This is a genomic window from Nostoc sp. DedSLP03, from assembly GCF_034530815.1.
GTDB lineage: Bacteria > Cyanobacteriota > Cyanobacteriia > Cyanobacteriales > Nostocaceae > Nostoc.
Map to the genome: position 1 here is coordinate 48438 of NZ_JAVRCK010000023.1, position 48370 is coordinate 96807.

At 40.4% G+C, this 48370-nt stretch carries 37 protein-coding genes and 1 pseudogene; 26 read left to right on the plus strand and 12 right to left on the minus strand.

Going from position 1 to position 48370, the window contains the following annotated elements:
• Positions 1–96: 96 nt before the first annotated feature.
• The 10 genes from kdpB (at position 97) to RM368_RS13580 (ending at position 11407) form a co-directional block, all read left to right on the plus strand.
• Entirely contained in the window at positions 97–2238 is a 2142-nt protein-coding gene (kdpB, locus tag RM368_RS13535; RefSeq protein WP_322694526.1) for a potassium-transporting ATPase subunit KdpB, read from the plus strand.
• Between the two features lie 6 nt (positions 2239–2244).
• Positions 2245–2514, plus strand: a complete 270-nt coding sequence (locus RM368_RS13540) for a potassium-transporting ATPase subunit F (protein WP_322679437.1) — start codon at positions 2245–2247, stop codon at positions 2512–2514.
• The gene (gene kdpC / locus RM368_RS13545) at positions 2514–3152 is read left to right on the plus strand and encodes a K(+)-transporting ATPase subunit C (protein WP_322694527.1); all 639 of its coding nucleotides are present in this window, start codon (positions 2514–2516) and stop codon (positions 3150–3152) included. Before RM368_RS13540 ends, kdpC begins: the two co-directional genes overlap by 1 nt.
• Positions 3153–3443: 291 nt before the next feature.
• Entirely contained in the window at positions 3444–3809 is a 366-nt protein-coding gene (locus RM368_RS13550; protein WP_322694528.1) for a TrkA C-terminal domain-containing protein, read from the plus strand.
• Between the two features lie 129 nt (positions 3810–3938).
• A complete protein-coding gene (locus tag RM368_RS13555; RefSeq protein ID WP_322694529.1) occupies positions 3939–4337 on the plus strand; it encodes a hypothetical protein in 399 nt (132 codons plus the stop codon).
• 55 nt (positions 4338–4392) lie between these two features.
• Positions 4393–4941 (plus strand): pentapeptide repeat-containing protein, encoded by a 549-nt coding sequence (locus tag RM368_RS13560; RefSeq protein WP_322694530.1) that lies wholly within the window; start codon positions 4393–4395, stop codon positions 4939–4941.
• Entirely contained in the window at positions 4941–5144 is a 204-nt protein-coding gene (locus RM368_RS13565) for a hypothetical protein (RefSeq protein WP_322694531.1), read from the plus strand. The genes RM368_RS13560 and RM368_RS13565 overlap by 1 nt, the downstream gene beginning before the upstream one ends.
• A gap of 174 nt (positions 5145–5318) precedes the next feature.
• The gene (locus RM368_RS13570) at positions 5319–6737 is read left to right on the plus strand and encodes a hypothetical protein (protein WP_322694532.1); all 1419 of its coding nucleotides are present in this window, start codon (positions 5319–5321) and stop codon (positions 6735–6737) included.
• 175 nt (positions 6738–6912) lie between these two features.
• Positions 6913–9096 (plus strand): aminodeoxychorismate synthase, encoded by a 2184-nt coding sequence (gene pabB / locus RM368_RS13575; protein ID WP_322694533.1) that lies wholly within the window; start codon positions 6913–6915, stop codon positions 9094–9096.
• 526 nt (positions 9097–9622) lie between these two features.
• Positions 9623–11407 (plus strand): iron uptake porin, encoded by a 1785-nt coding sequence (locus RM368_RS13580; protein ID WP_322694534.1) that lies wholly within the window; start codon positions 9623–9625, stop codon positions 11405–11407.
• A gap of 134 nt (positions 11408–11541) precedes the next feature.
• On the opposite strand, the gene RM368_RS13585 is transcribed toward RM368_RS13580, so the two are convergent.
• A complete protein-coding gene (locus tag RM368_RS13585) occupies positions 11542–12525 on the minus strand; it encodes a D-glycerate dehydrogenase (protein ID WP_322694535.1) in 984 nt (327 codons plus the stop codon).
• 112 nt (positions 12526–12637) lie between these two features.
• Here RM368_RS13585 and RM368_RS13590 point away from each other — a divergent pair, with 112 nt between their 5' ends.
• The 7 genes and pseudogenes from RM368_RS13590 (at position 12638) to RM368_RS13615 (ending at position 22518) form a co-directional block, all read left to right on the plus strand.
• Positions 12638–15223 carry a BsuBI/PstI family type II restriction endonuclease gene (locus RM368_RS13590; RefSeq protein ID WP_322694536.1) on the plus strand — a complete coding sequence of 862 codons (2586 nt, stop codon included), beginning with the start codon at positions 12638–12640 and terminating at the stop codon, positions 15221–15223.
• Between the two features lie 162 nt (positions 15224–15385).
• Complete coding sequence (locus tag RM368_RS13595) at positions 15386–16441, plus strand: glutathione S-transferase family protein (protein WP_322694537.1); 1056 nt, start codon at positions 15386–15388, stop codon at positions 16439–16441.
• Complete coding sequence (locus RM368_RS13600) at positions 16438–17322, plus strand: aspartoacylase (RefSeq protein WP_322694538.1); 885 nt, start codon at positions 16438–16440, stop codon at positions 17320–17322. Before RM368_RS13595 ends, RM368_RS13600 begins: the two co-directional genes overlap by 4 nt.
• Positions 17323–17507: 185 nt before the next feature.
• Positions 17508–18491: a polysaccharide deacetylase family protein gene (locus RM368_RS13605; protein WP_322694539.1), complete on the plus strand. Its 984-nt coding sequence runs from the start codon at positions 17508–17510 to the stop codon at positions 18489–18491.
• A gap of 16 nt (positions 18492–18507) precedes the next feature.
• Positions 18508–18681 (plus strand): annotated as a pseudogene (locus RM368_RS38750) (SAM-dependent methyltransferase); the annotation flags it as partial.
• A 250-nt stretch (positions 18682–18931) separates the two neighbouring features.
• Positions 18932–21373 (plus strand): dynamin-like GTPase family protein, encoded by a 2442-nt coding sequence (locus RM368_RS13610; protein WP_322694540.1) that lies wholly within the window; start codon positions 18932–18934, stop codon positions 21371–21373.
• Between the two features lie 116 nt (positions 21374–21489).
• Positions 21490–22518 (plus strand): LD-carboxypeptidase, encoded by a 1029-nt coding sequence (locus RM368_RS13615; RefSeq protein WP_322694541.1) that lies wholly within the window; start codon positions 21490–21492, stop codon positions 22516–22518.
• A gap of 235 nt (positions 22519–22753) precedes the next feature.
• On the opposite strand, the gene RM368_RS13620 is transcribed toward RM368_RS13615, so the two are convergent.
• Entirely contained in the window at positions 22754–23407 is a 654-nt protein-coding gene (locus RM368_RS13620) for an RNA ligase family protein (protein WP_322694542.1), read from the minus strand.
• 345 nt (positions 23408–23752) lie between these two features.
• Here RM368_RS13620 and RM368_RS13625 point away from each other — a divergent pair, with 345 nt between their 5' ends.
• Positions 23753–25363 carry an NAD(P)/FAD-dependent oxidoreductase gene (locus RM368_RS13625; RefSeq protein ID WP_322694543.1) on the plus strand — a complete coding sequence of 537 codons (1611 nt, stop codon included), beginning with the start codon at positions 23753–23755 and terminating at the stop codon, positions 25361–25363.
• Between the two features lie 501 nt (positions 25364–25864).
• Positions 25865–26746 (plus strand): hypothetical protein, encoded by an 882-nt coding sequence (locus RM368_RS13630; protein ID WP_322694544.1) that lies wholly within the window; start codon positions 25865–25867, stop codon positions 26744–26746.
• 214 nt (positions 26747–26960) lie between these two features.
• Here the strand turns inward: RM368_RS13630 and RM368_RS13635 are convergent, their stop codons facing one another.
• Positions 26961–27227, minus strand: coding sequence for a hypothetical protein (locus tag RM368_RS13635; RefSeq protein ID WP_322675413.1), 267 nt, complete (start codon positions 27225–27227; stop codon positions 26961–26963).
• A gap of 852 nt (positions 27228–28079) precedes the next feature.
• Positions 28080–28346, minus strand: coding sequence for a hypothetical protein (locus tag RM368_RS13640; protein ID WP_322694545.1), 267 nt, complete (start codon positions 28344–28346; stop codon positions 28080–28082).
• 561 nt (positions 28347–28907) lie between these two features.
• On the opposite strand from RM368_RS13640, the gene RM368_RS13645 reads away from it, so the two are divergent.
• The gene (locus tag RM368_RS13645) at positions 28908–29357 is read left to right on the plus strand and encodes a hypothetical protein (RefSeq protein WP_322694546.1); all 450 of its coding nucleotides are present in this window, start codon (positions 28908–28910) and stop codon (positions 29355–29357) included.
• 50 nt (positions 29358–29407) lie between these two features.
• On the opposite strand, the gene RM368_RS13650 is transcribed toward RM368_RS13645, so the two are convergent.
• Together RM368_RS13650 and RM368_RS13655 are read right to left on the minus strand one after the other, a co-directional pair.
• Positions 29408–29560 carry a hypothetical protein gene (locus tag RM368_RS13650; RefSeq protein WP_322694547.1) on the minus strand — a complete coding sequence of 51 codons (153 nt, stop codon included), beginning with the start codon at positions 29558–29560 and terminating at the stop codon, positions 29408–29410.
• 68 nt (positions 29561–29628) lie between these two features.
• Positions 29629–30753 (minus strand): THUMP domain-containing class I SAM-dependent RNA methyltransferase, encoded by a 1125-nt coding sequence (locus tag RM368_RS13655; RefSeq protein ID WP_322694548.1) that lies wholly within the window; start codon positions 30751–30753, stop codon positions 29629–29631.
• Between the two features lie 274 nt (positions 30754–31027).
• Between RM368_RS13655 and RM368_RS13660 the strand changes: the two genes are divergently transcribed.
• Positions 31028–32422, plus strand: coding sequence for a hypothetical protein (locus RM368_RS13660; RefSeq protein WP_322694549.1), 1395 nt, complete (start codon positions 31028–31030; stop codon positions 32420–32422).
• 149 nt (positions 32423–32571) lie between these two features.
• On the opposite strand, the gene RM368_RS13665 is transcribed toward RM368_RS13660, so the two are convergent.
• Both RM368_RS13665 and hemW read right to left on the minus strand, forming a co-directional pair.
• The gene (locus tag RM368_RS13665; protein WP_322694550.1) at positions 32572–33459 is read right to left on the minus strand and encodes a UTP--glucose-1-phosphate uridylyltransferase; all 888 of its coding nucleotides are present in this window, start codon (positions 33457–33459) and stop codon (positions 32572–32574) included.
• Between the two features lie 10 nt (positions 33460–33469).
• The gene (hemW, locus tag RM368_RS13670) at positions 33470–34651 is read right to left on the minus strand and encodes a radical SAM family heme chaperone HemW (protein ID WP_322694551.1); all 1182 of its coding nucleotides are present in this window, start codon (positions 34649–34651) and stop codon (positions 33470–33472) included.
• Positions 34652–35056: 405 nt separating this feature from the next.
• Between hemW and RM368_RS13675 the strand changes: the two genes are divergently transcribed.
• Positions 35057–36133, plus strand: coding sequence for a PIN/TRAM domain-containing protein (locus RM368_RS13675; protein ID WP_322694552.1), 1077 nt, complete (start codon positions 35057–35059; stop codon positions 36131–36133).
• A gap of 63 nt (positions 36134–36196) precedes the next feature.
• On the opposite strand, the gene RM368_RS13680 is transcribed toward RM368_RS13675, so the two are convergent.
• Positions 36197–37003, minus strand: a complete 807-nt coding sequence (locus RM368_RS13680) for an Rpn family recombination-promoting nuclease/putative transposase (RefSeq protein ID WP_322694553.1) — start codon at positions 37001–37003, stop codon at positions 36197–36199.
• 516 nt (positions 37004–37519) lie between these two features.
• On the opposite strand from RM368_RS13680, the gene RM368_RS13685 reads away from it, so the two are divergent.
• From RM368_RS13685 to RM368_RS13695, 3 genes are all read left to right on the plus strand, one after another.
• Entirely contained in the window at positions 37520–39466 is a 1947-nt protein-coding gene (locus tag RM368_RS13685; RefSeq protein ID WP_322694554.1) for an amino acid transporter, read from the plus strand.
• Between the two features lie 297 nt (positions 39467–39763).
• Positions 39764–43006 (plus strand): PAS domain-containing protein, encoded by a 3243-nt coding sequence (locus tag RM368_RS13690; protein ID WP_322694555.1) that lies wholly within the window; start codon positions 39764–39766, stop codon positions 43004–43006.
• 137 nt (positions 43007–43143) lie between these two features.
• Positions 43144–44142, plus strand: a complete 999-nt coding sequence (locus tag RM368_RS13695; RefSeq protein WP_322694556.1) for a DMT family transporter — start codon at positions 43144–43146, stop codon at positions 44140–44142.
• A 100-nt stretch (positions 44143–44242) separates the two neighbouring features.
• On the opposite strand, the gene RM368_RS13700 is transcribed toward RM368_RS13695, so the two are convergent.
• Entirely contained in the window at positions 44243–44662 is a 420-nt protein-coding gene (locus RM368_RS13700) for a pentapeptide repeat-containing protein (RefSeq protein ID WP_322694557.1), read from the minus strand.
• Positions 44663–44798: 136 nt separating this feature from the next.
• Positions 44799–45638 (minus strand): diaminopimelate epimerase, encoded by an 840-nt coding sequence (gene dapF / locus RM368_RS13705; RefSeq protein ID WP_322694558.1) that lies wholly within the window; start codon positions 45636–45638, stop codon positions 44799–44801.
• Between the two features lie 69 nt (positions 45639–45707).
• On the opposite strand from dapF, the gene RM368_RS13710 reads away from it, so the two are divergent.
• Positions 45708–45926: an Hfq-related RNA-binding protein gene (locus RM368_RS13710; RefSeq protein ID WP_322694559.1), complete on the plus strand. Its 219-nt coding sequence runs from the start codon at positions 45708–45710 to the stop codon at positions 45924–45926.
• 190 nt (positions 45927–46116) lie between these two features.
• On the opposite strand, the gene RM368_RS13715 is transcribed toward RM368_RS13710, so the two are convergent.
• The gene (locus tag RM368_RS13715; protein WP_322694560.1) at positions 46117–47901 is read right to left on the minus strand and encodes a diguanylate cyclase domain-containing protein; all 1785 of its coding nucleotides are present in this window, start codon (positions 47899–47901) and stop codon (positions 46117–46119) included.
• Positions 47902–48370: the final 469 nt, after the last annotated feature.

Below are 48370 nucleotides of genomic sequence, written 5' to 3' on the forward strand. Positions count from 1 at the left end.
CCACCTCTGAACTCCGTTCATCCACCTCTGAACTCCGTTCATCCACCTCTGAACTGGATTCATCCACCTCAAAGACTCATGCTCAAAATTTAATGTATGCCAATTACTACTGATTCTCCCTCCTCCCGTATTCCATCTGGAACTCGTGACTCGCGCAAACACACTCCCAAAGCTGATATGCGGGGACTTTACCAGAGAGCAATTCGTGAGTCATTTATTAAGCTCGATCCGCGAATTACTGTTAGAAACCCAGTGATGTTTGTTGTTTGGGTAGGGACAATTGTCACCTTGCTTGTTACCCTAAACCCAAATCTGTTTGGCACCATCCAGGCAGATGTTAACCAACAACGCGTATTAAACGGGTTGATTACCTTTATTCTCTTTTTTACCCTCGTTTTTGCCAACTTTGCCGAAGCTGTAGCTGAAGGACGCGGTAAAGCACAAGCTGATTCATTAAGATCGACGCGATCGGATACGATCGCTAATAAAATCCTCCCCGATGGTTCGATAGTAAAAGTCAATTCTACAGAACTGCAACGGGGCGATTTGGTAAAAGTGGTTGCCAATAATATGATTCCTGCCGATGGGGATGTCATTAAAGGCATCGGCTCAGTGGATGAGTCGGCAATCACTGGGGAATCTGCCCCGGTACTGAAGCAACCAGGTACAGATATTGCCAGTTCGGTGACAGGCGGTACGCGCCTACTCTCCGATGAGTTGACAATTCGCATTAGTGCCGATCCCGGACAAGGCTTTATCGATCGCATGATTGCCTTGGTAGAAGGGGCAGAACGCAGCAAAACTCCCAATGAGATTGCTTTGACGGTATTGTTGGCAGTGTTAACGCAAGTATTCCTGATTGTGGTGGCAACTATGCCCCCATTCGTCAGCTACATCGCCAGTTTTATCAGCACAGCCTTTGGAGTTGAGGCGGGAAACAGTTTGCGGGCGGGTGCTAGCGTTGCTATTCTCATCTCGCTACTGGTAGCTTTAATTCCCACAACTATCGGTGGTTTACTCAGTGCGATCGGCATTGCTGGGATGGATCGGGTTGCTCAATTTAACGTCATTGCAACCTCTGGGCGAGCGGTAGAAGCTTGCGGTGACATCAACACCTTGGTGCTGGATAAGACGGGCACGATCACCTTGGGGAATCGGATGGCTGACGAGTTTATTCCCTTGGATAATCACTCAATAATAGATGTGGCGCGAGTCTCCCTAGCTGCTAGCTTGTTTGACGAAACGCCAGAAGGCAAGTCAATCGTAGTTTTAGCAGAAAAATATCAGGCTGGGGTAGACTTTAATATTGATAAAGCCGAAGGTGTAGAATTTTCCGCCAAAACCCGGATGAGTGGCACGAATCTACCCGATGGCAAACAAATTCGCAAAGGTGCAGTGGATGCCATTAAGGGATTTGTCCGTTCCCGTGGCGGTAACGTTCCTGATGATATAGATGCAGCTTATGAGCGAGTTTCCCGGTTAGGCGGTACACCCTTAGCTGTTTGCCAAGATGACAAAATTTATGGTGTTATCTACCTCAAAGATATTGTCAAACCCGGTTTGCGGGAACGGTTTGACCAACTCCGCCGCATGGGTGTTAAAACTATCATGCTCACAGGTGACAATAGAATTACCGCTTCGGTAATTGCCGAGGAAGCTGGGGTGGATGATTTCATTGCCGAAGCAACTCCAGAAGACAAAATTGAAGTGATTCGCTCGGAACAATCTGAGGGTAAACTGGTGGCAATGACTGGGGATGGTACGAACGATGCACCTGCTTTGGCTCAAGCAAATGTGGGTGTGGCGATGAATTCGGGGACGCAAGCTGCCAAAGAAGCTGCTAACATGGTGGACTTAGACTCAGATCCCACGAAGTTGATTGACTTAGTAACCATAGGTAAACAGTTGCTAATTACTCGTGGCGCATTGACAACATTCTCCATCGCTAACGATATTGCCAAGTATTTTGCGATCATTCCGACAATCTTTGCTGCTGCTGGAATCGGCGCACTGAATATTATGGGATTAAAGAGTGCCCAATCTGCGATCGTCTCAGCGCTGATTTACAATGCTCTGATTATTCCAGCACTAATTCCGCTAGCACTCAGAGGGGTGAAGTTTTTACCTTTAACAGCAGATCAACTGTTACGTCGTAACATCTTCATCTTTGGTCTTGGCGGTATCGTTGCTCCCTTCATTGCCATCAAACTGATAGATATTATCTTACCTTTGTCTTAATTTACTATGAAATTTATTCAGATCCGCCGCACTATTCTTGCATCCCAAGTATTAGAAGAAATAACTGAAATCTGGTGTCAATGGCGTAGACAAAAGCTACCACTGTATTTGTTCTTGGCAATGTGTTTCAACTTAGTGGTTGCACCTATGGTTTATGCCGCTACTAATGAACAACTTTCCCGCAGTCAATCTTGGGGATTGGGGTTGTTAGGACTGGTGACACTGGGACTTTCCATCTATTTATTTTTTGTAATGTTTGTACCGGAGAAATTCTAATGAGTTTTGCACGCGAAGCTAGTAGAGCCGTTCGTTCTACCTTGGTACTCTGGGTTATTGGAGCGATTATTTATCCTTTTGCGATGATTGCCATTGGGCAGATTGTGTTTCCCTTTCAAGCAAACGGTAGTCTTCTGAAAAATGCTACAGGTCAAGTTGTCGGTTCTGCTTTGATTGGTCAACCTTTTAGTAGCGATCGCTATTTTAACAGCCGTCCCAGTACCACCAGCTACAGCACAGCCGATCCGAAAAAAGACGATGCGGGAGTTTTGAGAACTGGGGTTTCTGGCGCTAGTAACTTGGCTCCCAGTAATCCCGCATTAATGGAACGCATTAAAGGTAAAGATGACCCAGATCCCAGCAAAAAAGTTGAAGGTGACTTCAATCGTTTGAAAAAAGCAGGTGTGCAGCCGACTGGCGATTTAGTTTACACCTCTGGTTCCAGCCTTGACCCGCATATTACCCCGGAAGCTGCGATCGCGCAAGTTGCACGAGTAGCCAAGGCGCGAGGAGTTCAACCGAACCAACTCGAAACTTTAATTTCCCAAAACACCGACGGCCGCTTTCTCGGCATCTTTGGCGAACCTGGAGTTAATGTGTTGAAGCTGAATTTAGCTCTAGATAAAATTAAGGGATAAAGGCTTGATAAATAGTGAATATGTCTCCTATTCGGAATAGTTATCTATAGTAATCTTTAATGATTACTTAGAATTGAAAATCTTAGATTCTCGATTTATTAAATAAATCGAGAATCTTTTTTTATGAGGATAAATAAAATCTATATCTCTAAATATATACCTGTTTAACTAATTAATAAACGCATACTCTATTTAATTAATACAGTTTATATATCTTCAAAATATATCTTTGCAACAGCAGATTTTACTCGTAAAGTATTGGACAATACTATTAGAGTTAAAAAAGATTTTATGCTGAAAAACAAAAAAGCTTTAGAACCAACCCTGTTTGGTGTTTTTATCGAAGATAATAGCGTTTACTGTGGCATCCATTTAAGTGATATTAAGTTACCGAATAAATGCGTTTTTCTAGGAATTTTAAGAGAAACTCAAGTCATTTCAGCAACAGATAATCCTAGTATTTTCGCCGGAGATTACATTTTAGCAATAGCAACTCATCCTATGATGGTTCCTGCTCTGAAAGTAACTCTTAAAAAAATTCATTCTGTTTACTATTCTCTCAACAGTTGCTTATTGGAAGCTCGGTTAAGAGAAAGTCAATCTGTTAATTCAAATTACCCAGAATTATCAAGTAGTTTCAATTCCACATATTATTAGACAGATGAATATTTCTCGAATAAAGGCAGAAGGCAGTTCGAGCTTGCAGCAAGAGTAAGAAGATATATTTTTGCCTCTTGCTTCTTTAACTTTATTGGATCTGAGTTCGACTAGCTAAAGGTTTTTAATATGCATACTTTGGAGCTTTTCCGACTTTATGTATCCGCTCAAAAAAGTGTTCATCAGTCTACCCTGATTGAAGCTAACCTGTCTAAAGCAACATATAGTGACACCAAACCACATAACGGAGACATTCCTTTTGTAGCAGTGTTTTTGGCTCACATTTCTTTCATGATTGTTTGGGCAATTGTTGTTTTTCTAGTTTCATCTGTCTGCAAAGCATTAGAAGATCCCCCAGAAAATGCGGCACAAGATAAAGACGAAATAGTAAGCATTAAACATTTAGAACAACATACCTGTAAAAAATGCCAATTTTTTAACAATAACTATTTTCTCAAGTGTGCAGTACATCCTACCACTGCTCTAACGAAACAAGCACTCAATTGTTCTGACTACAGCCCTAAATAGGTTGCCATAGGAAGATAAACTTTAATTCCTCACTTTTAGACTTGAGTTTGTATTTATGAATCTCTTTTTCCGACTCCTAATTCCGACGGCGTTTGTTCTGACTCCTTCTTTTGTTTCTCAAAGTAATAATTTGCTTCGAGAGCATCTGATTCAACAGCTGCAAGAAACAAGAAAATGTTTTGGCTGTAATTTATCAGGAATGAATTTGTCAGGAGCAAAATTAGAAAGAATTGACTTGCGATCGGCAAATCTTCAAGGCGCTAACCTCAAAAATGCTAATCTCCGCTATGCAAATTTGCAGTGGGCAGATATTCGGGAAGCAAATTTACAAGGAGCCGATCTAACTGGAGCCATACTCAAGAATACATTGCTAACTGATGCTGATTTACAAAAGGCGAATTTGTCAGCATCCAATATAGAAGGAAGTGATTTGAGAAATGCCAATCTTAGCTACGCAAATCTCATCAAAGCTTCAAAAAACAACGATATCCAGGAGCATAATTCTGTGACTCTTTGTGAAACAGTATTGCCAAATGGGCTTATCTCAGGTCGCTGCAATCAATCAGCTAATAGCCAATCAGATTTTTTATCAGGAGTAAATTAATGGTAGAGCCTAATTATGAAGATAAAAATCGCTTTCTCTATCCTCGCGATCGCTACCACGGTAAATTTCAGCCAAACAACCTAGTATTTAATGCTAACCTCCAAGAATTTACTCAAAAAGTTAACTACATTGTTAATTTAGAAACGGCTGGAAAACTATCTCCAGAAATCGCCTTTGGTCAAATAGAAGCACTCTGGAAATAGTTGGAGGATAGTAAGAATAAGCTAGAAATTGCTAGCAGCGATCTATAAAATTGATGCAGTGATTGTTAAATTGAGAACCTTAAAACAAATTTTGAATTTGGAAACTTCATTTGATAAATCAGAATAAATTTTATAAAACAAAAAGAAACAGTATTTGTTATTCCGACTCATCGATTGAGAGATGTAGCACAAACTATCGAAAAGTATGATGAGAATTTCTGGGCAAATGGTCATGCTTTAAAAATTATCGTTTTTGACGATTCCAGCATTGCCAACCACGAGAAATATTATCCACTTTTAGAGCAGACTAAGACAGTCAATGACGTGTTTTATGTTGGGCCACAACAGAAAGAGCAATTTATTACATTTTTAAACGAAAGACTGCGCGATCGCAAGCTAGAATCACTAGTCAAAAACTTATTCCGACCTAGTTATGGCGGAAATCGTAACTTCACACTCATGTATACTCTTGGACATTTAATGGTTAGTGCAGATGACGATATGCGTCCAGATGCATTAATTGAAACTAGCCCAGAATCTTTATCTGGTGATGAAATCTGTCGAGGAAAATTAATTAAATCTAATCAACAAGGTGGCTACGTCCATAAATCTTTTGACTTACTCACGGCTTTTGGTGATGTTTTAGGTCAAAAAGTCAGTCATGTACCAGAAAACTTTGAGGCTGGAGAATTGGTACTTGATACAGCAATGGATTTAGAAACCAATACAACTAAAGGTTACTTTCGAGAAAACAGCCTTTTATTACAACAGGGGAGAGTCTTGAATAATGCGATCGTCAAGATTGCCCAAACTTTTCGCACAGGAACAAATGATATTGATACCCTTGATTTTGTTCACATGTATCTCAATGATGAGAATCAAATTAGTCCTAATGACCTAAATGACTTTTATATTCTTACCAATTTTCGACCCGTTATTACTAACAAAAATTGGAGAATGGATTGTGGAGTCGCTGGATATGATAATCAGCTAGGTTTACCACCCTTTTTTCCAACTCGGCTTAGATTTGAGGATTATATCTATAGAATTTGGATACAGCAAGAAGGTATTGCAGCTGCACACGTTGATGCTGTCCAAAACCATATTAGAAATAACTATATGCGTAATCCTCTCGTTAGCGAACTATTTAATGAGGAGATATGTAGCTTGCTGAAAAAGAAGATTAAAAACAGTGTTTATCATCTTGACGATTTGGGAATCAAGTTTGATTACTCAGGCGAAGTCACTTTACAAGATTCTGAGGAAATCCTGGAAAAAATCTCTACTATTCACAGGCAGGTAGTCAAAGCCTCAATCTCTACTCAGAATGAAGAACGCAAGCAGTCACTTCAATTATTTGCTGAGAATTTATCGAGAGTATTCTATGGATTTGAACCAGACTTTTTTCAGCAAAATGTTTCTAGAATTATCGATGATGTCATTAGCCAATTTCACGGTTCTCTAGAAATATGGCCAACTCTAGTAGAAATCTGTTACTTTTACAAAGACAAAAAAGACCTACCACAAATCAGGGTTAAAAACAAGAAGGTAAAGTCTAGAAATGGCACAAAATCGAGCGCAATTCTTGTATAAATGTGACCTTTGGCAAACAAGCCATAATTCATCCAGTAAAGTTTTCTGAAACCCTTTCTTTTTGAAGATGTGCCTATAGAACTTAAGCCAGATCCCCGGCTTCTTGAAGAAGTCGGGGATCTAATTTTTCACGAATGATTTAGGATTGCTATATGTGCTAGTTAAGTAACTATGTATGCAAACGCTAATTATTGATAATTATGACTCTTATACATTTAATCTTTACCAGATGATTGCCGAGATAAATGGGGAACTACCTCTAGTAATTTATAACGATCGCCTTAACTGGGATGAATTGAAAGAGATTGCTTTTGACAACATTGTAATTTCACCTGGCCCCGGTCGTCCAGAGAGATCGGAAGATTTTGGAGTCTGTCGGCAAATAATTGAGAATGTGGATGTACCTTTGTTGGGAGTTTGTCTGGGACATCAAGGACTTGGCTATCTATATGGTGGCAGAGTAATTCATGCACCGGAAGTTCGACACGGCAGACTCAGTAAAATTTATCATAATAATTCAGAATTATTTCAAGGTATTCCTAATCAGTTTTCTGTGGTGCGTTATCATTCATTATTAGTTGCTGATGAACTACCTGAGTGTTTAGAAAAAACTGCTTGGACTGAAGAAGGATTGGTGATGGGATTGCGTCATCGGCATTTACCTTTTTGGGGCGTGCAGTTTCACCCAGAGTCTATCTGTACAGAATATGGGCAAAGATTATTAGAAAACTTTCGAGATATTACGCAGCAATTTACAGAGAAATCGTCAATAAGTCCAGAAAAACAGTATCGGATTCGATATGGATCTGTTACTCCTACTGTAGATAAACCCTGCCTTCGCGCAGCGTCTCGTAGAGAAGAACAGAAAGAAAAATTTGAATTGTATACGCGCAAGTTAGATATCTGCCCAAATACAGAACAAATATTTGTGCAGTTGTTTGAGAATGCCCCCAATGCTTTTTGGTTAGATAGCAGCCGTGTGGAATTTGGTCTATCTCGCTTTTCATTTATGGGTGATGGAAGCGGGGTTAACAGTCTATTGGTACGATATAATACCGAAACGCAAGAAATCATCGTCACCCAGTCAGATACCGTAACTCGTCACACCGAAAGTATTTTTGAGTATTTGAAGCGAGAAATAGACTGCCGAAGTTGCCAAGCTGATGATTTACCTTTTGATTTTAACTGTGGATTTGTGGGCTATTTTGGCTATGAACTTAAGGCGGAGTGTGGATCGTCGTCATTGGTACATTCTTCACCATTACCTGATGCAATTTTCTTACTTGCCGATCGCATGATTGCGATCGATCATCAAGAACAGTGTATTTATTTGCTGCAATTAATCAAAAAAGGACAAACAGAGCAGGTAGAAACTTGGTTTGATACTATTCAACAACAACTCGAAACTCTAGATCCTCTTTTTTCTCTTGTACCCCAAGAAACTTATCAGCCAGTTAAGTTCCGTTTGAGTCGCACTTACCAAAATTACATTCAAGATATTCAGCAATGCTTAGACGAAATTCACGAAGGGGAAACTTATCAAGTTTGCCTGACTAATCAGCTGCACACCGATGCAACCCCCGATCCATTGACGTTCTATCGCACATTACGTAAAATCAATCCGGCTCCTTATTCGGCATTTTTACGCTTTGGTGAAATTGCTATCGCCTGCTCATCTCCAGAAAGATTTTTACGGATCGATCGCCAAGGTTGGGTAGAAACTAAACCGATCAAGGGAACCCTACCACGAGGAGAAACTCCCGAAGCCGATTTTGTCCTCCGTGAGAAGCTACGCAACAGCGAAAAAGACCAAGCTGAAAATCTGATGATTGTCGATCTGTTACGCAATGATTTGGGACGAGTTTGTGAAGTTGGTAGCATCCACGTACCAAAATTAATGGATGTGGAAACATACTCAACAGTACATCAGTTGGTAACAACAGTACGCGGGCGATTACGTTCAGATTTACAAGCGGTGGATTGCGTGCGAACTGCATTTCCCGGAGGATCGATGACTGGTGCGCCCAAAATCCGCACCATGCAAATTATCGATCGCCTAGAACAAGAGGCGCGAGGAATCTATTCAGGTGCGATCGGCTTTTTGGGTTTGAATGGTTCAGCCGATTTGAATATTGTGATTCGGACTGCTGTTTTGACTCCCAATCAAACTTCCATTGGTATAGGTGGCGGAATTGTAGCCCTTTCTGAACCGGAGATGGAATTTCAGGAAACGCTGCTGAAAGCCAAAGCCTTAATCGACGCTATGGTTATGACGATGTATGGAACCTCTGAGTCAAAGAATTATGACATTCTGGGATTAGAAACAATCGCCGATAATTATGAAAAATTAACTGCTTAAATCAGGTAACTAAAAAAAAATAAAAATGTGTTTTGAGTAGGATATATAAGTAATCAGTGATGAATCAAATCGAACAGTTTAGATAAATAATAAATCACTGCCTTCTCGCTTCATTGCAGTGCTTTACGTACTATTTACCTCGACTTGAAACCGATATTCCACAGGTTGTAGGGTCAAAAATCTTCATAATTAATAATTCTTAATTCCTAATTTGAAACCCAATAAATAAATGCACTTTCTTGATTCAGCAATAAATTTAAAGATAAAAACTATCTACCGCAAATCAAGGTTAAAAACAAGAAAATAAAGTTCATAAATAGCGCAAAAACGCGCAAAAATACCTTATAATCGCGACCTTTAGTAAACATACACCTGCAAGACTTTACGATTCTTCATGTGATAAAACTTTCTTAGATATGGCTTAGGTAACAGCAATCTGATAAGATTTCTAACAAGTAGAATAATTACTTGTTCTCTTTTTCTTAAACCAACTGATTTAGGTTATTTTTGGGAAAGGAAAATAAAAATGTCTGATTTATTGTGGAAAACTCTGGTACTAAGTCCAGTAGTTTTGGGAGTGACGGTGTTGGTTTCCGCAAGAGCTATAGCTGCTGAAGGAGCAAGCTCTTTTGAAGATATAAAGTTAAAAGCTGCTCAGACAGAAGCACCAATAACTTCTAATGCTTCAATATTCATTCAAACAGAGCAACCAAAAGTTAATCAGCAGTTGGTCGCCCAAAAGGCTGATGAAAATAAGGTTTTAGATGAGGTTAATCGCTACAGCAACGAAGGCAAGAACCAGAATTCATTGTCTCAAGTCACATCAGTTTCTCAATTTTCTGATGTACAGCCGACTGATTGGGCATTCCAAGCTTTGCAATCCTTGGTTGAACGCTACGGTTGTATTGCTGGATACCCAAATTCTACTTACCGAGGCAATCGGGCACTGACTCGTTATGAGTTTGCCGCAGGTTTGAATGCTTGTTTAGATCGAGTTAATGAACTGATTGCCACAGCAACTGCTGACTTGGTGACAAAACAGGATTTGGCGACTCTCCAGCGTTTGCAGGAGGAATTCTCAGCAGAACTGGCAACTCTGCGTGGTCGAGTAGATTCTCTAGAAGCACGGACTGCGGAACTTGAAGCTAATCAGTTTTCTACTACCACAAAATTGGTGGGTGAAGCTATTTTTGCTGTTAGTGATATTTTTGGCAATAACACTGGCGATGCAAACAATACTGTCTTCCAAGATCGGGTACGTTTAGACTTGCAAACCAGCTTCACGGGTAAAGACGTTTTACACACCCGTCTTGCAGCCGGTAATGCACTATCCTTTACACAAGTAGGAAATGATGGTGTTGGGATCAATACTTCTGAAGGTATACAAACTTTTCAAATCGGCGCCACTGGTAACAACAGTGTGATTATCGACTGGCTGGCGTATTACGTACCAATAGGTCCAGCCCAAGTCTACTTTGCGGGCACCGGAGGTATTCATAGCGATTATGTTGCCACTAATAACCCTTACTTTGAGGACTATGATGGCGGTAATGGTGCTTTGTCTACCTTTGCTTCTGAAAGTCCGATTTATCGCATTGGTGGTGGTGCTGGTGCGGCACTGACTTTACCGTTTGGTAAGGGTGGCAGCTTTTTCAAACCAAGTTCGCTGACTATCGGCTATTTGGCATCAAATGCTGCTAATTCCGTGGCAAATCAAGGTTTATTAGAGGGGAACTATGCAGCCTTGGGACAGTTGAACTTTAGTGTTGGCGATCGCTTATCTATAGCTGCTACCTACGTTCACGGTTATCATGGTGCTGGAAGTGGTAATTTATTCGATCTAGGTGGTGGTTTGGGTAGTACTATCCGCGTTGTAGGTACTAATCAAGCTAATACTCTAAGTACCTTAAACGGATCTTCCAGTAACTCTTACGGTATAGAAGCAGCCTTCAGACCCAGCGACAAACTGTCAGTCAGTGGCTTCGTTTCTTACCACGATATCACAGGCTTTGGTGCTGGTGATGATTATCAAGCTTGGAGTTACGGTCTTGGGGTAGCATTACCCGATCTCGGTAAAAAGGGTAACGTTTTAGGGATTTTTGCTGGTGCAGAACCTTATGCCCGTAACCGAGGCGGAGTTTTTGCTGGTACTGGTAATGATATACCTTATCATTTTGAAGGCTTTTACAAGTATCGCGTGTCAGATAATATCTCAATCACCCCTGGCGTAATCTGGTTGACCTCTCCTGGTCAAAACAGCAACAACGATGATGCAATTATCGGTACGCTGAGAACAACTTTCACCTTCTAAAGGTTTACGCAATTTGCTTTAACGTGAGTTCGACAGACCTCACGTTGCTTTAGGGACGCATAGTTATGCGTCCCTTTTAACTTCCGCCTTGCGGTACTAGATTGAGGGCGTTCATAATTCACATCAGGCGTAATTCACATTAGGCGTGAATTATAAATTTCAGGGTTGACACAATTAGCCAAGCGATCGCCCCTTAATCCTGCAATTAAATTAGCGATCGCCATTGAAGCCATTTTTGAGCGCGTTTGACGGCTGGCGCTGCCAATGTGCGGTGCAATAATGATATTATCTAAGGTTAACAACAGGCTATCGCTGGGAATCGGTTCTGGTTCAGTGACATCAATAGCCGCAGCAGCGATTTGACCGCTTGCAAGGGCGCGATACAGAGAATCTGGATCTACAATGGTTCCCCGCGCCGTGTTAATCAAAATAGCCGATCGCTTCATTAATTCAAATTGGCGATCGCTAATTAAATGATAAGTATCATCAGCCGATGGTGTATGCAGAGTCACGAAATTCGACTCTTGCAGTAAGTGTTCTAAGGTAGCAAACTCCACACCTAGAGATTGTTCTAATTCTCGGCTGCATCGTTGCCTACTCGTATACAAAATCTGCATTTCAAACCCTTTAGCACGACGAGCAACTGCTTGTCCAATCCGCCCAAAACCAACAATCCCCAAGATTGCACCCGTAACATTTGGCCCTAATAACAAATCTGGTTCCCAAGTCTGCCACAATCCTGTACGAGTAAATCGATCTGCCTCCACTACGCGCCGTGCAGCTGCCATTAACAAAGCCCAGGCAAAATCTGCGGTAGCATCAGTTAACACTCCAGGAGTATTACCGACGGGAATTTTTCGTGCCGTAGCGGCGGCAATGTCAATGTTATCGTAACCCACAGCCATTTGACTGATAACTTTGAGTTTCCCAGACTCGATGACTTGGCGATCGATTTGGTCAGTCAGCAGACATAGCAATCCATCTATTTCCTTGACTTTTTCTAGTAAAATTTCGTAGGGAGGGGGTTGGCGTTCTGGCCAAACTTCGACAATGGCGAGCGATCGCAGTTGCTCTAATTCGATGGGTAGGCGACGAGTAACGAAGACTTTATGAAGCATATTAAAATAATTTCTAGATAAAGGGACGCTTCTTGCATCAGTTTCTCCCTAAAATATCATGGCGTAAATTCAAAACCTGATAAAGTTGGTTTTTATTCTGTGAAAATGAGCCGTGATCTTCCAATCAAGCAATAGAGAGTCTAAAGAAAATCATTACAAGCCGTTGGAATTCAAAAGCTTGTCAAAATGTTCTGCCAGAAACTTACTTGGTGAAGTAGATATTCTGAGGATTGCTGCAAGCTTGAAACAGGAGCAAAAGCAAAAAGGAAAACTAGGTCAATTTTTGACACCTGCTCCAGTCGCAGAATTAATGGTTGGGATGTTTGGCAAACTCGATCTTCCTCAAATATCTCTACTTGATGCTGGAGCAGGAGTTGGCTCATTACTTGCAGCCTTTGTGGCTAAACTTTGTCACAGCCAAAAACGCCCAGTCAATTTAGATATTGTTGCCTATGAAATCGATCCTTTTCTGATTGGGTATTTACATCAGACATTGAAATTGTGTGCTAGAGAATGTCAAATAGCTGGCATCTCTTTAAACTATGAGATCCGAAATATGGATTTTATTGAGGATGCAGTCAGACTTCTTTGCCCTAGTTTGTTCGATAATCCTGATAATTGCAGGTTTACTCACGCTATTCTCAATCCCCCATATTTAAAAATTAACGCTCATTCCAAAGTTCGTGATTTGTTACGTTCTATAGGATTAGAAACCAGCAATTTATATACAGGTTTTATCGCTGCTACGGTTCAGCTTCTTGAATCAAGAGGAGAGCTTGTAGCTATCTCGCCGCGTAGTTTCTGTAATGGGCCATATTTTAGGAATTTCCGCAAAATGTTTTTGGAAATCATGGCTTTAAACCAGATACATCTTTTTGAATCCAGACAGGAAGCTTTTAGTCATGATGAAGTTTTACAGGAAACAATTATTATTAATGCTATCAAACAAAAACCAAAATTTGACAATGTAACCATCAGTACAAGTTCAAATGCTGATGATGATTTTATGCTGTCAAATTCCTTAGCTTATACAGAGATAGTTCTGCCCAACGACTCGCAACAATTTATCCACATTATCCCCGATACGGTAAGTCAGCAGGTCATTCAAAAAATGGCTAACTTTACTTGCACATTACAAGACTTAGAATTAACAGTATCAACGGGACGAGTTGTAGATTTTCGTACTAAAGAATATCTGTGTTTAATGCCAAATGAAGACACTGTTCCTTTGATTTATCCATTGAATTTTTCAGCCGGATATGTTGAGTATCCCAAAGTAACTAAAAAACACCAAGCTTTGGTCTATGCAGAAGCAACTCTTCCTCTTTTAGTACCAAATGAACATTACGTTTTGACTAAACGATTCTCCTCCAAAGAAGAAAAAAAACGAGTTGTTGCTGTTGTGTATGATGCCAACAAAATTAATTGTTCTTGGGTAGGTTTTGAAAACCACCTGAATTACTTTCACAAGAACGGAAGAGGACTTAATCTTACCCTAGCACGTGGTCTTGCTGCTTATCTTAACTCTAGCCTGGTTGACGCATTTTTTCGGTTGTTTAATGGACATACTCAGGTTAATGCAACCGATTTACGAAATTTAAAATATCCGACAATAGCACAACTAATGACCGTAGGGCTATATATTACTGAGTATTTTCCATCACAGAAAGAAATCGATGAACTTCTGCAAGAAGAGTTACTGAGTATGAGTAATCAGTCTGAAAACAACCCCTTAATAATTAAAACCCGTATTAATGAAGCACTACAAATTTTAATTGAACTTGGACTTCCACGGGCACAACTTAATGAGCGTTCAGCTTTAACTCTGCTGGCTCTACTTAACTTAAAGCCAACAGATACTTGGAAAACAGCTGCATCTCCCCTAATGGGAATTACGCCAATGATGGAATTTATGGCACTGCACTATGGCAAAACATATAAACCTAATACACGGGAAACTGTTCGCCGCCAAACAGTCCATCAATTCTTAGATGCGGCTTTGATAATTGTAAATCCAGATGCACCTGAACGTCCTATTAACAGTCCGAAAACTGTGTATCAAATTGAAGAAAGTACCCTTGAACTCTTACGTACTTATGGAACTAATGAATGGAAAAAGAGCATTTATACTTACCTTGCTTCAGTTGAAACTTTGAAAAAACGATACGCTCAGGAGCGGGAACTATCACGTATTCCGATAGTGATTGAGGGAGAGGTGAAAACTCTATCGCCAGGTGGACAAAATATTCTAATCGAAAAAATTATTAAGGAGTTTGCAGAATGTTTTACACCTGGAGGAAAACTGATTTATATTGGTGATACAGATGAAAAATTCGCTTATTTTAATGAAAGGGCATTGAGAGATTTAGGCATTACTATCGATTCTCACGGTAAAATGCCTGATGTAATTATCCATTATCTAAAAAATGATTGGTTAGTTTTAATTGAAGCTGTAACTTCTCATGGGCCAATTAACCCTAAACGTAAGAAAGAACTTGAAGTTATTTTTGCCGATATAAAAATTCCCCTTGTAATGGTAACAAGTTTTTTAAGCCGGAAAGCGATGGTAGAGTATTTGGCTGAAATTGCTTGGGAAACCGATGTTTGGGTTGCGGAAGATTCTACTCATCTCATTCACTTCAATGGAGAATATTTATTACAGGCTTACAAAATGGATAGAGATTCTGAAACTAAATAAACTATTCTTAAAAATAAGCGATCGCTAGCTGATAAATTCTCATAAATGCGATATCAATGTCCACAATATTGTGTTATCGATCCAATAGTTAAGGCAAAGCATAGTAAAGTAAAGTAAGAAATCTGAAGGTACGTTGATCGCTCCCAAAGCAAAATTGTCGCCATGACTAACTCAACTCCAATGGATGACGAGAAAAAGCTCCCCAAGAAGAAAGGCAAGTCGCTTCCTCCCAAGCTGATTATCTGGCTAGGAAAGTTTGTTTGGACGACTATGTGGCAGATAATGATGTCAAATCTTGCTCCTCGCAATCAGTCGGGAGCATATATTCGTCCTAATAGCCAGTTTCGCAAGTTTATCGGTACAGAATCAGGGAATCCACACCCACCAGCAACGGGGCGCTACAAACTCTATGTTGGGCTGGGCTGTCCTTGGGCGCATCGAACTTTGGTTGTGCGATCGCTCAAAAAACTCGAAGCGGTAATATCAGTATGTATCGTCTCTCCTTCGCCCATTGAAGGCGGTTGGATATTTAACGATGAAGAAGAAGGTTGTCGCACACTGGCTGAATTTTATCAAAAAGCAGAACCGGGCTACAGTGGACGCTCTACAGTACCAGTACTATGGGATAACCAAACAAAAACCATCGTCAATAATGAAAGTTCAGAGATCATCGTCATGCTGAACTCTGAGTTTAACGAATTTGCCAACAATCCGACGCTAAATCTTTACCCAGAAGAACTTAAAGAGAAAATTGACTGGTGGAATGAAAAGATTTATCACACAGTAAATAACGGTGTGTATCGCTGTGGCTTTGCCCAAAGTCAAGAAGCATACAATCAAGCCTGTAATGAACTGTTCGCAACTCTCGATGAGATTGAGATTGCATTGCAGAATAATCGCTATCTCTGCGGTGAACATCTGACACTTGCAGATGTGCGTTTATTCACGACATTATTTCGGTTTGATAGTGCCTACTATGGGCTGTTTAAATGCAATCGGCAGCGAATTCGAGACTATCAAAATCTCGGAGCTTATCTGCGCGATTTGTATCAGCTTCCGGGTGTAGCTGACACTTGCGATGTAGAAACTGTGAAGCGGGACTACTACGGAAACCTATTCCCACTCAATCCCGGCGGAATTATCCCCAATGGCCCTGATATGTCTTATCTTAATCAACCACACGATCGCGATCGCATAGGCAAGGTAAATGCTTCATGAACCAGATTAATCGAGTTGCAATTGTCGGTGGAACTCATGGCAATGAGTTTACAGGAGCCTACCTAATCCAGAAATTTGCTCAGTTTCCCGATTTAATTACTAGACCGAGTTTTGAGACAGTCACTCTGTTGGCAAATCCCAATGCTTTTGCCGCCGGGAGACGATATGTTGAGAAAGATTTAAATCGCTGTTTTCTCAAGCAAGATTTACAAAATCCGACTCTAAATAGTTACGAAGATTTGCAAGCTAAATTAATTCAAGATACCTTAGTATCAAATAAGGATAAACAAGCAGATTTCATTTTAGACTTGCACAGCAGTACAGCTAATATGGGTCTGACAATTATTCTTGATAACAGTCATCCTTTAAATTTAAAATTGGCTGCTTATCTGAGCCAAATTAATCCTTTAGTTAAGGTTTATCGCTGTTCTTTTAAATCAATTGCAGAAAACCCATTTGTAAATTCTCTGTGCGAATTAGGCTTTGCATTCGAGGTTGGCCCAATTGCCCAAGGAGTTTTAAAAGCAACACTGTTCCAACAAACAGAGGAACTTGTTCGCGCCCTTCTGGACTACCTAGAACAGTTTAACCAGGGTAAAATTTCATCAAATAATGAAACCTTGATTCTCTATGACCATTTATCAGTTGTAGACTACCCAAAAAAACTGGATGGTACAATCTTTGGAATGATTCATCCAGAGCTTCAAGATAAGGATTATCAAGCCTTGAACCCAGGAGATCCAATTTTTATAACTTTTGACAATAAAACAATTGTTTATGAAGGTGCATCTACTGTTTGGCCAATTTTTATTAATGAGGCAGCTTACTACGAAAAGGGAATTGCCATGTGTTTAACCCAGAGGCAGCAAATCAACATCTAAGATGTGGATAAGTTTTCGGATAATTGCTTTTGATCGAAGTGATGACAAAAATTGAAGATCAAAATTATTAATAACTTCATATATCTAACGCAATTACTAAAAACTATTTATGTAAGTATATATATAATTCAAATTTAACAATATAATAATTTACCCTTAAAATTGTCTAAATACTTGAACTCATAATGAAAATTAAGCAAAAAAGAAACAAACCAATAGCCAGTCTTTCTTTAGATTTAGATAATATTTGGTCTTATTTAAAAAATCAGGGCGCTCCGGGTTGGCAGACTTATCCTTCTTACTTGGATATCGCAGTACCTCGTTTCTTAGATATTCTCAAGCAATGGGATTTGACAATCACAGTATTCATTGTCGGTCAAGATGCAGCGCTAGAAAAGAATACCAAAGCAATACAAGCGATCGCTAGCGCCGGCCACGAAATTGGCAATCATTCATTCTATCACGATCCTTGGCTACATCTGTATTCAGAGAATGAGATTGAAGAAGAGGTGGCACTCGCCGAAGAACATATCAAGCGTGTCACTCATCAACATCCTATCGGCTTCCGGGGGCCAGGATACAGTTTTTCTCCAGCAGTATTGAAAGTCTTAGCACGCCGGGGATACGAATATGATGCTTCGACTTTTCCTACATTTTTGGGGCCCATAGCACGAGCATATTATTTAATAACTTGTAAATTGAGCAAGGAAGAACGTAAAAAACGGGAAGCACTGTTTGGCGGTTTTAAAGAGGGTTTGCAGCCTCTAAAACCTTACCAGTGGAAACTAGATAAAGATAAGCTGACTGAGATTCCCGTTACTACCATGCCAATTTTTAAAGTGCCAATTCACTTCAGTTACATAATGTTTCTGAGTACATTTTCTTCGGAAGTGGCGTTACTCTACCTACGAATTGCCCTATGGCTGTGTAAAGTGACACGCGTCCAGCCTTCTTTACTACTCCATCCTACAGACTTTGTAAGTCAAGAAGATGTGCCAGAACTCTCATTCTTTCCAGGTATGAGTGTCCCTACCTACAAAAAGCTGGCAATAGTGAACAAAAGTTTAGAAATGATATCCAGTCAATTTAATGTTTTGACTGTTGGACAACACGCTAAATTTGCAGCCAATGCGCCGAAACTACCTATATTAGTGCTTCAAAAGAGGTAAAAATATCATCTATTATCACTTCCTCAGCTTTTTTGATGAGAAAAGTGCATACGAATCATATCAGCTTTTAACTTCTTCATTAGCTAAAGATTTTTATTCATCTCTAATATTTTGGGATGAAAAACGTCCAATTAAGTCTAGTATTTTAAATAGCTTAAACTTGGCAGCTTTAGCAAAGTTAGTATTTTAATGTGCTGTAGCAATACAATTATTTAGTTGTCATAAAAGTGCTTGTTATACTGCATCCGTTGCACAAAGTCAGGCTCAACTATACTGTATTGTAATGTAACCATATTTAAGGTGAGTTCGGTATAATTTCTAATTGTTGATAACCTGAATATCCAGCAGTTGAACCGCATACAACTTCTCAGGAATTTTACTGAACCATGATGACAATAAAGATTACTAATATATAGAGAAATATTGTCAGGATGCTGAATATGTCAGATTTACCGCTTCAGTGCCAAAATTTGAAAGAGCAGGTTGAATCTATATTACAACTATTGCAACAAGAATCAACGCTACGTTCCCAAGATATTACATTTATACAAACTTCTTTAAGTAAGGTAATTTCTCCCAAGTTTGAAATTGTGTTTGCGGGTGCGTTTAGTGCTGGGAAATCAATGCTAATCAATGCACTATTAGAAAGAGAATTACTCTACAGTGCAGAGGGACACGCTACAGGTACAGAATGCAAAATCGAGTATGCAGAAGTAGATAAAGAACGTGTTGTTTTGACATTTTTAAGTGAAGTCGAGATTCGAGAACAAGCAGTTTCTTTGTGTCAGCAACTAGGATTTAAAACAGTAGCTAATATCAACCAAGCTGAGGTAATTAACTTGCTACGTCAAGGTTCTGAAGCGATTATTCAGCACGAAGGTGGTGAGAGTCAATCAGAACGTGCAAAACAGGCGAAGGCGTTAATGTTGTTGCTAGAGGGATATATCGCAAATAGCGATCGCATTAGTACGGTAACTAATGCTACATATTCAATGGAGCAATTTAACTTTTCCAATCTCAAGGAAGCGGCTGGATATGCGCGTCGTGGTAGTAATAGTGCGGTATTGAAGCGAATAGAATATTACTGCAATCATCCTTTGCTACAAGATGGCAATGTAATTATTGACACGCCGGGTATAGATGCGCCAGTAGAGAAAGACGCACAACTAACTTATGCCAAAATTCAACATCCTGATACGTCGGCGGTGGTGTGTGTGCTAAAACCTGCTTCGGCGGGTGATATGACAAAAGAAGAAACAGAACTTTTAGAATTAATGCGGGAAAATGGGGGAGTACGCGATCGCGTTTTCTATGTCTTCAACCGAATCGATGAAACTTGGTATAATACTCAGCTACGGCAACGATTAGACGATTTAATTAGTGGACAATTTGCCAATTCCAGGAAGGTTTATAAAACCAGTGGGTTATTAGGATTTTATGGCAGTCAGATTAAACAAGCAAGTCCACAAGATAGATTTGGTTTAGATTCTGTTTTTGCAGAAAGTATTAAAGGTTTAGATGGTAAAGAAGAAACACCACAATTTGTCTATGCGTTTAATAACTACTGTGTAAATTCCGGAAAGCTATCTTCCAGTAAATTCCGTGTTTCTGTTAACGGCCATGAAACTCCAAATCAAAATTATGTGCGGATTCTGGGAGAGTGGGGAAATGAACTGGTAGAAAAGCTAATTCAAGATAGTGGAACTGAAGAATTTCGCACAGCTATTACTCGTTATCTTACCGAAGAAAAGCGTCCCCAATTATTTAAAAATCTTGCTGATGATTTGGAAGATGTTTGTATTAAGCTCAAAAAACATTATCAGAGTGTCCAACGCGATTTAGATAGTCAGCCCCAAGAAATTGAGACGATGAAGGCGCAAGAGTTGCAACACCTCAATCAGCAACTACAGCAAATTGGGAGAGAATTTAGCGAGCATATCAAAGAAGAAGTTAACCATGTAATTAATAATTCTTGTGATGCTTTTGAAGCAGATTTTAAGCAATTGCAATCACGAATGATTCGCCGCTTAGATGAATTGCTAGATACTTTTTCGGTAGCTTCTGCTTATCAACGTGCAACCATCAGCCATCCTCGCAATGCTACTGCACCTTTAATTGCTATTTTAGTAGAGGCATTTTATTACTTAGCAAATCAATTAGAGGATATTTTGGTTGAATCTTCTCAGCAAATAGTTGCAAATTATTTCCAGCGGTTGATTGAAAAGATTCGTAAGTCAGAATATTATCGCCAACTGTATCGTTTATTAGATAATGATGGTGGTATTGAGCAAGAGATCAGAATTTTAGAAAAAGGAGTTGCTCAAGCATTATTTAGTGCAGCTAGTGTGGAGTGCGATCGCTTTGTGCGAGAAAGTCCGAGATTTTACGATGAAGGCACTTTTTCTATATATCAATTTCGCCAAACTTTATCACAAACTTCTCAAGGTTATGACGCTGAAAGTATCGTGGAAGCAGAACCAGCTATTAGGCAGTTATTGAAGTTAGATTTTGAACCAAAAGTTTCCCAAACTATTCGCAAATCTTTCCGTCAAACCATTAATCAAACCCTGAAAAGTCAGTTATTGCCAATGGCAGAACAGCAAGCAGATGAAATTTTGCAACAATACCCACAGGCACGTGCTTATTTAGAGAAAATATTAGAACAAGAAGCCGAAGAAAAAATTGCCAATAATCGCCGCTTGTTGAATATTGTTGAAGAAAATATTGCAGCATATAATTCGGCAGTTTCTAGTATTAATAGTTGTTTGCAGGCGATGCAATTATACGATCGTCTTTTGCCTGTGATTGGTGATTTATTTGCTACTGATGCTAAATTCGCTAATAATGGATTTGTGATTTCAGATATGGTACAAAAGGTTTAATTTTACATATCGCAATCCTATTTAATTTGTGAAAATTTGCGGTATCCAGATCCCCGACTTCCTAAAAGTTGTCGGGGATCTAACTTTTTAGAATCCTAATCCCCAACAAAATAGTTATGAATATCAAGCGTCGGCAATTTCTTGCAACCTGTGGGCTGGCTACCTTAGCTACTCAAATACCAACACTTACCGCCCAAGGTAAGCCATCTCTAAACACCGTCCGCAAGCCGCCCCGTCTACAACCTGGCGATACCGTAGGATTGATTTCGCCTGCGGGTATCGTTGACGCTAAAGACATTGAAGCCGCGCAGAAATTAATTTCACAGTTAGGGTTAAAAGTCAAGCTGGGGAAGCATATTTTAGATCGTTACGGCTATTTAGCGGGTAAAGACAGCGATCGCGCCCAGGATGTAAATTTGATGTTTAGCGATCGCACCATAAAAGCAATTATTCCGATGCGTGGTGGTTGGGGCTGCAATCGCATTTTACCTTTACTCAATTACTCGCTGATCCGTTCCCATCCGAAAATTATCATCGGGTATAGCGATATTACTACCCTGTTGTTGGCAATTAATGCCCGTAGTCAAATGGTTACTTTTCATGGGCCAGTTGCTACGTCTACCTGGAATCAATTTACTGTGGATTACTTCAAGCGCATCCTATTTAATGGTGAAGCGGTGACTATGCAAAATCTCAACCCTAGCGAAGTGCGGCTGGAGATAATCGCACCAGGAAAGGCGAGGGGTAAACTGGTGGGTGGAAACTTATCAGTCCTATCAGCGATGGTAGGTTCACCTTACCTACCTACTTGGAACAAAAGCATTTTGTTTGTGGAAGAAGTTGGCGAGGATGTTTATCGGATAGATAGGATGCTGACACAGTTAAAAACTGCTGGGATACTAAATCAAATTACAGGTTTTATCTTTGGGCAATGTACTAAATGTAGTCTTGGAGATGAACCGTCATTTACATTAATGCAAGTATTGCAACAACACATACTTCCTTTAGGTATTCCTGCTTGGTACGGTTCAATGATTGGTCATATTAAAGATAAATTTACCTTGCCAATTGGTGTAGAAGTGGAAATAAATGCTGAACTTGGGACAATACAAATGTTAGAGGCGGCTGTCAGCCCCTTTGGGTAAGTCAAAAGTCAAAAGTCAAATAATTTTGGATTTTAGCAATACCTTCGTCAAAAAAAGAGTATGAAGAGATAGGGCTACCGTAGTTGTTTTGCGATCGCAGTATCAACAGGACGAAACCCTATTTGGCTCTTGGGTGCAGAGAAGCAGGGGGGAAAGAAGAAGTTTTATGCATACGGACGGAAGCAATAGAAATTCACCGTTGCACGAATAGGGAAAATGGATAGTGCAATTTGCTTTATTCCCAATATGTCTTCCAATCATCCTTAAAAGCTTGCTGTAATTTTTTCATATAAGCATATGTTTTAATTTTCACCATCCATACGTTATTACTATCGCTCCCACCTCCTTTACAAATAACACCTTCTGATACACCATATTTACCTTCTCGAATATCATCAATAAATTGACCTGTTAGCTTACCGCGATAAACAACCTGTGCAATGTTTAGGTAACTAAAATCTCGGAGAAATTGTTCGGGAGCAATAATACATTTATCAGTTTGCACATCAAAGAGAATCAGTTGTTTCGGGTCATCCTTTCGATGCATCCCTGCAAAGGAGTTAGTCCCAAAAAACTCTGTAAATACGGTAATTTCTGGATAGTGATAATTTAAATTTTCTTGAAATAGTCTTTGTAAAGGATTAGCAAAGTCTCTGTTAAAAATCTCAGGAGCTTCTTCTAAACCTGGATGCGCTTTGTTAAATTGTGCAATTTCCATATCATCTAAATCAAACCGGTCCCGACGCGTACCAAAGGCATACCACCCAAGTTCCAATTCCCAAACCCAGTGCAGATTTGTACCATCATATTTCTCAAAAGCTATGCAGCGTTCCCAAGGACAATTTTTGCTATCTGGAATTTTTGGATAAACAAGTTGCACTCGTGTCATTGCGCTCAAAAGAGGTCTGTAACGCTTGCATTATAAAACCCATTAGACCAAAAGTGTTGAATGTTAAGAAAAAACCGATAAAAATAGCCCAAAATATGTTAATTTTTGGGCTAAAGATTAAAGTATATCTATATTTCTGATTTTATTTTGCGTAGCGTGCTTATTGCGGAGCGAGTATAAATTCAGGGCAACTATTGGAGATGCTGTGTTTCGACTCCGCTCAACATAAATTCGCATTCAGACCTTTTTAAATTTTGAATCTTCAATCCAAAATTTAAAATCTAAAATCTAAAATTCGATGATTTTGATTAAGATTTTAATAGACAGTATGAATTTCTCGTCGCTATGTTACGCCTAACAGAAGTAAAGCTCCCGCTCGATCATCCTGAAGATGAGATCGAGACTGCCATCCTCAAAAAGCTGCAAATTACAGATGAAGAATTGATCGGCTATTCCATCTTCAAGCGTAGCTACGATGCCCGTAAGAAAGGAGAGATCGCTCTTGTTTATATACTGGATGTAGAAACAACTCAGGAAACTCATCTACTCAAACGCCTGAAAAAAGATCCTCATGTGATGGTGACTCCAGACATGAGCTATCGCCCAGTGGCAAAAGCACCGAGCAATTTGAAGATTCGCCCCATCGTGATTGGTACTGGGCCTTGTGGCTTATTTGCGGGTTTGATGCTGGCGCAAATGGGCTTTTGTCCGATCGTTTTAGAACGTGGCAAACAAGTCCGCGATCGCACCGCTGATACTTTTGGCTTTTGGAAGAAAAAATCAGATTTCAACCCAGAATCCAATGCCCAGTTTGGCGAAGGTGGTGCGGGTACATTTTCTGATGGCAAACTCTACAGTCAAGTCAAAGATCCTCAGCACTATGGGCGCAAGGTACTAACCGAACTTGTCAATGCCGGAGCCTCACCAGAAATTCTCTATATCAACAAACCGCACATCGGCACCTTCAAACTGGTGGGAATCGTCCAAAGTATGCGTGCCAAAATCGAATCCCTCGGTGGCGAAATTCGCTTTCAAAGCCTAGTGGAAGATATTAACATCGAAAATGGACACGTGCGGGGAGTCACCCTCGCCAGTGGCGAATATATCGCCAGCGATTATGTGGTTCTGGCGGTAGGTCATAGCGCCCGTAATACCTTCCAAATGCTATTTGAACGCGGGGTTTACATCGAGCCGAAACCTTTTTCCATCGGCTTTCGGATCGAACACCCCCAGACTCTCATCGACCAATGTCGTTTCGGTTCTCAGGCGGGTCATAAGCTTTTGGGTGCTGCCGATTACAAACTAGTTCACCACTGTCAAAATGGTCGTTCTGTCTATAGTTTTTGTATGTGTCCGGGGGGCTTGGTGGTTGCAGCTACATCAGAACCGGGGCGAGTCGTCACCAATGGGATGAGCCAATACTCTCGCAATGAGCGCAATGCCAATAGTGCGATCGTTGTGGGCATCACTCCCGAAGATTATCCAGGAAATGCGTTAGCAGGAATTGATTTCCAACGACGCTTGGAAGAACGGGCTTTTGAATTGGGCGGTGGGACTTATGAAGCTCCAGGACAGTTGGTGGGAGACTTTCTCAACCATCGTCCTTCGACAGCATTGGGCACTGTTACACCGTCTTATACACCTGGGGTACACTTGGGCGATTTGAGTCAGAGTTTACCAGATTATGCGATCGCCGCCATTCGTGAAGCCCTTCCCGCTTTTGACAAACAAATTAAAGGATTTGCAATGGACGATGCCGTGTTGACTGGGGTGGAAACCCGCACATCATCACCGATTCGGATTAAACGCCAAGAGGATTATCAAAGTTTAAATACCGTCGGTCTTTATCCAGCTGGTGAAGGCGCGGGATATGCCGGGGGAATCCTTTCGGCTGGTATCGATGGTATCAAGGTAGCGGAGGCGGTGGCTTTAAGTATTTTGAAGAATTGCAATTAGTAAAATCTGAAATAGTGAATGCGATGCCGACGACAGTAAACTACGCAGTCTCAGCATCCGATTTTGAGTTGAGAGGAAGTTTCTAAATGAAGTTGTATTGCAGGTACTATTACAACAATTAACAACTTAATTTAAGTCGAACTTTATTCAGCAAATAGACATATACCTGCTTCTACAACTAATTGGCTTACTGAGTATAGATATTCCTGATTTGTACAGAAATGACTTCTATATTGTACTAGCCCTAATATTTTTTTTAGTCAATGCATTAAGTGCATTTATAATAGCTTGATTTAACTATTGATAAGTTCTGGCAGCTTGCGAACGTAATACGAATTATTTAGCCTTGGGTGTTTTTATTATTATTTGTACTCCCTAAACGTTTACAATTAATTTCATCGCAATCTAACTAATGCCTCACACATTTACAGGTGTGAATTTGCATGTAAACTCCCCATTCACAGGGAACATTAATTTCATGGCAACAGAATTATAGTAATAATGAACAAATTCAAATATTTTTCCATCTTATTTTTATCTATCGTTTTGATGGACGGAGCGACTACAAAGATTTCTGCCCAAGCTGCTGGAACTAAAGTTTTAGTAACGGCTCAAAACGAATCTCTCAACAAATCTGATATTGACAAAGTTATCGCTTTTTACGAATGGGTCTTTTCAGGAAAATTCACTAGCGAGCAGCGTAATGAATATCAGTCAATAAAATTAAATGAGTTTCGCAAAGACCCAGATGGAACTAGAAAAAGCATTGACAATCTAATTTCCAATTATACACAAGCTCTTGCTAAGACCGAAGAGGAACAAAGCCGGATTCGGCAGGCATTTAACGGAGAATTTGTAGGGCAATTACGAAATTTACCGAATGATGCGGAAGCTAAACTTTTGCTGTCTGTTTACGATAGCGCTCACGCGGGCGAAACTGCTTCAAATGATACTGATGATTCATCTGGTAGCGTTGGAGAGATTTCGTCGTTAGTTGGAAAATGGGTTTGGACGCGTACCGGAAACAGTGCTATAAGTACGAATGCTACATATATCGGATCGAACGGTTCGCGTTTCACTTATCAATTTTTGCCGAACGGAACGGTCGAATTTACAGGAATAATGAACGTAATGAACGGCAGCTGCAACCAGCAAATTTTCCAATCTCGAAAAGGAAAAGCCAGTCTGAGCGGCAGTACGATGACAATTAACTGGTCTCCAGCAACTTTCACTCGTGACTTTTCGTGCGACAGAGCGAATAACTACACGAAAACTTTGCCTGCGGAAAACGAAACTTATCAGGTGAAATTCAAAACCGATCTAGGTCAGAAACAGCTTTGTCTGATAAGCAAGGATGAAACCTGTTTCAGCCCGACAAATTAAGCCAAATGACAAAGCCAGCTTTATTTGTTTACTCAAGCAGCTAGATTTGAACGCACCACCAACTAAGCTTGCGGCTCATGTCAATTTTAATATCAAGCCCCACCTAGATACTTTTGAGGTAGGGCTTTTATTTTTATGTCTGGAGTCAATATGCAATCATGTATAAAGCGCGATGGCGTACACGCCCTTTCCGGTAGCGATCGCAGTGTAGAATTTATCCGATTGTTAAAGCTGGTTCTTCACAGAAGTTAAATAGGGCTGACTCAGTTTCTGATTCATCTTCAAATACAGCAGAGATGTACCATTCACAGGGCGAATCATTCGTATATTCAGCCCAAGCAATTGTTACTGTTTCACCCGATGGAATCCCTGAGTCACTCAAGGTAAATGAAGCCCACTCTTCATCATCGACAGATACCCACAACTCTGTAATTGCTTGTTCGGTATCATTGGTAACAGTAAACGTGAATTGGTCTGACATAAATAGCCTTGCCTTTTAGCGATAAATAAATTGCAGTTTGTCAGTCATCGATTATACTGTCACTTTTTTAAAACATTGTCATGCAAACTACCACAATATAGACTCAACAATAGTTTCAAGCTATTTTTGACTAAATTGAAATTTGTTAAAGAGTATTAAAAATATCACAGGTAAGACGCGATAAATCGCGTCTTTACGATCTAACAGAAATATAGGGGTTCCCAATTGCATGGAATACAGACCTAATACCAATTCAAAATTCAAAATTCAAAATTCAAAATTCAAAATTAGGGAAGCTAGACAGAACAAAGGTTTGGGAGTATGTATCTGTCGCATTCTTTTTTAAAATTGGTATAACCCCTCTTTTGTCACTCTGGGGAAATAAAAATTGGAGCTAAATGATCAAACCTAGATTTAGTGGAAAGATTAGCGATCGCAAGCTAATAAGAACCTTCAAACAAGGCTCTACAATTAAAGTCTTATCTGGGCAAGGGTTATAAATTATTCTCTCCCTGAAGTAACAAAAGAGGGATAACAAGAACAGCCCCTTCCTTTCTAGCGTTGGGGAGTAAGATTCAAAGCCTCTCCCCTAAAAGGAGAGAGGAATGGAAGTAAGGTCAAAACTGTACTGCACCCAGGCGATAACCGCTATAGTTGAGAGCGATCGCTTCCCCAAATAGGCGCAGTCAGGGCGTTTCACAGGCTGTCCCTAACTTCTTCGAGCAACTTCTCTAAAAGGGACATGTTAATTCTAATATCAAGCTGCACTTAGATACTTTCGAGGTAGGGCTTTTATTTTTATGTCTGGAGTCAATATGCAATCATGTATCAAGCGCGATCGCAGTGCAGAATTTATTTGATTGTTAAATCTGGTTCTTTACAGAAGTTAAATAGGGCTGACTCCGTTTCTGATTCATCTTCAAATACAGCAGAGATGTACCATTCACAGGGCGAACCATTCGTATATTCAGCCCAAGCAATTGTTGCTGTTTCACCTGCTGGAATCCCTGACTCACCTAAGTTAAATGAAGCCCACTCTTTATCATCTACAGATACCCACAACTCTGTAATTGCCAATTCAGTTTTATTGGTAACGGTAAAGGTGAATTGGTCTGACATAAATAGCCTTGCCTTCTAACGATAAATAAATTGCAGATTGTCAGTCATTGATTATACTGCCACTTGTTTCAAAAGTTGTTACTCTAACTGCCAAAATATAGACTTACAGATAGTTTCAAGTTTGTTTGACTTAATTTAAATTTCTTAAAGAGTATTAAAAATATCACTAATTCAGATTCTGACTTTTCACCGGATGTGCAAAAGGGGAGTTGGTTCGCGTAAATTATTCGCGAACCAAGTTTGATTATTGGCGATATTTAGAGGTTTCTTCGATTAAATCTTTCAAACCTTGGTTAGGTCCATTCTTCATCAAAAATTCACAAAATATATTTCTGCTGTATGTATATCATTTAGAAGAAAGTTTTCTGACGCTCATTGTAATTAAATACGAAGACTTAAATTCTGACAAAATTAATAATTTTGTAATTTTTTCAGTGAAAAAATAATCAAAATTAAGTTCTTTAGAATTTAAAAAATTTTTCTAATTATTTTTCATTGAAAAATAATCAAAATTAAGTCTTTGGGAAAACTATCCAAAATTTACAGTAGGAGACAAAAAATATGTTCTTGAAAAATAGAGCGCTCGTCGCGACTGTTTTTTCAACTATCTTTGCTTTAGGTTTTGTAAGTACAGGAACATCTGTCAAAGCACATGACATACCGCGAAAATTGTCTTGCACAAACAGAACGTTACAGGGTGACTACGCATCTCAAGTTTCTGGTTTTCAAAAACCTGGAGCCACTCCTTTTAATTTGCTCTTTCTAGACAGATTTGATGGAAATGGCAACATACAAGGGATTAAGGGTGCTACCAGTACTGGTGGAAAGGTTGCACAAGATTTATCTGATACTAGCACTTACCAGGTAAATAGTGACTGCACTGTTACTCTATCCTTTCAAAATAAATTTAAATACTTTGGTGTAATTGTTAATAATGGGAAAAAAGTTTTGATTCTAGAAACAGATTCTGGTACGAATATTTCTGGAGTGTTGGAAAAAGTTGATTATTAAGACCTTGAACTAAGACACTCGCATTTTGCAACCCTAGTTAACGCACCCTACTATTTCATCTGACTTTTCCACATCCCGTGAAAAGTCAGATTCAGATTGAATCTATCGAGATAGCCAATGCCATGCAACAGCAGATTTAGGTCGCGGTTTTCACAAACTCCGATAAGACAGCACATCCCCGGTGTCACAAAATTTTCAGGCAATGTATTTTTTACTCAGCAGAAGTAGTTGAGCGCGATCGCCTTAAACATACTACAAAGCGGCAATTTTCTTAATACAACTCATATTTCATTAACTGACAAGGCAGCGTTCCGTTGTACACCGCAATTCGCTGGGATGATTTTAGTCCAATCGATTGAGACAGTTCCTTGTTGCCACTAAGTACAAACGCAGTCCAGCCTTTGAAGCGTTGTTTCAGCACATCGCCCAAAAGTTTGTAAAATGCCCCTAAATCGCTATCTCGCCCCAGTCGTTCGCCATAAGGTGGATTGCAGAATAAAATCCCACTATCTGCGGGGGCGACAACATCAACAAGTTCCATTTGAGAAAACCATACATAGTTATCAACGCCGCAATTTTGAGCATTGTTAATCGCTTGCTCGATTATATTTTCATCGCGATCGCTTCCCCAAATAGGTTCGCTCAGGCTATCAAGTTGGCTGTCCTTAGCTTCTTGGAGGAGTTTTTCTAAAAGGGGCAGGTCAAAATCGAGCCAATTTTCAAATCCAAAGGATTCGCGAAACAGTCCTGGTGCGATATTCAATGCCTTTAAGCAAGCTTCCAGAGGTAAAGTGCCAGATCCACACAGAGGATCGTAGAACATCTGGTTTGGTTGCCAACCCGAAAGTTGAATCAGAGCAGCAGCTAGAGATTCCTTCAGAGGAGCTGCTCCCACCGCAGGGCGGTAGCCTCTACGGTGCAGACTATTTCCCGAACTGTCGAGTTTAACCGTACAACTATCGTGTTCAATATGAACATTAACCCGCACATCTGGGTCGTGAAGCTCTACATTTGAACGCTCGCCCAGATTTTCTTTTTGTTGGTCAACGATCGCATTTTTCACCTGGAGAGATGTGAAGTGGCTGTGGTTGAGGCGATCGTTTTTGCCCGTGACATTCACCGCCAGCGTCATATCTGGCGTCAGATAGTTTTGCCAATCGATAGTTTGGATACCGCGATAGAGATCCTTGGCATCAAGACAAGGAAACTCATGAATATTTACCAAGATGCGGAACGGCAGCCTAGCCCAGAGGTTGACGCGATAAAGTAAAGTGCGATCGCCCTCAAAGGCTACACCGCAAAACCCCGGCTCTACGGAATGGGCACCCAGTTGCTCTAACTCCTGAGCCGCAAGGGTTTCTAATCCGCGAGCAACCGTTGCAAAATACTGATTCATCCTCTAATCCAAAGCATTATCTTCACTGCTCACCCATTGACGCACTTTAGCTTAACTTATATCTTGTAACATTCTCTCTGGTTAAGTCTGCGATTATAACCTTAGTAGGGTAGAGGCAGGAGTCAGAACACAGCAAATATTTTTTCAAAGAGATTATATTTTCTTCAATTTAAGTACTATCTTAAATCAATTAACCCTGCTAATATCAAGCTGAAACAGCATTCAGGCACTTTCCAATACAACCCATCAATAAAAATAGTCAGAGGGAAAAACTGTGAGTTTAGTATCTGATATTATTCTGCTGCAAGACTTAACATCGTCATCTGACGAGAATTTAGTCCAGCTGAAAACCATACTTCCGGCAACGGTAAATCGTTTAACCAACCCGAAGTTAGCAAATATATTTGGTGATGACCTGAAATTTGGTATTGCCTCTTTCAAGGATAAGCCACTTGCGCCTTTTGGGGGTTCCGCTGACTATGTATATCAACCAGAAGTCGCTTTGACAAATAATGTCACAACAATTAAAAACAAAATCTTTAACTTTCAAGCTTTTGGTGGCAATGATGGGCCAGAATCACAATTATTTGCACTGTTGTTCGCAGCTTTAAATAGCGGCAGTCTTGGTTACAGAGTAGGTTCATTTCGTGTTATTCTAATAGCCACCGATGGTACTTATCACGTTGCCGGCGATCGCGCAGCAGTTATTCCCAGTGATACTATTGCCAATAATGGAGATGGAATAGCTGATGCTTTTGAAGATTATCCACAGGTCGGACAAGTAAAAACTGCGCTAGAAGCAAATAACATTATTCCAATTTTTCTAACTACGAGTAATGTTGCAGCCAATTACCAGACACTAGTTACCCAGCTTGGTCGAGGTAGCGTACTGACTCTTGGTTCTACAAGTGAAAATCTTGCTGATGTCATAAAAGAGGCAGTTGCTCGAGCTAGAAATGCGATCGGTACTGATGTCACTACAACCAAGGGAGACGATACCTTTAGTAGAGCGGATTTTTCGGCTGGCGATAAAGTTATTTTTGCTGGGGATGGTGATGACAGTATTTCCCTCTCTGGGGTTATTGGTAATCATTACATTGATGGGGGGGCAGGTTCTGACAGCCTTTTTGGTGGAGCTGGTGCAGACAAAATAGATGGGGGTAGTGGTGACGACAACCTTCTGGGGGGCAGAGGTGATGATATTCTTTTTGGCAGTAGTGGAAAAGATATTCTGAGGGGGAATCAAGGGAACGATTACCTACAGGGAGATAGTGGGGATGACTTATTAGAAGGAGGCGCTGGTGCAGATAAGTTTGCATTTGCAACAGGATCGAAGTTTAATATTAGGGAACTCGGAGTTGATGTTATTAGGAACTTCAATCCTGAGCAAGACAAGATCCAATTATCTAAATCTACCTTTACAGTTCTAAGTAACTCGGTCTTTCCGACTCAATTAGATTCCGCAGACTTTGCCACAGTGACAAACGATACTTTAGCTGCAAGCAGTAGTGCCGCGCTCGTTTATAATAGCGCAAATGGTAGTCTATTTTATAACCCTAATGGTTCGGCGGATGATTTTGCTGAGATTAATTCCGGGGGTAAATTTGCACAATTGGATGCTATTTCTTTTCCGACTCTAACTACCGCTAGTTTTGAGGTAGTTTTGTAAGGTTTGTGTCTGATTTAGAGTCCTGCATTTTGTAACCCATCTACCTGAAAACTGCTTTCACAAAAAAAGAGGCGATCGCCAGGAGCAAATTAAACATTATATTTTCAAGATGCCTCTGCTTACCTCAAACGAATTGAACTGAGATTAATCTATATTTTGCTAAAATCAATCATTGTCTGCCGATAAGCATCTGGCAAACCTGTATCAAAACACTTGCCTTTAACAACATATCCTGTCATTCCCTGTTCCTGACGCAATTGTTCAAGACAAGATGTTAACTGAAATTCCCCTCGTTCTCGCAAATTTTGGTTGATATGTTCTGCGAGAAAGTCAAAAATTTTCGGCGTTAGTAAATATAAGCCAAATATACATAAAAAATTATTTTCTGACATTCCTTCTACACGTAAATGCTGTTGTGCATACTCAATAGTCGGTTTTTCATACAGTTGTGTAACTGACAAAATCGAGTTTAACTCTTGCCAAACTCCTGTTACACACCCAGCTTGATGAATAATTTCTGCTGGCATTGTAGTTAAACCAACAACGTTTTGATTAACTTGTTCGTAAACATCTAAAACTTGACTAGCACAAGATTTTTCGATGTCAGATGCATAAATGTGGTCGCCCAACATGAGCAAAAACGGCTCATTTTGTACCCAATCCTTGGCACAAAATACTGCATGACCATAGCCTAATTGTTCCTCTTGTAACAAAATGGTAATTTTGCTACCTAAATCTTCGAGATATCGGCTATATTCTTGATTTTGTGGTGAAAGTTTCTCTAAAAGTTCTTTTTTAGGTGGGTTTTTCAAGAAATCTGCAAATATTTCTTTGTCATCTGGCTGCACCACAATCCCTATTTCTGTAATTCCAGCACTAATTGCCTCTTCAATAATTGCAAGAATTACAGGTTTTGCCCTACCATCTCGATCGATAATTGGGAAAAGTTCTTTTTTGACAACTTTAGTAGCTGGAAATAAACGAGTACCGAAACCAGCTACCGGAATTATAGCTTTTCTAACTTTATTTTTTTGCATAAACAGTTCGTCAGCCTAACTTTTCAAACAATTCTGCCAACACCACATTAGAAAACAAAAACCCTTGGGGATCAATCAAACGCAACCTTCCCTCTGCAATTTCTACCCAACCTTTTTTAAAATACTCTTGCAAACACCAACAAATTTCTTCCACCTTCTCTTCGCCAAACGCCTCTACCAACGCCGCCAAACTCAAACCTTCTGCCAAACGCAACCCTAACATTAACGTTTCTAACAATATTTCCTTTGGGGGGGTCACATCACAATCAATTACACCGCCAGCTTGCACCCACTGGTAATACTCCTTCGTTTTGCGCGGACGAGTGAAGCGTTTCCCCTGAACATAACTCGCCGCACCCATGCCAAAGCCGTAATAAGGGCGATTTTCCCAGTACACTCGATTATGCCGACATTGATGGCCAGGTTGAGCGTAATTGGAAATTTCATAATGCTCATAACCTGCACTAGTTAAAATCTGCTGACCCATCTGGTACATTTTGACTGTGGCTTCATCTGTGGGTAACGGAGTATCGCCAGGTTTGTAGTAACGACCAAAGGCTGTACCTGGTTCGATGGTAAGATCGTAAATGGAAATGTGAGTGGGTGCGCTCGCTACAGCTTTTTCTAAGGAATCCTGCCATCGATCCAAAGACTGATGCGGCAACCCAGAAATTAAGTCTAAGCTAAATTCGGGAATCTCGACTTGGTGGATTAGTTCCACAGCTGCAAAAATATCGTCAACTGAGTGCGATCGCCCCGCTCTTTGCAATAATTCTGATTGAAAGGCTTGTACGCCCAAACTTACCCGGTTCACGCCTGCACGGCGATAGCCTGCTATGTGGGCTAAATCAAAGGTGCCTGGATCAATTTCCATAGAAATCTCTGCCCCAGACGTAATCCCAAAATGCTTCTGTAGTTCTGTCAGTATCCTTTGTAGCTGCTCTATTGAGAGCAACGAAGGAGTACCACCACCGAAGAAAATTGTCTTCAGAGGTTGACCAAATGCTGGTGTAATGGCAATTTCTTGACATAGCACCTCAACATATTGGGAGATAGTACCAGATGTTTCGCCCCGCAAGCGATCGCCCACAACAGATACCGGGAAATCACAATAAAAACATCGTCGCCTGCAAAAGGGAATATGCACATAAGCAGAACTCGCAATTCCAGAAATACTAAATGTTTTACTCATTTTGAGAAAAGTTTTAAGTTAATCCAACTGCGAATTAGAGGCAATGAAAATCAGGTAAGAATTCAGGAGTCAAAAGTCAAAAGCCAGAATAATTGTCAAATCAAGCGTGTAATGACTTCTTGATTTTATTAAACTTATTAAGTTTAAGTATCAAAGTCTTCTTAATTCTGACTTCTGGATTCTGGATTCTGAATTCTTACAAAATAATTAGTTTATTTACAAGTTTTGGTCTTTTTACAACAAAACAATGAAAAATATTAAGATAAAAACCTTTAGTTATAATAATTGCAGATATTGTCAGCCTAAACCCTTAGTGTAAGTCAATATCGATCGGTTTATCTTACCGATAAAATAAAAAATACTTAACTTTATCGGTTAACACAGTTACAGGAAAACAAGACAACCATGCTTGACGCCATTATTATTTTCTCATTTATCCTAGCAGCGTCGGGAATAGGGTTCTACAGCATTGAACTACTACCCTATGGGGCGCTAGATCAGGTAACGAATCTAGAAGCCTTACGCTTAGTTGTTGCCGTCTTTGCCGCTATTATTGGTGGTGCGATCGGGCTGAGTTTCCAGACGACATATCGTCGCCTAGAATCACAAGTCAAAGAAATGCCTCTAGAAGCGATCTTAACTCGTGCGATCGGCTTAGTGATTGGGCTATTACTAGCCAACCTGATGCTAGCCCCATTATTTTTGCTGCCGATTCCGGCGGATTTTGGATTTATTAAGCCATTGGTGGCAGTTGTCGGTAGTATCATCCTCTCCGTCACTGGCATGAATTTGGCAGATACCCACGGACGAGGCTTATTGCGGTTCATTAATCCCAACACCGTCGAATCATTGGTCGTGGAAGGAACATTAAAACCAGCCAATACCAAAGTTCTAGATACTAGCTGTATTATTGATGGTCGTATTGAAGCCTTACTAGAAACAGGGTTTTTAGAAGGGCAAATTCTCGTACCGCAGTTTGTCTTGCAAGAACTCCAACAAGTAGCGGATGCTAGCAAAGACCAAAAGCGGGTACGCGGAAGGAGAGGACTAGAAATTCTCAACCGCATTAAGGAAGATTATCCCGATCGCATCCTGATTAATGCAGTTGACTACGAAGATATTCCCACAGTGGATGCCAAGTTAGTGCGCTTCGCCCAAGAAATTAGCGGCACACTGCTAACCAACGACTACAACTTGTCTAAAGTCGCCAGTGTTCAAAAAGTACCTGTTTTGAATGTGAATGATTTAGTCAATGCCGTCCGTCCCAGTTATTTACCTGGCGACAACCTGGATTTAAAAATCCTCAAGGAAGGCAAAGAACCCAGTCAAGGCATTGGCTACCTAGATGACGGCACAATGGTAGTTGTTGAAGAAGGTAGCAGTTATGTGGGTGGTGAACTGCGAGTAGTAGTTACCAGTGCTTTACAAACTACAGCAGGAAGAATGATTTTTGCTAAACCCCAAGCTTCAGCATTGGCGTGAAACAATGGGATGTTCAATTCGAGTGACACTTGCTAATCGGTGCAGGTTGACTGCACCGATTATTTATTGATTGGACTCACCAGACTCACTTACCTGTAAATACTGTAACTGCTCAATTGATAACCCTGTCACCTTGGCGATCGCCTCTAATGGCATACCAGTATTAAATAGATTTCTTGCCACTTCGAGTAACGCTTCAGCCTTACCTTCGGCCTTACCTTCGGCCTTGCCTTCAGCTTTACCTTCTTGTAGAATGTCTTGATAAATAGCTGACTCGCGCATCATATCTGACCTCAAAACTCGTTTAATAACCTCTTTATCTAATACTAAACCAGCTAAAATTGCTGTAGAAGCAGCAATATTACTTTGAGTTCTTAATTCTGTAATCCCGTTAATTTCCCGTGCAACTTCGGTAAGTATAACTTCTGGATCGATTGTATTGCTTAATACCGCTAAAGGTAAGAGTCCAGGTGTTCTCAAAAATACTTCTGTAGGTTGTTCCCAAAGTCTGATAACTGCAAATTCATGTCGTGTCCCAGGAATTGTAAATGTATTTTGTTGCACCAAATTTGAATTTGTTTGCTTGAGGTAAATTACGACTTGATGCATTGCTTTGTCTGGAAAGCGGCGATATGCTCGTAATCGATAGTCAATCATCCGAAAAGGAATTTCTGCATCGACTTGGGTTTGAAATTCCAAATGCAATATGCTTTGCTCCGACTGCAACAGAATTAGAGCATCAGCCCGAATGGGTTCGAGAGATAGTTCTTTTGGACTTAGTTCTGTTAAATTAATAGATTCGCCTAATAACCATGTAGCGAAGTCACTGGAGAAGTTCTCAACTAAAAACTTGCAGATATTGTCAAACATCTGAATTAGTGTAGTTGGTGCAGATAAGTTCGCATGATGCTAGAACCTATCTAATACATTGTTTGTATATTGTGTACGACTATATGTCCATAATTCTATCAAACTAAAGTCTGCGGCTACACAAACAAAGTTATAGATTAGCAGGCTAATTATTTTACATCGTTTACACAAACATCATATAACTAAAAGCGACTTTTATTTTAGGGCTGATTTGTTGATTGTGTATATACCAAGTTTCGCAGCGTCGTTTTTTATAATTTATACGGCTTAAAGGTGCTAAGACTGCAAAAGCGTTAATCCCAAAATATACGGTTGCAGTATTGATTATTCTTATACCAAAATCTGCAAACGATCTTCATGTGGTAGACGACTACGAACTGCTGCTATATATTTTGTAAATGGGACAAGATGCTTAACATACGATAATAGTGCTATGCCTTTGTAGTTAAAAATTTTAATAAACCACGAAGGCTTTAAAAAATCACAAAGCCGACTTTTGCAACACAACCGTATTTGATGGCTAAATCAATTGTTTCAACAAAACGGCTCGGCAGCCAGTTAATCCATTGGTTGCTTGAAGAAAACCGACAAGAAAAAAAAGGGTCTTACCGCAAGGAAGAAGCACATCGCCAGCATTCTTGGTGGCAAGTGATGTGCTTAACTGGTGTAGATTATTTCTCTACCCTTGGTTATCAACCTGGGATTGCAGCACTGGCTGCTGGCGCTCTTTCTCCTATAGCTACCTTGATTCTGGTTTTGCTGACGCTGTTTGGAGCGTTGCCAATCTATCGACGCATTGCTGCCGAAAGCCCTCATGGTGAAGGGTCGATCGCAATGTTAGAGCATTTACTTTCCTGGTGGCAAGGCAAATTACTTGTACTGTGCTTACTTGGGTTTGTGGCAACTGACTTTATTATTACAATTACTTTGTCAGCAGCTGATGCCACAGCCCATATCGTCGAAAATCCGCTGACACCACATTGGCTTCACAATCAGACGATCGCAGTTACCCTGATATTAGTTGCATTACTAGGTGCAGTCTTCCTGAAAGGTTTCCGAGAAGCCATTGGGATTGCAGTAGTTTTGGTGGGAGCTTATCTGCTGTTAAACTTCATTGTCGTTGGCGTCGGTGTGTATCAGATATTAAATCACACAGAAACGATCCCGAATTGGCAAACTGCACTTTTTGCACGCCATTCTAACCCTTTGATGCTAATCGGCATCTCTTTGATCATCTTCCCAAAACTCGCGCTGGGATTGTCAGGTTTTGAGACAGGTGTTACCGTTATGCCCCTGGTTAAAGGTAGCAGTAACAGCACTTCGCAGCATCCCAAAGGGCGGATTCGGAATACACGCAAGTTGCTCACCACTGCTGCTGTAATTATGAGCTTCTTTTTGCTTACCACCAGTTTTATAACCACTCTATTAATTCCAGCCGCAGAATTTGCATCGGGGGGCAAAGCTAACGGACGGGCCCTTGCTTATTTAGCACATCTATATCTAGGCAATGCCTTTGGCACAATTTACGATTTAAGTACTATTTCTATTTTGTGGTTTGCAGGTGCATCTGCAATGGCAGGGCTATTAAATATCGTGCCTCGCTACCTACCACGCTATGGTATGGCGCCCAATTGGGCACGAGTAACACGACCTTTGGTGTTAGTCTACACAGCGATCGCTTTTGTTGTCACAATTATCTTTAAAGCAAGTGTAGAAGCCCAAGGTGGGGCTTATGCAACTGGTGTGCTGGTGTTGATCACCTCAGCCGCCTTTGCCGTTACCTTATCAGCCCACCGTCACCGACAGAAGCGGGCCAGACTCGTTTTTGGCATCATTACACTGTTATTTTTATATACCACCATTGTTAATATCATCGAAAGACCAGAAGGGATTAGGATTGCCGGATTCTTTATCGGTGCGATCATTTTTACCTCCCTGGTTTCTCGTGTTTGGCGTTCAACGGAACTGCGAGCAGAGCGAATTGAAATTGACGAACTTGCTAGGCAATTCTTTGCCGAAGATAGCCAGGGAACAATACGACTGATTGCAAATCGCTTGAATACAGGCGATGTCCTAGAGTATTTTATGAAAGAAAAAGAGGTACGCGAAGACAATCATATTCCACTCAACGATCCAGTTCTGTTTCTAGAAATTCATGTATCCGATGCTTCGGAATTTGCAGATGCGATCGTAGTAAAAGGGGTGCAAGTTGGTGATTATCGCATCCTCCGGGCTGAAAGTGCAGCAGTACCAAATGCGATCGCAGCTTTACTACTTTACATTCGCGACCAAACAGGTAAGATTCCCCATGCTTACTTCGGCTGGGTTGAGGGAAATCCCATACAATACCTATTGCGTTTTATCTTGTTTGGCGAAGGTGACATTGCTGTAGTTACCCGTGAAGTACTGCGTCGGGCTGAAAAGAATCCCGAAATGCGACCTGGTATTCATGTTGGGGGTTGATTCAGGAGTAATGAGTAATGAGTGCTGAGTTCTGAGTGCTGTTAGCAAAAAGCTAAAGTTTAGCCCGTGCTGAGTAAATTAAAATCACTCAGCACTGTTTCGTTAACAGAGTTCTTTTTTCTCCTTGTTCCCTTGTATCCTCCTGCCCTTGTCCTATAAAAATGCGGCAAAAAATAAATCAGCGATCGCTATTTCGATCGCAGGTTTTACCTCAAATTGGAAGAAATTGCCTTAAAATTTATGTAAAGATGAGTTGCTCAATCTAAGATTAACTTTAAAATTATTTAACTTTTTAGAATGCCAGACGCAGAAAAGTTCCACAACCAGCTGGCTAATCACAAGCTGCTGCATCGGCAAGTTAGTAAAAAGGCAAATTCTTCGCTAGTAGCCAGTCAAGAAGAAGGAATGGTGCTTCAGTTGCCTGATGGCACTATCCAGGCTTGCAATGCCGCTAGCGATCGCATTTTGGGACTGACCGCCCAACAGCTTGTGGGGCAAAATTTGCTCGATCCCAAGTGGCAATTTATTCATGAAGATGGTTCTCCTTTACTCAGTGAAACTCACCCGACGAGGGTTACTCAAAATACAGGTAAACCTTGCTTAAATGTGGTGTGTGGCTTTTATAAGCCAAATAATGAGCTAGTCTGGCTATTGTTTTCCTCGCAACCTCTGTTTCAAACTGAAGCAAGTAATCTGTATGCGATCGTGACAACTTTTTCGGATATTACAGAATCTAAGCACGCTCAGTCAGAGAAAAACTGTAATTGCGAACAAGATACTCAACGATTTGATGCAAATGAATTTCAAAAACTGTGGGATAGTCATCGTCTGTTTCAACAAATTGCTGGCACTCTTCCGGGGATCATCTACATTTATGACCTAATTGAGCAGCGAAATTCTTACGTTAATTACGAAATTGCTCAAAGTTGGGGCTATACACCAGTAGAAATCCAGGCGATGGGAAAGGAGTTATTTACTCAACTTCTACACCCTGAAGATTTGGCTCGACTCCCTAGCTATTTGGAACAATTTAATTCTGCTTATCAGGGTGAAGTTCTCAGCTTTGAATACCGAATTCGACACGCTAATGGAGAGTGGCGCTGGTTTTGTAGCTATGACACTGTACACAGCAGAACTGCTGATGGATTGCCGCAATATCTTTTGGGGATTGCTTTTGATATTACAGAGCGACGACACATAGAAACTTCTTTGCGGCAAAGTAACGAAAGGTTTGAGCTAGCAGCGGCGGCGGTTAATTGCCTAATCTATGACTGGGAGATTAGCAGAAATACTGTGGAAAGAACTCAGGGTCTAACCCAGGTTTTTGGCTACACCCAACAAGAAACGGAACCGACCTTCGAGTGGTGGCAAGAACGCATTCATCCCGATGACCAACAAAGAGTTAACGACCAATTCATGGCTAGTATGACCAATGGAAACCGTTATCGGATTGAGTATCGCGTACGTCACCAGGATGGCCGCTATTTGTGGGTGGTAGATCAGGGGTTTGCAGTCCGGGATGAAAATGCTCAGGTGGTTAGGGTAGTTGGTGCAAGTACTGATATTACCGAACAGCAAGCTGCTAATTGGGAACGTCAAAAAATTGAAACAAATCTGCGCGAGAGTGAAGAACGGATTCGGTTGGCTACTAATGCTGCTGAACTGGGTATGTGGTTTTGGGATATTACTACTAACGAGGTAATTTGGACAGAGAAATGTTATCAACTGTTTGGAGTGTCCCTAGAAGCCGAAATCAGCTTTGAGATTTTCCTCAACTGTGTACATCCAGAAGACCGCCACTGTATTCATGAAGCGATCGCCCGCTCTCTGGAGGAAAATGTTGAGTGTGACATCGAATACCGCATCCCTTGGTCTGATGGTAGTTTTCATTGGATTGCTGCTAAAGGTCGCGTCTTTTATGATGCCGAGGGTCAGCCAGTACGAATGATGGGTACTACCCAAGATATTACCCGACGCAAACAGGTAGAAAATGATTTGCGCCAGCGTGAAACTCAATTAAGGCGCTTAGTTGATTCCAACATTATTGGCATTATGTTCGCCACTCCTGATTACATTACTGAGGCGAACGAGGCTTTTTTAGAAATGGTGGGTTATACGCGAGAGGAACTATTGACAGGTAAAATACGCAGACAACACATCACTCCACCTGAATATCACACTTTCGATCGGCAGGGACTAGAACAACTTTTAACGGTTGGGCTATTTACTCCCTTTGAAAAAGAATACATTCGTAAGGATGGTTCCCGTATTCCGATACTAATTGGTGGTGCCTTGGTGGAGCGAGATCCCGCATCTTGGATCTGTTTTATTCTTGACTTAACCCCCAGGAAACAATTAGAAAAAGCACTTAGGCAACAAGCAGAGGAACTCAAACAGGCAAACCGGAATAAAGATGAGTTTCTCGCAATCCTCTCCCACGAATTGCGATCGCCCCTCAACCCGATTTTAGGGTGGTCATCGCTACTCAAAAGCCGCAAATTTGATGAAGTGACTACAAATCGTGCTTTAGAAACCATCGAAAGAAATGCTCAATTGCAGATTCAATTAATTGATGAGTTGTTGGATGTCTCCCGAATTATTCGCGGTAAGTTAAACCTGACTTTTGCCACTGTTAACTTAGTAGCTGTAATTGATGCTGCATTAGAAACAGTCCGGTTAATTGCCGAAACCAAATCTATCCAGATTAAAGTACAAGTTGACCCCAATGTTGGTAAAGTGTTAGGCGATTATAATCGCTTACAGCAAGTTGTCGGGAATTTACTCTCGAACGCAGTCAAGTTTACTCCCTCTCGTGGTTCAGTCGAAGTCAGCTTATCATTGAGTAATGAATTAACTTTCCCTTCAGTACTAATTAAAGTTAAAGATACAGGTCAAGGTATTTCTCCAGAGTTTCTACCCCACGTATTTGAATATTTTCGTCAAGCCGATAGCAGCACAACCAGGACATTCGGCGGACTGGGACTGGGATTGGCAATAGTTCGTCACTTAATAGAGTTGCATGGTGGTACTGTAAGAGCAGCCAGTCCAGGAATTGGACAGGGAGCAGTTTTTACTGTCAGACTGCCCGTGATGAAGGAGAGTGGCGGTGCAGAGAAAGCAGCAAAAGCGGGGGAGAAATTTAACTCGTCAGTTCTGCGTGGACTACGGGTATTAATTGTTGATGATGATGTTGACACACGAGAGTTTTTGCACTTCTTGCTACAACAGAATGGGGCGTTGATAACTGCCGCAGCATCAGTAAAAGAGGCGCTGATGATTATATCACAGGCTGTACCTAATTTATTAATCAGTGATTTAGGAATGCCAGAAATGGATGGCTACAGCTTGATTAAGATGCTCAGAGCCATGCCCAAAGAGGAGGGCGGGGGAATTCCGGCGATCGCTCTTACCGCCTATGCAGGAGAAAGCGATCGCGATCGAGTTTTAGCGGCTGGTTTTCAGAAACATATTGCCAAACCAGTACAACCAACTGAATTACTGACCTCAATTGCAGATTTACTAGGGCAAAATCATGGCTAAAACTTGCGAACGGATGTTATCAAAATTGGTGTTGCAGAGAAAGCGGGATGATTTTGCTAGTTTAGCGACGTTCGCGTAGCGTCTCGCAGAGAAGGAGCGTCACCCGAAGGGCGGTTCGTATAATAAATATAAACTAAATGGCAGAAAATCAATTAAGCTTAACACCAGAAAACTCTGATAAAACTTCCAAAATCCTGCCGATAATCATAGTAATAATTGCATTATTAGCTTTATCTTCAACAGCAATATTTATTAAAATCGCTGTTAGAGAAATGAGCGCTGTTGCTACATTATTTAATCGTTTATGGATAGCGACTATTATCTTTGGATTATGGAGTGGAATTAACCAAGTACGGACTAAAATTACAGATGATGAACCTGTATTACCACAGCAGCCTTATCCAATCAAAGAGATAGCGCTTTTAATCGCAGTGGGTCTAGTTCATGTATTAGGTCGATTATCTTGGACTTGGTCACTAACTCAGACTGGTGCAGCTAATGCTAATGCGTTAGGTAGCCTCAATCCGCTATTTACTACTTTAGGAGGATGGCTATTTTTTAATCAAATTTTTGGGCGCAAATTTATCATCGGTCTAATCTTAGCCATAATCGGTGCGATCGCAGTCGGATTTGAAGATTTATTGCGTTCTAATAATAATATTACAGGTGATGCTGTTGCCCTGACATCATCGATATTTTATGCAGCAAACTTTTTACTTATCGAGCAGATCGGCAATAAGTTTTCAACTATTACCATCCTGGTGTGGCGTTGTGCGATCGCAACTTCATTGATGATACCAGTAGTGCTAATCTGGGAAAAACAAGTTTTCCCAGTTACTTTGTCGGGGTGGTTAGTAGTATTTGCGCTAGCTGCTATTTGCGAAGCCTTGGGTCATGGGCTAATTGTATACAGCCTGAAAAATTTTTCATCAGGATTTATCTCTTTACTTTTACTACTCAATCCTGTGATTGTTGCGATTTTTGCTTGGATACTTTTCTCGGAAAACTTGAGTATTTTTAACTTGTTAGGGTTGGCTCTAATTTTAGGGGGTATATATCTAGCAATTTCTAATAAAGAATCTGTGCAATCTAAAATTAATTCCCAAATCCAATCTTCAGCAGAAAATGAATCTTAACATTTTCTCAAATCTGCCTGATGAAATTGAGGAAGCCATTGAGAGCGATGATTTAAGTTTCCTAGTTAGCCCTTTGCAAGCAGCACCTCTATTGGCTGGCTCAGAATTCATACCCTTGGGCGATCAATCTATCTCTCTCAGCATCGGGGGCGGAGACAACTCGACCATCGGGCAGGATAGTGTTGTACATATATCCACCCAGAGTAGTTCCTTCTTGTTTAGCATCCCGGAAGTTAGCACGAATCATGGAAGTTTCCATAGTATTACAGTACCTGATGTTAGCTCCTTGAAAATCAGTTTCATCTAAAACAGTCATACTGAGATCGGCTCCTTCCAGGTTGGCATTTCTGAAAATAGCCCCCCGCAAGTTGGAACGGAAGAAAAGGGTTCCTCTAAGATCAGCCCCTTCGAGATTGATTTCTTCAAGACAAACCTCTTCCAAATTGACTCCACTCAAGTCAACCCCACGAAAATCTCTCTCCCCAGCAGCATAGCGCCTGTACAACTCCTCAGCATCCATACTTTAACGTCCGAATCAATTACTATCTATAAATCCAATACGCTTGAGTTAGCGACAAAAACCATAAACTGCATAGGTTGGATCGCTGCAAGACTTCTATGGCACTACTACTTGAGTAATGCCAATAGTAAGTCGGTTACAGTTTACCAGTGAATACCTTTTGGGCCGGGCCTGTCATGTAAACTCGTTGATCTATTTCTGACCATTCAATTTGCAAGGGGCCACCAGGTAATTCTACAGTGGCAGTGCGATCGCATTTCCCGGTTAGCACACCAGCTACTAAAGAAGCACAAGCACCAGTACCGCAAGCTAAGGTAATTCCAGCACCCCGTTCCCATACCCGCATTTTCAAATAGTCACGACGTACCACTTGAATAAATTCGGTATTTATGCGTTGGGGAAAAACTGGGTGATGCTCAAATTTTGGGCCGATAGTTTCTAACTCAATTGCTGCTGCATCTTCCACAAAGGTAATGCAGTGCGGATTTCCCATATTTACACAGGTGACTTCCCAAGTTTGCCCCGCCACCTCTAATGGCACAGAAATAACTTTTTCTTGGGCGGGTGCAAGAGTGGTAGGAATTTCGCTAGCGAGTAACCTGGGTAAACCCATATCTACTTTAACTTGACCATCAGATAAAAGTTGGGGAGTCATTACACCACCCAAAGTATGAATGCGATATGAGTCTTGATTTCGGGATTCCCCTTCTAAGTCTGCTAGAAAGCCAGCTAAACAGCGAATGCCATTACCACACATTTCTGGTTCAGAACCATCAGAATTAAAAATCCGCATAGTGTAGTCAGTGCCGTTTTCTCCAGGTAGGGCAAAAATTACACCATCAGCACCGATACCAAAGTGGCGATCGCACAACTTGATGGCTTGCTCTGGAGTCACTACAGGCAGAGATGACGAGCGATTGTCAATCAAAATAAAGTCGTTGCCTAGACCATGATACTTAGTAAATTCGATTGCCATTTCTTCAAGGATGAATTATCAAGGATTAGTTACTCTTTATTTTGCCTTGTAGGTTCATCTTTACTAAAAATGCTTACCGAATTTGACACCACTTTACCCAGCATTAGACAAGTCCAAAACCTGATTAAACAAACAACGCCAATAGAGTTAAAGCTGCTGACTGGTGATGTACTCACAGGAAAAGTTTTATGGCAAGATCCACAGTGTATCTCTATTGCGGATGAAAACAGCCAGCAAACCACCGTTTGGAAACAAGCGATCGCCTACATCAAGCCGAAAGTGAGTTAGGAGTCAGGCAGAAACACTACAACCTATCGCCTTATCATTTGCTTCACTCGGATTAAAAATTCAAGCCCACGGCTTAAGCCGTGGGCTTGGAATAAAGATGCCTTGCACTTCGCATCTCGAAGCAATTCTTTATTGTGGGCTTGTATCCCATAATTAAAGTAGTGTATTTTTAATTATTTCATCACTAGACTCAGGTTTTTGCAGCACAAACCCACCGATTGCGTCCTTGTTCTTTAGCTTTATATAAAGCTTTGTCGGCGGCGTTAATTAAATTTTGAGATGAACTGTTATCTGTTGGTTTTTGAATGGCAACACCTAAACTGACGGTCACAAAATATTGAAATCCATTATTATTTTTATGGGGAATCTTTAATTCTTGAATAGATTTTTGAATCAACTTAGTTACTTTAATCGCACCTGATTCGTTCGTATTTGGTAAAATTACAACAAATTCTTCACCACCATAACGAGCTAGTAGATCGGTAGGACGCTTTAATACAGATTGTGCTGCACGAGCAACTTGTATTAAGCATTCATCCCCAGCTAGATGTCCATAAGAATCATTATAATTCTTGAAATAGTCAATATCAAATATAATTAAAGATAAATAATTTTCACTTAGTTTTAGTCGATCCCATTCCTGAACTAAAAACTGATCGAAACAATGACGGTTGGCTATTTGGGTTAGAGCATCTAGCTTACTAAGTTTTTCTAACTGAGAATTTGCTAGTTCTAAAGCATTATTTGCTTGAGCAAGTTGATTAGCTTGAGAGCGGAATTGCTCTAATAATTCAGAATGTTCTAAAGCTACATTAAACTGAGCAGCTAACTGGTGGATAAATTGAATTTCTGACTTTTTCCATTCGCGCGGAAAATAGCACTGATGAACGCATAGTAATCCCCATAAAGTTTTTCCTTTCATTAAAGGTGCAACAATTTGTGCCTTGATTTGAAATTGCTCTAACAGTTGAATGTGGCAATCTTTTAGCCCAGCTTGATAAATATCTGATACTACCTGTATACGCCCTTGGTGATAAGCAACTGCATATTTTTCACCAAAACAATTATCCTTTACCTTGATGGCGATCGTAGAATCGTAGTCAGGCAATACATTCTCGGAGACAAATTCACCAGAGGTATAGTTCGATTCCGGGTCAAATCGAAAGATACTGACGCGATCGCTACGGAGAGCCTTACGAATTTCTCGTACAGTAGTCTTAAACAAGGTATCTATATTCAGAGATTCACGAATTTCAGCAACTAAATTAAACAGAATATCCTGCTGCTGATTTGCTTTATACAGTTCTGCTGCTTTTTGTTCTGCTTGAGCTAAAAATTCTGCTTGTTTAACTGCAAATCCTAACTGCGTCGCAATCTGAGACAAAAACTGAATTTCTAATTGTTTCCATTCATGTGGCTGTGAGTGCTGATAAGCAGCAAGCACTCCCCACAGTTTTTTTCCCACAAAAATTGATGCAGTTGCATAAGCTCGAATATGGAACTGTTGTAAAATTTCTAAATGGCATTGAGATAAGCCTGCTGCGTAAACATCTGAAACAACTAAAGTTTCATTATTACGATACCGTCCACCTTGATTTTCTTGTAGATAAGAGTCATTCCAAACTGTATTTTTTCCTAATGTATCTACATCATCCCATCCAGTCTCTGCAAACTCAAAGTCGCTAACAAATTCTCCACCCCAGTTTTCATAGAAACGATAAACGGCAATCCGTTCGACTCGGAGTAACTTGCAAGTTTCCTTTGTGGTTGTACGAAAAATTGTTTCTAACTCAAGAGAAGCTCGAATTTTACTAATAACTCGGTAAAGCGCCCTTTCTTGCTCTTCTAGCTGCTGAATTTGAACTTGTTTCTCATGGAGTTGAGTTTCTAAATTACTAACACTAGGCTGTCCTAAAAGCTTACAGAGTAAATTAGCAGATGCTCTAGTAATAATACGTAAACTTGTGTACAACATTATAAGTATAATTTCAGTAATATTTTAAAAATGAAAAAATATAGCTACAACGATGTAAAAACGTAGTTTTTCTTAGTTTATAACCATTATCGCGTAAGAAAGTTTCGCGATCGCTTCTCTTCATCTGACTTTTGTCATTAAGTCTTAAAAAGCTTTATCACAAATAATTTGGGATAAAGTACTGTAAATACAGTACAGTAAATATCATTATCGCCAAAGTATCTGATAACTGAAAATATGAGATAAAAAAGTATTGTAAAGACAGAATAAATTTGTAAAAAATAAAACTTAATTCTTAGATAGATTCAGTTAAGGACTTCCAAATAAAAAAATACTCACTCAAAAAACTGGCGAAAAAACTCTCTCCTCCTTATTCCTCTGTGTTCTCTGCGTCTGGAGTAGTTCGTTTATTTGGGTGATTTTTTAAAAAGAAATTACCAGCTAAAGTGGTCGAATCAAGATATCCCAT

Excerpts from the sequence above, each read along its gene's own strand:
- kdpB (WP_322694526.1), top strand. The coding sequence starts at position 97 with ATGCCAATTACTACTGATTCTCCCTCCTCCCGTATTCCATCTGGAACT.
- RM368_RS13540 (WP_322679437.1), top strand. The coding sequence starts at position 2,245 with ATGAAATTTATTCAGATCCGCCGCACTATTCTTGCATCCCAAGTATTA.
- kdpC (WP_322694527.1), top strand. The coding sequence starts at position 2,514 with ATGAGTTTTGCACGCGAAGCTAGTAGAGCCGTTCGTTCTACCTTGGTA.
- RM368_RS13550 (WP_322694528.1), top strand. The coding sequence starts at position 3,444 with ATGCTGAAAAACAAAAAAGCTTTAGAACCAACCCTGTTTGGTGTTTTT.
- RM368_RS13555 (WP_322694529.1), top strand. The coding sequence starts at position 3,939 with ATGCATACTTTGGAGCTTTTCCGACTTTATGTATCCGCTCAAAAAAGT.
- RM368_RS13560 (WP_322694530.1), top strand. The coding sequence starts at position 4,393 with ATGAATCTCTTTTTCCGACTCCTAATTCCGACGGCGTTTGTTCTGACT.
- RM368_RS13565 (WP_322694531.1), top strand. The coding sequence starts at position 4,941 with ATGGTAGAGCCTAATTATGAAGATAAAAATCGCTTTCTCTATCCTCGC.
- pabB (WP_322694533.1), top strand. The coding sequence starts at position 6,913 with ATGCAAACGCTAATTATTGATAATTATGACTCTTATACATTTAATCTT.
- RM368_RS13580 (WP_322694534.1), top strand. The coding sequence starts at position 9,623 with ATGTCTGATTTATTGTGGAAAACTCTGGTACTAAGTCCAGTAGTTTTG.
- RM368_RS13585 (WP_322694535.1), bottom strand. The coding sequence starts at position 12,525 with ATGCTTCATAAAGTCTTCGTTACTCGTCGCCTACCCATCGAATTAGAG.
- RM368_RS13595 (WP_322694537.1), top strand. The coding sequence starts at position 15,386 with ATGACTAACTCAACTCCAATGGATGACGAGAAAAAGCTCCCCAAGAAG.
- RM368_RS13600 (WP_322694538.1), top strand. The coding sequence starts at position 16,438 with ATGAACCAGATTAATCGAGTTGCAATTGTCGGTGGAACTCATGGCAAT.
- RM368_RS13605 (WP_322694539.1), top strand. The coding sequence starts at position 17,508 with ATGAAAATTAAGCAAAAAAGAAACAAACCAATAGCCAGTCTTTCTTTA.
- RM368_RS13610 (WP_322694540.1), top strand. The coding sequence starts at position 18,932 with ATGTCAGATTTACCGCTTCAGTGCCAAAATTTGAAAGAGCAGGTTGAA.
- RM368_RS13615 (WP_322694541.1), top strand. The coding sequence starts at position 21,490 with ATGAATATCAAGCGTCGGCAATTTCTTGCAACCTGTGGGCTGGCTACC.
- RM368_RS13620 (WP_322694542.1), bottom strand. The coding sequence starts at position 23,407 with ATGACACGAGTGCAACTTGTTTATCCAAAAATTCCAGATAGCAAAAAT.
- RM368_RS13625 (WP_322694543.1), top strand. The coding sequence starts at position 23,753 with ATGTTACGCCTAACAGAAGTAAAGCTCCCGCTCGATCATCCTGAAGAT.
- RM368_RS13630 (WP_322694544.1), top strand. The coding sequence starts at position 25,865 with ATGAACAAATTCAAATATTTTTCCATCTTATTTTTATCTATCGTTTTG.
- RM368_RS13635 (WP_322675413.1), bottom strand. The coding sequence starts at position 27,227 with ATGTCAGACCAATTCACGTTTACTGTTACCAATGATACCGAACAAGCA.
- RM368_RS13640 (WP_322694545.1), bottom strand. The coding sequence starts at position 28,346 with ATGTCAGACCAATTCACCTTTACCGTTACCAATAAAACTGAATTGGCA.
- RM368_RS13645 (WP_322694546.1), top strand. The coding sequence starts at position 28,908 with ATGTTCTTGAAAAATAGAGCGCTCGTCGCGACTGTTTTTTCAACTATC.
- RM368_RS13655 (WP_322694548.1), bottom strand. The coding sequence starts at position 30,753 with ATGAATCAGTATTTTGCAACGGTTGCTCGCGGATTAGAAACCCTTGCG.
- RM368_RS13665 (WP_322694550.1), bottom strand. The coding sequence starts at position 33,459 with ATGCAAAAAAATAAAGTTAGAAAAGCTATAATTCCGGTAGCTGGTTTC.
- hemW (WP_322694551.1), bottom strand. The coding sequence starts at position 34,651 with ATGAGTAAAACATTTAGTATTTCTGGAATTGCGAGTTCTGCTTATGTG.
- RM368_RS13675 (WP_322694552.1), top strand. The coding sequence starts at position 35,057 with ATGCTTGACGCCATTATTATTTTCTCATTTATCCTAGCAGCGTCGGGA.
- RM368_RS13680 (WP_322694553.1), bottom strand. The coding sequence starts at position 37,003 with ATGTTTGACAATATCTGCAAGTTTTTAGTTGAGAACTTCTCCAGTGAC.
- RM368_RS13685 (WP_322694554.1), top strand. The coding sequence starts at position 37,520 with ATGGCTAAATCAATTGTTTCAACAAAACGGCTCGGCAGCCAGTTAATC.
- RM368_RS13690 (WP_322694555.1), top strand. The coding sequence starts at position 39,764 with ATGCCAGACGCAGAAAAGTTCCACAACCAGCTGGCTAATCACAAGCTG.
- RM368_RS13695 (WP_322694556.1), top strand. The coding sequence starts at position 43,144 with ATGGCAGAAAATCAATTAAGCTTAACACCAGAAAACTCTGATAAAACT.
- RM368_RS13700 (WP_322694557.1), bottom strand. The coding sequence starts at position 44,662 with ATGGATGCTGAGGAGTTGTACAGGCGCTATGCTGCTGGGGAGAGAGAT.
- dapF (WP_322694558.1), bottom strand. The coding sequence starts at position 45,638 with ATGGCAATCGAATTTACTAAGTATCATGGTCTAGGCAACGACTTTATT.
- RM368_RS13710 (WP_322694559.1), top strand. The coding sequence starts at position 45,708 with ATGCTTACCGAATTTGACACCACTTTACCCAGCATTAGACAAGTCCAA.
- RM368_RS13715 (WP_322694560.1), bottom strand. The coding sequence starts at position 47,901 with ATGTTGTACACAAGTTTACGTATTATTACTAGAGCATCTGCTAATTTA.